Origin of the sequence: Vibrio algivorus (assembly GCF_030161215.1) — a bacterium.
GTDB lineage: Bacteria > Pseudomonadota > Gammaproteobacteria > Enterobacterales > Vibrionaceae > Vibrio > Vibrio algivorus.
On the sequence record NZ_BSPV01000009.1, the window covers coordinates 288,358 to 346,028 of the forward strand.

The following is a 57,671-nucleotide window of genomic DNA, read 5'->3' on the forward strand; positions in this document are numbered from 1 at the left end:
GCTTTTGTTATTGGTACTGGTTATTACTCTCTTTTTTCACCTCTTCTTCCACCGCTCTATATTCTCATTACATACTGATGCTTCTTTAAGTTCATCACAAAACGTATTTTCTGAAGCAATTTTGGAGCGTGATGATCCTAATTTAACCTTAGATAAAGATGCTATTGATCAGCAACAAGAACAACTTAATCATAGTCACAAAGTCCAAGCAGGTGAAACACTCTCTGATATTTTTAAGCTTTATGGGTTAGATCACAATGATTTACTGTTGATGATTAAAGCTCGTCCACAAGCAATAGCGGTAGTTGAAGGGCAAGTTGTTGATTGGGTCCAAGATGACTCCGGGGCTTTACTTTCATTGCAAATCTACCGAAATGCTCGCTTAAGCAGTTTATACACCAAAGTAAATGACCAGTTTTTATTTACTCCTCTAGTTGCTTCTTCCGAAACTCAATCTCTGGTTAAAATTGGGGTCGTTGGGCGTAATTTCTATCAAAGTGCACAGGCTATTGGTTTAACTCAAGAACAAATTCAAACTATCGCGACGGCCTTGTACTGGCAAATTGATGTGACTTCACCTGTGACGATAGGAGATAAGTTTTTCGTTGAATTAGAACAGAGCGTTATTGGTGGGCAAAGTGTTGGAGCCAGTAAGGTGATGGCAATTTGGTATCAACATAGAGGGAAAGATATTCAAGTCGTGCGTTTTAGTGATGGACGTTTTTATCATTCCGATGGTGTGAGTGTTGAGAAAACACTGGATAGATTACCTTTGAAGCGTTTTTATCCGGTGAGTTCAGAGTTTAATCCTCATCGTTTAAATCCTGTTACCCATCAATATGCCCCTCACTATGGCACCGATTTGGCCACCCCAGTTGGTACTCCAGTATATGCAACAGGAGATGGCGTTGTAAAAAAAGTCGGTGATCATCCGTTAGCCGGTAAATATATCGTGCTCAGTAATGGCCGCATTTACAGTACGCACTTTTTCCACTTGAGCCAATCGCTTGTAAAGGTAGGCGATCGGATCAAGAGAGGGCAAAAAATTGCACTAACGGGTAATTCAGGACGCTCTACTGGGCCGCATTTACATTATGAGCTACGTCAAAATGGCCAACCACTTGATGCGATGCTTGCGCCTCTACCTAAGCAAACAAGTATATCACTTGAGCTGACTCCTGAATTTGATGAACAAGTGAAAGCTCGGATGTCACTATTGCATGAACAATTTTAAACTCGGTTGATAGTTTCTATACCCAAGTTACTGAGTATATTGCTATGACCAGATCTCGTTTTATTCAACGTAACTCACTATTAACATGCACTGGATCACCAACATATTAATTGTCGCAAAATATCTGTTTAAATTGATGATTAATGTGCCATAATTTTGTTGTGTCCCGCTTGGTAATCTTTAAAGGCAGTTTGTGACTTTGCGTATTTTTCGGTTTTTAGTGTTGCTAGTCGTTTCTTTTTCCGTCAATGCAATAGAAACAGATTCCATTTTTTATTCTCTACCAAGCCAAGCGCAAGGGCATTTTTTAACGGCAAAAAAATTGTTTCCGAACGAAAAAGGGGGCGTTTGGGTTCAAGATACTCAAAATCAAATTTACTACTTTGATGGCCAACATTTTTCACTGCTTCCAGGGCGTGCATTTAATCATGATACTAACCATGTAACCTACGCATCAGGATACTTTTGGTATATTGATAGTGAGCGTTTACTTAAAGTTGATAATATTGGTCATAAGGAAGTGGTGTTTGAAAATTCAAAGAAAGAATTATTTCAAGCGATAGGGCAATCTGAACAAATAGTGTGGCTATATGGTAGTCACCACTTTCATACCTTTGATACTCACACTGGTGAGCACCGTACCATTCCTGTATCACAAATTACCCAAGGTTCAACCAGAGACAATAGTGGTATTGTCAGTGCCACTTTAGTTGCTGGAAAGTGGGTAGTGGCGACCAATCAATCGCTTTTCTATTTAGATAAAACAGGCATTCGACGAGTGCTATCTAAGCAATTTTCCAATATAAATCAATTAGCTTTTGATAAAAAAAATCTACACTTATTGGTTGGAACACAAAGTGGAGCTTTTCGCCTTAATATGGCAACCATCAAACCTGATGTTGAGATGATTGCTTCAGGCCAGGTTCAAACTATCTTAATTACCCCTAATGATTATTGGGTCGGTACTAAAAAAGGTTTGTTTGTTCATCAATTAGACACTCAATTGACGAAACATATTTATGGCAGTTATCAAGATGATTTGGCTTTATCTAGTAACAATATCATGGGGCTAAGTGCTGATGATAAAGGTGGTGTTTGGATTGCTACGGCTAAAGGTATCAATTACTACTCCCAGGCTAGCGGCTTATTTAAACGAGTCCGCTTTGGGCGAGAAAAATACAATCTACCTTACTTGCATATTAATGATGTAATCGCAATTAATGACCGAACAGCATGGCTGGCAAGTAACTTAGGTTTATTTAAAGTAACGGCAAGCCAGGTTGACGATAAAGAAAATAAAGTCGAAAAGTTGTTAGATTACAATGTCTCTCATATTAGTCAGTTTGGGCGCATTTTATGGTTAAGCCAAGGTGATAAACTTATACGCTATGATACTGATTCTGGTGCCACAAATGTGATCCGCAAACAAAATAAATGGGCAGGAAGGCGTATTTCTCATCTAATTGCTGATCATCAGGGTGATATCTGGATCGCAAATGAACTTGGGCTGTATCGTTATTCACCGAAGCAGAAGATGACCGATGAACTAGGGCTTGAATGGATGGTGGATCAATATGGACCATCTACGATTACTAGTCTTTATCCGGGGAATAGTGGAAAATTCTGGATTGGTACGGATCATGGGGTCTATAAATATAATAACCAAGCGGTAACCTTTGACGCTAGAAGTGCGGATTACGGTGATGTGATCTCTCTCACTGAGTCGGTTAATCATCAGGTTTGGAGCGCGAGTGGCTACGGCTTATTGCTCATGCAAGAGAACGATCTCAATGCAATTAAGGTTCGCCTACCTCACTCAAATAGTACCCCTCTTTGCGTTATTGATTCGAAACTAGGTACTTGGGTTACCACGACTAAAGGTATCCATTATTATGATCAAACTGCAGCGCTTTCTCATTATTTCCCGACGCCATTTGGTATCGTGGCCAACGAGTTTCTTCCCAATGGCTGTAGTGTATCACCCGATGGAAAAACCTTAGTACTCACTACTCGTCTTGGCCTTGTGTTTGCTTCAACAGAGAGACTCATTCAAGCAGAGTTACCCACTAATGATGTTTTGGTCGGTGAGTTTCAGGTCGAGCACTCAGTGTTAATGGTCGCACCGCAAACTAATAAAGATATTCACGTTAATTATGGTCGTTCTGTCAGTGTACTATTTGGTATTTTGCCGAATTTTGAAGTACCACAAGTGCAATATCGTTTACTCGGTAGTGAAAAAGAAAACTGGGTCGACTTTCAAGGTTCACAGTTAACTTTTGAACATTTAGAACCAGGTCGTTACACCTTAGAATTAAAGACAATATCTCAGATTGGAACGAGTCATCCTGGGACTAGGTATAGCTTTATTGTGAGTAAACCTTGGTATTTACTTCCGAGTAGTGTGGCTATTTTTGCTTTATTACTGATTGGTAGCATTGTACTGCTGATTGCATGGCGTTCTAAAATTATGGTGAAAACCAACTTAAGGTTAAGGCGTCTGATTAACCTGAAAACTCAGCAATTAAGGCATCAAAGTCAATTATTGGTTAGCAGTAATATGCAGTTAAGGAAGCAAGCTCAGACCCGGCGTATACTGGTTGGAGAACGAGTGACCAAAGCTAAATCAAGCCTTGATGATCTGAAAGACTACCTACACAAGAGTAATCTCAAAAATACACCAGCGTTAGGCCATGCAGAGCAAGCGCTAGAGCCTTTAGAACAAATTCTAGCTTTATATGACAATAAGGCACCAGAGTGCACGGTATTTGATGGGCAAGTGGTCTCTTTTGTTGTTAAAGCCGTAGTGAAAGGTTGGCAACAAGAAGCGGATAAAGTAGGGATCACTTTGCTTGTTGAAGATAGTAGTCAAGGCTGTTTGGTTAAAGTTAAACATTTTAATCTTGATATGATCTTAAATACTTTGATGGCGAGTGCTTTGATTCGTTCAGATGCCAATCAAATTATTCACCTTTCCGCTAAACTCGCTGATGGTCGACTCCTTATTTCCATCGAAGATACGGGAGAAGGAATCGCTGAAGAGGAAATACAGGCTTTTGAAGCTCAAGAGTTTGGTAGAGTGGGAATTGAGCCTAAATTTACGTTATCAGATACTTCTTTATCTGCTATTGCTCAAATGGCTGAGCATAGTGGGGGGGATTTCAATTTTCATTATAATCAACTTATACACCGAACTCGCTTATCCATCTCATGGCCTGTTGAGGCGTGTATTCCCCCGACTAATATTGGTGAAGAGTCTTGCATTGCTGAAACAGCAACGTCCCAACAGGGGACTCATAATGTAAATAAACAATCGAATAACAAAGTTCAAAATGACTGGCTTGATAAAGTTTATCAATTAGTTGAAGAGCATTATTCCGATCCTGACTTTAGTACCTGTCATGCCGCAAAGATGCTGTTTGTATCAGAGAGAAGCTTACAAAGAAAGTTTAAATCTTTATCTGGTGGGGCATTTATGGATTATGTGACAAAAGTTCGTTTAGAGAAGGCCTGCGAGTTATTAATTTCAGGTGAGAAAATATCAGATACTGCTTTTGAAACCGGATTTAATGACCCGTCATACTTCAGCCAAAGGTTTAAGCATTACTTTGGCTTATCACCATCTAAGTTTATTGAAAATTCAATAGAGTGATTTTGGGAGCCTAATCGCTCAGAGATTGGCTCATCATAAAGCTCAGATCAAATAAGGGCGTGTTGCTTAAAACAACACGCCTTTATACTCAAGTGACTTCAAGATGCAGCATAAAGCTTGTTTTAATCTTGCTGAAACTCGCACCTTGAGGTTACTTGGGTATATTTATGAATAAAAAAAACGTGACATAACCGGGGGGATCATGTCACGGGTGTAATGACACCTTCGCTTGCTGCCGGAGTGTATTGATAAACAATACACATCAGGAATAAAAAGGTTAGATAACTACGTGCTATCGATAGATGTATTTATACTGGATAGGACTTATTTTTCGTATAAAAATAACGACATAGATATATGAAATTAGCGACAATTTGTTCATAAATTAAAATATTAATTTAATTTCAATGGTTTAGTTGGTTTTGTTTGAGGGTGTTTTTTCTTGAGTAATATTTTAAATTGACGTTTTTGACGTAAATCGAAAAACAGAACTGACGATTTTGACATTAAATACCAGATGCCTTATTTCCCAATAGCAGAGAATTAAAGCAGTAATTTGCGATTTCGATGCAATGATAAATTGACCTAGCGCAAGAAATAAAATGTAATAAAGTGTATTATGCATGCAAATGCTAATGGTTCTCATTAAAGGTCTTATTACAGTATGAAATTAAGCGAATTAAAAATGGGTCAAAGTGCCGATATTGTGCACTTAAATGCACTACCAAATGACATACGGAAAAAACTAATGGTCATGGGTATGTTACCAAATACTTCTGTAACTTTAATTCGTAAAGCCCCTTTAGGTGATCCATTACAAGTTGAAGTGCGTGGAGTGTCTTTAGCAATAAGAGGCAAAGTAGCCGAAGAAATTGAAATTGAGGTGACCAATGAGCTTTAATATTTTAACTGTTGGTAACCCAAATAGTGGTAAAACAACATTATTTAATGGCTTAACAGGTGCTAAGCAACATGTTGGTAACTGGGCTGGTGTGACGGTTGAGAAAAAAACCGGTTCTTTTAGTCATAAGCAAACGCAATTTAACCTTACAGACTTACCGGGCATTTATTCATTAGATAGTGCTAATGATGCCAATAGTATTGATGAGTCGATTGCTTCTTCAGCTGTTTCGGCCATGCAAGCTGATCTTATTATTAATGTGGTGGATGCCACTAGCCTTGAACGCAGTTTATATATGACTTTGCAATTGCGTGAATTAGGTCGCCCAATGATCGTGGTGCTTAATAAACTTGATGCATTACATCGAGAGCGCCAAGAGATCGATGTTGATGCGTTATCGAAAGAATTAGGTTGCCCTGTTTATATTCTTTCTGCCATCAATAAACAGCAAGTTGCTAAATTTAAAGATGATCTTTATCAAATATCACACACTCCTGTTGAACTTGAAAGTCTACATCTTGATTACGGATCTCAAATCGAATCAGCTATTGCCGAATTAAACCCTCTATGGCCTGCTGAGCGTATTATTTCTCCTCGTGCAATGTCGATTCGTGCCTTAGAGCAAGATGGCTTAATGCTATCTCACCTTTCAGCTAATGATTTAGAGCTGCATAAAGCATTGTCAGAAAGGCTAGGTGCTGATTTTGACATAGATTTAGCGATCACAAATGCTAAATATAACTACTTGCATGAGGTGTGTAAGCAAGTTCGTATTCTTGATTCGACCTTAAGTAAGAGCTTCACACAGAAACTTGACCAAGTGATTTTGAATAAGTGGTTAGGTATCCCCGTTTTCTTTTGCATTATGTATTTAATGTTTATGTTTTCTATCAATATTGGTAGTGCCTTTATTGATTTTTTCGATATCGGTGTTGGGGCAATATTAGTTGATGGTGGGCATTACTTACTCGATGGACACTTGCCGGTTTGGTTAGTTACCGTACTCGCGGATGGTATTGGTGGCGGTATTCAGACGGTTGCTACTTTTATCCCCGTGATTGCTTGTTTGTATTTATTTTTATCGTTACTAGAAAGCTCTGGTTATATGGCTCGCGCTGCTTTTGTATTAGATAAAGTGATGCAAAAAATTGGTTTGCCGGGCAAAGCATTTGTTCCATTGATTTTGGGGTTTGGCTGTAACGTGCCAGCGATTATGGCAACTCGTACCATGGACCAAGAGCGCGAACGTAAGCTATCTGCTGCTATGGCGCCATTTATGTCTTGTGGGGCTCGATTGCCAGTCTATACGCTATTTGCGGCCGCATTCTTTCCACACAGCGGCCAAAATGTTGTGTTTGCTCTTTACTTGCTTGGGATTTTAGCCGCGGTATTTACCGGCATGTTACTCAAGAAAACGCTTTATCCGGGTAAGAGTAGTAGCTTCATTATGGAGATTCCAGATTATGAAATCCCAACGATACGTAATGTGATTATTAAAACATGGCAGAAATTAAAACGTTTCGTACTTGGTGCTGGTAAGACAATTGTTATTGTGGTCGCGGTATTAAGCTTCTTTAATTCACTAGGAACAGATGGTTCGTTTGGTAACGAAGATAGTCAAAACTCAGTGTTATCTAAAGCGGCACAAGTAGTGACTCCTGTATTTGCCCCTATGGGCGTTGATCAGGATAACTGGCCAGCAACGGTTGGTATTATTACCGGTATTTTTGCTAAAGAAGCGGTAGTAGGGACATTGAATAATCTATATTCAGATCCACAAGAAGAAGATGCAGAATTTAACTTAGTTGATAGCCTTAAAGAAGCGCTGCAAACTATCCCTGATAACCTTGCAGGTTTGAGCTTTAGTGATCCTTTAGGCATTGAAGTTGGCGATTTAGGTGATTCAACTGCCGCAGCAGAAGAGCAAGGCGTAAGTTCTGGTATCTTTGGTAACTTACAAGCCTACTTTGTTACCGGTGGAGCAGCATTTGCTTACTTATTATTTATATTGTTATACACACCATGTGTGGCGGCGATGGGGGCTTATGTACGTGAATTTGGGTCTAAGTTCGCTAGCTTCATTGGTCTATGGACGATGTTCTTAGCTTATGCTTCAGCGGTGATTTATTATCAAGCGACCAGCTTTGTTGCCCATCCATTATCGAGTAGCTTATGGATTGGTTTGATGCTAATCGCTTTTGTGATTGTTTATATTCGTTTAAAGCAGGTTGGGCAAAAAGAGCAAGCACTTCGAATTGATGTGGTTAATATTAACTAACCGCAGCTGAGGTCAACTAAGTGACTGGCGAATAATGAATAGCAGAAAGGCTCAGAATGTGAAAGTTCTGAGCCTTTTTTATTATTTTATGAGGATTGGTATCAATCTAACGGCTAAATTGCGAGTATTGACTCTTAAATGCATCTGAAAGAGTTTGAATTAAGGTTTTAGTTTCTTGCGGTGAACGTTGTTTCCCTTCAGTATTTCCCCAAACTGGACCAGGCCAAGCTACATCCGTTTCAAAACGCGCAATATGATGAATATGCAATTGCGGCACCATGTTTCCAAGTGCACCTAAATTGAGCTTCTTAGGATTAAATAACTTTTCTAGGTTTTCAAATACCGTTTGAGACTCAACTAGAAATTGCTGCTGCTGTTCCATCGGTAAATGGTGCAACTCTTGAAGACCATCAATTTTAGGAACCAAGATCACCCAAGGGCCAATATTTTCTTTATGTAATAACGCTAAGCAAAGAGGGAACTCACCAATCACATCAGTGTCTTTTTGCAATTGAGGATGCAGTGTAAAGCTCATGATTAACCTTCATATCGTTGTTGTATTTGGTATTAGAAAAGCATATCACCAAATGGATAAAAAAATCCCCTCGATTGCTCAAGGGGATAGTTCATAGATAACTAACACGTATTGATTACATGCGTTCTAAGGTTTCAATCCCTAGTAGGTTAAGACCCTGCTTAATGGTTTTGGCCGTAAGAGCTGCCAGTTTCAAGCGACTTTGCTTCACGGCTTCATCTTCTGCGCTCAAGATTGGGCAAGCTTCATAGAAACTAGAGAATTGACCCGCTAGCTCAAATAGGTAGCTACACATTAGGTGAGGTTGACCTTCGCGAGCAACGGATGCCACGGCTTCATCAAACTGAAGAAGTTTCGAAATCAGTGCTTTTTCTTTGTCATCACCAACCATGATATCGCCAGATAGGCTGTTCATATCGATGCCTGCTTTAGCAAAGATAGACGCTACACGAGTGTAGGCATATTGCATGTAAGGAGCCGTGTTGCCTTCGAATGCAAGCATGTTGTCCCAATCGAAGATGTAATCGGTAGTACGGTGCTTAGAAAGATCTGAGTATTTTACTGCAGCCATTGCCACTGTGTTCGCGATGTTGGCTTTTTCTTCCGCCGCAAGCTCAGGGTTTTTCTCTTCAATCAGTTTTTGCGCACGTTCAGTCGCTTCATCAAGAAGATCGGCTAAACGAACCGTACCGCCAGCACGAGTTTTAAATGGACGACCATCTTTACCTAGCATCATACCGAAAGCGTGGTGCTCAAGAGAAACAGATTCAGGCACATAACCGGCTTTACGCACGATAGTCCAGGCTTGCATTAGGTGCTGATGTTGACGTGAATCGATGAAGTACAGCACGCGATCCGCGCCTAGTGTTTCATAACGGTATTTTGCACAAGCAATATCGGTAGTGGTGTATAGGTAACCACCATCACGTTTTTGCACGATAACGCCCATAGGTTCGCCATCTTTATTTTTGTATTCATCTAGGAAGACGACTTGTGCGCCATCATCTTCTACCGCTAAACCTTGTGCTTTTAGGTCAGCTACGATGGTTGGTAGCATATCGTTGTACATGCTTTCACCCATCACGTTATCACGAGATAGAGAAACGTTTAGACGGTCATAATTACGTTGGTTTTGGATCATGGTGACATCGACCAATTTTTTCCACATCTTGGCACAATGTTCATCACCACCTTGTAGTTTTACTACGTAGCCACGAGCACGTTCCGCAAAAGCTTCATCTTCATCGTATAATTTTTTCGATTCGCGGTAGAAACCTTCAAGATCGGCAAGCTCCATTGAAACTTCACCTTGTTCTTTCTCGACACGTTCAAGGTTGGCAATCAACATACCAAATTGAGTGCCCCAGTCACCAATGTGGTTGGCACGAATTACCTTGTGCCCTAAAAACTCAAGAGTACGAACCACTGCATCTCCGATGATGGTAGAGCGTAAGTGCCCAACGTGCATTTCTTTGGCAACATTTGGCGCAGAGTAATCAGCAACAATGGTTTGTTGCTCTTGAGTGGCAATGCCTAATCGCTCATCGGCTAATGCTGCAGAGGCTTGTTTAGCTAAGAAATCAGGATCTAGGAAGATGTTAATGAAGCCTGGGCCAGCAATTTCAGCTTTACTCGCGATACCGTCTAGGTCTAAAACATCAATCACTTTTTGCGCAAATTCACGTGGGTTCATACCCAATTTTTTTGCTACACCCATAACGCCGTTTGCTTGGTAATCACCAAATTGTGCTTTGGCTGATTGTCGAACTGCTGCTGGGCTTCCTGCAGGTGCGCCAGCGGCTTCGAGAGCTTTCGATACTTTGTCATTAATAAGGGCTGCAATATTCACGTGTGCTTCCTATGTAGTAGCTGTAAGAGTGGTCGTACTTTCGGTCAACAACCAGTCAAAATTTTTAATTAGAAAATGTGATCTATGATACCAATATTTACCCGTACATGAAAAACCTAATCTGCAATTTAAAGTGATTTTATTGGATTTAGCCCCAAGTCACTTCAAGGTGCGAGTTTTAGCAAGAATAAAATAAGCGTTATGCCGCGTCAGATTGGTTTAAAAGGTGCTTACATTCTTTCGTCAATCTTTCTTGCCTAAAGGTTTAGATGATAACTCTGAATTCTGCATCTTTAAGTCAACGGGATATATCTCTCCGCCACTTAAGTCGCTTGGCAATTTCTATTGCTTTGGTTGCTGAAATATTTCAGATACACTCCCGATATAACTTCATATTTTGGGTGTCCACGACTATGACTGCTTTAGCATCAACTTCTTTATCAACGAATTCATTATTATTTCCCAAAGCATTGCTAGTTGATCTACCTCGTTTCTGGGGAGACATTTTAAGCTTGGCAAATGAGTTAGGAATCGATACTCAGCTTCTTGTGGCTGACCATATAGCGATGCGAATCAATGATTTTAATGTGGCAAAAAGCGTGCACCAAGAGTGGTTAACGCAAGGTACACAAATATCCAATGCGATGATTAACGGACGTCCAATTGTTGTGATTGAATTTTCTCAGCCATTACAGGTTAAAAATCATAGTATTGAATGCTTAGAGTTGCCTTATCCAAGTGATAAAACTTATCCGAATGAAGGTTGGGAGCATGTGGAGTTTGTTGTACCGAGCTTTGCGCAAACAACACAGGAGTTTGTCGAAGAGGTAAAAGCCGCATTTCCGCAATTATCGAGTAATTGGGAGAGCTTGGATGAGAAAGGGATCAAAGTAAAATTATCATGTCCGCAAGGAGAGGGGGAGCGCTTGGCTAATCCTACCGTTGCTTTCAAGAAAAATGGCGTGTGTATTAAGTTACATCCGCATACGCTAAAAGAAGTGATAGCGAGCGAGCAAGCGTAACGAGTCTATCTTTCTAATATTAATAGGGGCGCTCAGCTAAAAACTGCGCGCCCCTGTTTTTGATATATACCCAAGTGACTTCAAGGTGCAGAATTCAGAGCTATCATCCAAACCTTTAGGCAAGGAAGATTGACGAAGGAATATAAGCACCTTTCAAAACAATCTGACGCAGTATAAAGGTTTGGATGACGCTCCCGAAGGGCAAGTTAAAACAAGCTTTATGCTGCGTTAAATTGAACAGAGATAGAATGACTATGCTCATGTCCAATTTGCCTTGCCTAAAACTTGTTTTATTCTTGCTGAAACTCGCATCTTGAAGTTACTTGGGTATAAATAGCCTTGCTATAGAATCACAGTCTTATTGCCGTAGACAAATACATGATCATTAACTACTTTATTTAACGCTTTACTTAATACATTCTTCTCAACATCACGACCTGCTTGAGCCATATCCGCTGCACTGAAGTTGTGATCCACTGGAATCACATCTTGTTTAATGATTGGGCCTTCATCTAAATCGTTAGTCACAAAGTGTGCGGTTGCACCAATGATTTTTACGCCGCGGTCAAAGGCTTGTTGATAAGGTTTTGCCCCAATGAAAGCGGGTAAGAAGCTATGGTGAATGTTGATGATTTTATGTGGAAATTGCGCCACAAAATTAGGCGTTAAGACACGCATATATTTGGCCAATACGACATAACGTGGGTTATAGCTGTTGATCACCTCAAGCATTTTTTCTTCATGCTCTTCACGACTTAAACCTTCATGAGAAATGTGGTGGTATGGTATATCAAAACGCTCGGTTAAGGTTTGCAACTTATCGTAGTTACCTACGACCGCTGCAATTTCAACATCTAAGCTACCATCGTAAGCTTTCATTAAAATATCACCAAGACAATGGGCTTCTTTGGTTACCATGATGACGATTTTTTTGCGTGATGAGCTGATTAGTGAGCGTTTGCTGCTTGTTGGTAGTGCTAGATCTAAATCCGCAAGTAACGCTTCATCATTAAACGTCCCTTCAAGCTCGGTTCTCATGAAAAAGTGACCGCTAACATTATCTACAAATTCATTGTTATGAATGATATTTAATTGATGTTTAAAACAAATATTAGTGATTTTTGCAATTAACCCTCGTTCATCACTGCAATGGGTGAGAAGGGTTTTACGTTCAGTACAGCTCATAATTGTGGTTTTCCATTTTTGCTTATGAGTTAAGCAATGACAAGTTTGAATAATCAGCATATTACAAGATGATATTAAACAAGCAAGAATGATTAACCATTGCGGGTCATTAGCGGTTAAATTTTACTCCTTATAATTAGATTCGGATGATAACTCTGAATTCTGCATCTTGAAGTTACTTGGATATAGAGCCACTCAACACCGATCTTTTAGTGCCTAACTGCGTTAAAAATCTCAGTATTGAGTGAATAATAAATCATTTGAAGAGTCAAAATTATCAATATCAATAAACTCAATTGGTATATTCTCTTATCAAAACCTGAGGTTAAGTCAGGTAAGTTAGTTCCACTTAAATGCGAAAACTGCCATAATCACAAGCTCTTTTTGTATCGGTATCTTTGGCTTTATGATCAGTAAAACATTCTCTTCTTCTGGTGCTCTAGGTAAAGCCATTCCTGGATTTCAGCCGCGTCAGCCTCAGATAGATATGGCCGAAGCGGTTCATCAAGCAATTAAGAACGATCAGCAGCTGGTGGTTGAGGCGGGAACTGGAACCGGTAAAACCTTTGCCTACCTAGTTCCTGCGTTATTGAGTGGCAAAAAAGTCATTATCAGTACAGGTTCAAAAAATCTACAAGAGCAATTATTTCACCGAGATCTGCCATTAATGGTCAATGCACTCGGGTTTACTGGACATGTTTCTTTATTAAAAGGGCGCTCAAATTACCTGTGTCTAGACCGACTAAGTCGCCAATTAATTGAAAGCCACACTAATGAAGCAGATCCAGAATTGTTATCGCAATTGGTCAAAGTTCGCTCTTGGTCATCGGAAAGTAAAACCGGCGATCTGGGAGATTGCGAAGCGATAGCCGAAGACTCACCGATTATCAGCAATATCACATCCACCAATGACAATTGCCTTGGTAAAGAATGCTCAAGTTATCAAGATTGCTTTGTGCTGAAAGCGCGTAAAAAGGCTATGGATTCAGATCTTGTTGTCGTAAACCATCATTTGTTTTTGGCTGATTTAGCGATTAAAGAAACTGGCTTTGGTGAACTTATACCTGATGCCGATGTATTTATTTTTGATGAAGCCCACCAATTACCTGATATTGCCAGCCAATATTTCGGACAGTCGATTTCAAGTCGTCAAATTCAAGAACTTGCCAAAGATATTGAAATTGGTTATCGCACTGAAGCGAAAGATATGCGTCAGTTGCAAAAAATTGCCACTAAGTTAGTGCAAACCTTTATGGACCTACGAATCATTCTTGGTGATATGAATTATCAAGGATCCAATTTATCTGGTAAGAGTATTCGTGGTAATTGGCGAGAAGCGATTAAATCTCAAGTGGTAATGCGTGAAATTGAACGGTTACACGAAGCGTTAGATCTCGCATTAGAAGTCTTAAAAATTGCACTAGGGCGTAGTGAGTTATTAGATGCGGCCTATGAACGTACCCACATGATTAAAAGCCGCCTCACTCGGGTGTGTGACACCTCAATTACAGGTTATTCTTATTGGTTTGAATGTAGTCCACGTCACTTTGTGTTGCACATTACGCCGCTCTCGGTGTCGGATAAATTTAAAGAACAAATTGCAACCAAGCAGGGCAGCTGGATTTTCACTTCGGCAACATTAGCGGTACGCAATGACTTTAAACATTTTACTGAGCGTTTAGGTATTGAGCCTGTGCAGCAGTTTACCTTACCGAGTCCGTTTGATTATCAATCCCAAGCACTTTTATGTGTCCCTCGATATTTACCAGAACCCAATAGTGTCGGCATGGCAGAAAAACTGGCACAGATGTTAAGCCCAGTGATTGAAGCCAATAATGGTCGCTGTTTCTTTTTATGTACCTCACACCAAATGATGCGTCGTTTGGCGGATTTATTCCGTGAGCAACTTGATTTGCCAGTACTGGTGCAAGGTGAAACTAGCAAGCAAAAATTGCTTAATGAATTTATCGAACATGGTAATGCAGTTTTAGTCGCTACCGGTGCTTTTTGGGAAGGGATAGATGTTAGAGGCGACGCGTTAAGCTGTGTTATCATCGACAAACTACCTTTTACTGCCCCAGATGATCCATTGCTTAAAGCGCGAATTGAAGATTGCCGACTCAAACAAGGTGATGCATTTTCGGAAGTGCAATTGCCTGATGCGGTGATTACCTTAAAGCAAGGGGTAGGTCGTTTGATTCGAGATCAAAAAGATAAAGGTGTGCTAATCATTTGTGATAATCGTTTAGTAACACGTGATTATGGTGGGATCTTCTTACAGAGCCTACCGCCAATCCCACGAACTCGGGATTTAAATAAAGTATCGGAATTCTTATCTAAATCATGCTCTATAGTAAATAAACCCTAGAGTCATGATAGACAACAACTAGCTTGAGGCCTTAATGAGCGCAAAAATTCTAGCCTTAGATACATCAACAGAAAACTGTTCTGTTGCTTTAATGATTGATGGTCGCACCATCGCACGCAGTGAAGTGGCACCTCGTGATCACACTAAAAAAATTCTGCCAATGGTCGATGAGGTATTGAAAGAAGGTGGTATCACACTACAAGATCTCGATGCATTAGCCTTTGGCCGTGGTCCGGGTAGTTTTACTGGTGTGCGTATTGGTATTGGTATTGCGCAAGGTTTAGCTTTTGGTGCTGAGTTGCCAATGATTGGTATTTCCACACTAACTGCGATGGCGCAAGCAACCTACCGTACTCAGCAATCTGAGAAGGTCGTGGCAGCAATTGATGCACGTATGAGTGAAATCTATTGGGGTCAATATCAACGTCAAACCAATGGTGAATGGCAAGCCATTGCGGTATCGGATGGACAACAAGAATGCGTGATCCCACCACAAGAACTGGCTGAGTATTTAACCTCGAAAGAAGGCGTTTGGACTCAAGCCGGTACTGGCTGGGATGCGTATACGGAATCATTAGATAGCCTGCCGTTGTCGATGACAAAAGGTGACGTTTTGTACCCTGAAGCCCAAGATATTGCCGTGTTAGCGCAATTTGAGTGGCAAAAAGGTAATACAGTTGACGCTGAACAAGCGAGCCCAACTTATTTACGCGATAAAGTGACTTGGAAAAAACTGCCAGGTCGTGAATAAATTCTCATATTTTATTTATGGAACTTGAACGGGTTTATTACAGTCATAGAAAATATTCGTAATCACACATGCCGATAGTCAATAAGGAATGAAAGCATGAAAAAGTATGGTTTGTTGTTTTTAATGCTTATTGGGCTATCAGCATGCTCTTCTCTGCCTCCTGAGCTAGAAGCGGCCTCAGCACAGCCAATTACTGACTATCAACAATGGATTAATTCCGACCCAAATAAACCGGTTGAAGTTCGTTTGGGCGGCATCATAACGAAAGTCACCAATCTTCCAGATCAAACCAGGATTGAAATTGTAAACTTGCCGATTTCTTCTGATGGTAAGCCGAGTTTAGATAGTGAGCCGAAAGGGCGTTTTGTCGCCTATGTTGATGGTTTCTTGGAGCCGGTTACTTATAAATCGGGACGTTTGATCACTGTGGTCGGACAAAGTGTAGAGCCAGAACAAGGAAAAGTCGGTGAATACTCTTATACTTTCCCTACATTGAAAGCCAATGGGCAACGTTTATGGACTATCGAAAAATCAACGTATATTGAAAATGATGATTGGTGGATAGGCAGTTGCTTACGAGGTTCCGCTTTTTGCCATAATTATGGGCCAACTAGGGCTAGAGTGATCCAAGAAGTGAAATAGGGCATAACAAAATCATGTTGCGAGAAAGAGAGATTCAGTTATCTCATTTACGATTATCCGGCCTTGAATTTGGACAAGAGAGTCACGCCAATGTGACTCTTTTATTTTTGCACGGTTGGTTGGATAACGCAGCCAGTTTTACGCCGATATTAGAAACCTTAGAACTAACCGCACAGCAAAAAAATTGGCACTTATTGTCTATTGATTTGGCTGGACATGGCTTATCTCAACATCGAAGTGCGGACAATTTTTATCCATTTCACGACTATATCGCCGATATTCACGAGCTATTAACGAATATCGCTCCAAATAAATGCATTTTAATCGGGCATTCACTTGGTGCTTTAATTGCAAGTTGTTATAGTGCCGCCTTTCCTGACAAAGTGCAGGGGCTTATTCAAATTGAGGGCTTGGGACCACTGAGTGAATCTGCTGACAGTAGCGTTGAACGCTTACGCAAAGGTGTTTTGAGCCGACAACGTATTCAAGCCAAACCAACTCGACGTTACAAATCGCAATATGATGCTTGTTTACATCGAATGCATGCCAACCAACTAACGGCTAAACAGTTAATGCCTTTAATAGAAAGAGGCACTTATCTTGACGATGGACATTGGCATTGGCGTTATGATGCAAAGCTAAAATGTCAGTCAATTTATCGTATGACGGAAGAGCAAAGCTTGGCTTATTTACAAGCAATCGAATTCCCTAATTTATTGATTTTGGGCGATCGTGGTTTCCCACAACTTACCAATGCGGTGATGAGAAAGGCGGCATTAAAACATTGTCATGAAGTGACCGTGTCAGGTGGACATCATTGCCATATTGAATCTTCTACGCAAGTTAGTGACCTGATCGCCACTTTTGTAGACAAAAACAGCAGAAAATGTGATTTAAATAATTAACCTGAAAAGTGATAGCCGTTACTATATACCCAAGTAACTTGCACCTTGAAGTCACTTGGGTATAAGCATTACTTTGTGAAATCAAATTTATAATAAAAGTGCATAGTAGTTTATTCATAATGTAAGCATTGAAACTGCATGTAATACAGTATAAAGGAAAGTACCGTGGAAAAACCGTGGTTAAAGCGTTACCCAGAGAATGTGCCAGAAACTATTAACCCAGATCAATACAGCTCTTTGATTGATATGTTTGAGCAATCGGTACAAAAGTTTGCCGATCAGCCTGCTTTCATGAATATGGGCTCAGTAATGACTTTCCGTAAGTTGGAAGAGCGTAGCCGTGCTTTTGCCGCCTACTTACAAAATGATTTAAAATTGAAAAAGGGCGATCGTGTTGCCTTAATGATGCCAAACGTATTGCAATACCCAATTGCCTTATTTGGTATTTTACGCGCTGGTATGATTGCGGTTAACGTTAATCCACTTTATACACCACGTGAGCTAGAGCATCAGTTAAATGATGCCGATGCCAAAGCGATTGTGATTGTATCTAACTTTGCTCATACTTTAGAAAAAGCGGTAGAAAATACACCAATTAAGCACGTTATCTTAACCAGCCTTGGTCAAATGCTGCCGAAAGTAAAAGGTACAGCGGTTGATTTCATCGTTAAATATGTAAAAGGTTTAGTGCCTAAGTACCACTTGCCAGGTGCTATTTCCTTCCGTAAAGCCTTGTATAAAGGCCGTCGTCTACAATACGTGAAGCCCTTCCTTGAAGGAGATGATATCGCGTTCTTGCAATATACCGGTGGTACAACTGGTGTCGCAAAAGGGGCGATTTTAACCCATCGCAATATGGTTGCGAACGTTTTACAAGCCAAAGGTGCTTATGGATCGTTATTACGTGATGGTCGTGAAACGGTTGTTACCGCATTGCCGCTTTACCATGTGTTTGCCTTAACGATTAACTGTTTATTATTTATGGAAATTGGTGGTGCTAACTTACTAATTACCAACCCACGAGACATTCCAACCTTTGTTAAAGAGCTACAAAAAGTGCCATTTACTGCCATTACTGGGGTAAACACATTATTTAATGCACTTGTGAATAATGAAGATTTTAAAGAGTTGAACTTTAGTCACTTGCGTTTATCTGTTGGTGGCGGTATGGCGGTTCAGCGTGCGGTGGCAGATAAGTGGATTAACATTACTAAGTGCTACTTATTGGAAGGCTATGGTCTAACCGAGTGTTCTCCTTTAGTTGCGGCTTATCCTTATGATCTTACTGAATACAATGGTTCGATTGGCTTAGCTATGCCATCGACCGAAGTTCGTATTATCGATGATGAAGGTAATGTGCTTGGTTTCGACCAAACTGGTGAGTTGCAAGTGCGTGGCCCTCAGGTAATGGAAGGTTACTGGAACCGTGCTGAAGCGACCAAAGAAGTGATCACGCAAGATGGTTGGTTATCAACCGGTGATATCGTGCGTTTTGATGACGAAGGCTTCATGTATATCGTTGATCGTAAGAAAGACATGATTTTAGTATCAGGCTTCAACGTCTACCCGAATGAAATTGAAGATGTGGTTGCTCTTCACGGTAAAGTATTAGAAGTGGCAGCGATTGGTCAGCCGCATGATACTTCAGGTGAAGTCGTCAAAATTTATGTAGTGAAGAATGACAGTAGCTTAACTAAAGAAGAGCTTATTGCCCATTGTCGTGAACACTTAACCGGTTATAAAATTCCGAAAATCGTTGAGTTTCGTGAAGAACTTCCTAAGAGTAATGTTGGTAAAATCTTGCGACGTGAGCTAAGAGAAGAAAATATTGCTAATTTATCGAAAAGTAAGGCCTCGCCAGAAACAACGGCGTAATTTCTTTTGCTTTTAAAATATACCCTCAAATGCCAGACATTAAGTTCTGGCATTTCATTTAAGGATTGACGTGAATTACATCATCATCAAAGACAGCCAGCAACTTACTGAGGTGTGCCAAAAAGCACGTTTAGCCGATGTTGTGATGCTTGATACCGAATTTGTACGAACGCGTACTTATCACCCACAGTTAGGGCTTATTCAGCTGTATGACGGCGAACAATTGGTATTGATTGATCCGCTTGAGATTGATGATATGCAAGCTTTTTCTGAGTTGCTGAGTGACACATCAGTAACAAAAGTTTTGCATGCTTGCGGTGAAGACTTAGAAGTCTTTCAACATGCGTTTGGTTGCACGCCGACGCCAATGATTGACACTCAATTGATGGCCGCTTTCTTAGGTTACGGCTTATCAACGGGGTTTGCCGCGTTGGTTAACGATTACCTAAGCGTTGAGCTCGATAAGAGTGAATCTCGCGCCGATTGGTTAGCACGTCCATTAACCGATAAGCAGCTTGATTACGCCGCTGCGGATGTTTTTTATTTGCTGCCATTGTATCAACAATTGTTAGAGCAAGTGGAAGTTAAAGGTTGGCTCGAAGCCGTTGAGCAAGAGTCACAACTACTTGTTGAAAAGCGATTGAAACAAGTTAAACCAGAGCAGGCGTATTTATCGGTTAAAGGTGCGTGGATATTAAAACCGCAACAATTAGCGATCTTAAAAATCATTGCTCAGTGGCGCTTATTGGAGGCACAAAAGCGAGATTTAGCGTTAAATTTCATCGTTAAAGAAGCCAATATGGTCGAAGTGTGCCGCAATGAAATGACCAGCCTAAAAGAGATGAATGAAGCAGGCTTCGATCATCGTGAAATTCGTCGTCATGGCAATACGTTAATTGAAATGGTGAAACAAGGCCAAGCAATAGCTGAGAGTGAATGGCCAGCTAAGATCACTCGTTTAATGGATAATCCAGCCTATAAGCAATTATTCAAATTACTTAAAGATGAAGTGAAATTAGCTTCAGAGTCATCAGGTCTAGCTACCGAGTTCTTAGCGTCGAAAAAGCAGCTTAATCAATTTATTTCTTGGGTATGGAATAAAGACCGTAACCCAGAGCAATTACCGGATGTCATGCAAGGGTGGCGCAAGGAGATTGTTGGCGAGGCGTTGAATAAAAAGATGAGTTAATAGAGGTTTCTAGGCTGCTAGTTCCTAGTCCCTAGAAAAAGAAAGAAACAGGAAAAGAAATCAAAAAGCTGAACCATTTTTAAGTGGTTCAGCTTTTTTATGTTTTGGAAGCGTTCAAAGCCTAGGAACTAGGGACTCGTAACTAGGAACTTATTCTTCTTTTTCCGGCAACTGAATATTTAACTCTAACACCGAAAGATCATCATCACCTTGTTCTAAGCTAACGTTAACCATTGATGGATCAACGGAAACGTATTTGCTCAATACTTGTAGGATATCTTCTTTTAACTGAGGAAGATAAGAAGGATTGGCGCTTCCTTGGTTACGACGCTCAGCAACAATGATCTGTAAACGTTCTTTGGCAAGGTTAGCAGTATCTTTTTTCTTCGGTCGGAAGAATTGCAGTAATGACATATTAACCCCCAAATAAACGTTTAAAGATGCCTTTCTTCTCTTCGGTTAGGAAGCGAAACTCTTTCTCTTCACCGAGTAGGCGGTCAACTGCGTCGCTATAAGCAAGGCCCGCATCAGATTCATTATCGTGAATAACAGGTACACCCTTGTTTGAAGCATTCAACACGGCTTGGCTTTCAGGAATCACGCCAAGTAAAGGGATGTGCAAAATGTCTTCTACGTCAGTCACACTGAGCATTTCACCGGCATTAACACGTCCTGGATTGTAACGAGTTAATAGAAGGTGTTGCTTAACCGGCTCTAAACCCTGTTCGGCACGGAGTGATTTAGAATCCAATAGCCCTAAGATACGGTCGGAGTCACGAACAGAAGAGACTTCAGGGTTGGTTGTGATCACGGCTTCATCAGCAAAATACAAAGACATTAACGCACCTTGCTCAATGCCCGCTGGAGAATCACAGATAATGAAGTCAAAGCCCATATCGTGTAATTCAGTCAATACACGTTTTACACCGATGTGAGTCAAAGCATCTTTATCGCGAGTTTGCGAAGCTGGAAGAATATATAGATTGTCACAACGTTTGTCTTTGATTAACGCTTGGTTAAGAGTCGCTTCGCCATTGATAACGTTGACAAAATCGTAAACCACACGACGCTCACATCCCATAATAAGGTCGAGGTTACGTAAACCAATATCAAAATCGATGACAGCGGTTTTCTTTCCTCTTAATGCAAGACCTGAGGCAATCGCTGCGCTAGATGTAGTTTTACCTACACCCCCTTTACCAGACGTCACGACGATAGTACGTGCCATTTCATTTCCCTTTATGTTGAATCTTAGACTGAATGTTTGATGCTATTGTCACATCAAATGCTTAATTTTTATATACCCTTCGTATTTGAAGCTGCAGCTTCAATTACTTTAGCTATAAACAATTATTTTTATTTGATTTTGTCGAAATTTAATTGTTCATCTTGCAGTGTGACGAGCATTTTTTGCTGCCAGTGTTCGGAAGCAATTTGATCACTTAAATGATAATGCCCAGCAATGGATACCAATTCTGCTTGTAGGACATCGCATAAAATCATCGCACCTTTTTGACCACTAGCGCCGGCTATAACACGACCGCGGCAGGTTCCGTGTATTTGAACACTACCATCTGCAATGACTTCTGCGCCCGCACTGACATGATTCAGAATCACAAGATCACCGCCTTTTGCGTAGACTTGTTGACCTGATCGAATTGGTGTACGAACGACTTTAGTTGGTACGATTTCAGCAGGCGCTTGATAGCCGGATTTACTGGTCGACATCACAGCAAAACCAGCATCAGTTACCTGTTTTTTAATCAATGGCGTTTGGCAACCAGTCACGCCAACCGGAATCATGCCAGCTTTCACAATGCCCTGACGTAAGCTCGCGAAATCTATGTCAATTTGTGGTGCTTTCTCAATGTCGACAACCAGTGGAGCATGAGTGAAAAATGCTGGCGCTTGTTCGACTTTGTTGTGTAAAAATTGCAGGCAATCTTCGACATTATCTTCAGTAAGATGAAGCACGGATAAAGCAAAACTACTGCCTTTTAAATCGGGTTTGGTAGCCATAGAGATGATTACTCTGAATGTTGAATGCACGAAAAAATAGTCATTACTGAAAATGCTGGAATGAACATTGGAAACAGTAACAATATCAAGACTCACAATGTTATAGTCTATTTAAAGCATCATTAAGTTAATTGCCTGTCATAATGATAAAAAATGAGGCTAAATCCAAGTGAAAGTCGTTGTGATACCTGTGTTTGGCTAGTATATGCTCAAACCCGTACTTTAGGTTACTTGGATATAGATAAATAAACATTAAAAAGGATCGATTATGTTGTGCTCTGTTTATAAAAGCAGCAAGAAAGAAGGCATGTACCTCTACATTCCGAAAAAAGATGATTTTTCAGATGTGCCAAGTACTCTACTTGAGATGTTTGGAAAGCCAACGTTCGTGATGGTAATGAAAATGGAAGGCCGTAAGCTTGCTTTAGTGGATATTGAAAAAGTAAAGCTGTCACTAAAAGACGATGGTTACTTTCTACAATTGCCACCACCGCCAGTGAATCTATTGGATGAATATAAAGCTCGAAAATCAGAGCAGTAAAATAAAAGGATAAGTATGAATATTAAGCCACTCAGCATTTCCACAATACTGTTATCCGGTTTAGTGAGCTTTTCAACGATTGCTACAACTGAAGTAGCAGTTACGGTAGATGATACTGCCACACAAGAAACAAAATTTAATGCTTATCTTGAGACATTAAAACAAGAAGCAAAAGAAAAAGGCATTACCGACGCGACCATTCAAGCTGCGTTTAAAGATGTGGTTTTTAAGCCACACTCAGTGAAAGCGGATAATAATCAGCCAGAGAAGAAATTAACACTCGATGAATATATTCCTCGTGCAGTACCTGCATGGAAAATAAAGCAAGCAAAACGCTTGTACCATGAACATTTCGATGACCTGAAACGCATTGGTGAGACCTACGGTGTGCAACCTCGCTTTATTGTCGCGTTATGGGGGGTAGAAAGTAATTTTGGTCGTTATACCGGTAATCATAATGTGGTCGGTGCTTTATCTACTTTAGCCTTTGATGGTCGTCGTGAAGCCTTATTCCGTAAGCAAACGATAGCGGCTCTACAAATTATCGATGAAGGCCATATTAGTGCGGAAGATATGAAAGGCTCATGGGCAGGGGCGATGGGCCAGTGTCAATTTATGCCCACTTCATTTTTAGCGTATGCACAAGATGGTAATAACGACGGTAAGAAAGATATTTGGACCACCACTGCTGATGTGTTTGCCTCTACTGCCAATTATCTAAAAACCGAAGGTTGGGACGATAAATACACTTGGGGACGTCAAATTCAAGTACCACATGGTATCGACCCTGAGTTACAGGGCCGTGATGCTGAGAAAGGTAAATACTTGCAAGAATGGCAAAAATTAGGAATTACTAACCTAGATGGATCGTCGTTACCTAAGTTAAATGAAGACATCAAAGCATGGCTGATCATGCCGGATGATGAAGCAGGCCGAAGCTACTTGGTATACAACAATTACAATGTATTAATGCATTGGAATCGTTCTTATTATTTCGCTCTAGCGGTGAGTACCTTAGCGGATGAAATTGTTGATAAAAACTAATTTTGCTACACAAATGGATAATAAAAAGTAAAGTAATGTAAATTCACTATTACTTCATATCTTTTTTGCTTAAAACTCGGTATTTTTGAAGGCTGTCACGCTTCTTTGTGGCAGCCTTTTTGTTTTCAAAATTAATATCGAGACCTCAATATGCGAGTAAACCGTTTTAATGTGGGATTATTATCGACTGTTTTGGCTATAGGAATTGCAGGGTGTGACTCTCAATCTTCTGAATCACAGCAACAGTCTAAGGCACCGCAAGCCACACCTGTCGAAGTCATTACTATGACGAAAAAGCCAACGACCATGTACAGCGAACTTCCAGCTCGAGTGGTGGCGACAAGAGTGTCAGAAGTGCGTCCACAGGTCACGGGAATTTTGCAAAAACGTTTGTTTGAAGAAGGACAACTGGTTGAGCAAGGTGATGTGTTGTATCAAATTGATCCTGCGCCTTATCAAGCCGATGTCAATAGTGCTCAAGCGGCACATGTCAAAGCCAAAGCGGATGAAGCGGTTCTGAAAAAAACGGCACTGCGCTATAAAGATCTCGTGCAACGTAAATTGATTAGCCAAGATGAATATGACACGGCAGATGGTAATTGGCAGCAAGCCAAAGCTCAATCTGCGGTTGCACAAGCGGCACTCGATAATGCAAAAATTTCTCTGTCATACACTAAAGTGACAGCACCGATTTCAGGCCGCATTGATATTTCGAATGTGACTGAAGGGGCGTTAGTAACTGCCAATCAAGAAGTCGCGCTAACGACTATTCAGCCGCTTGACCCTATCTATATCAATATGACGCAATCTTCTTTGTCTATGGCGAAGATTAAGAAAACCTTAGGTTCCAATGACAATCCTAAAGTAGGTGTGAAGCTGGAAGATGGTACTGAGTACGATCAAATGGGCACGCTGACTTTCTCTGGTACTAAAGTCGATAGCTCGACAGGTAGTGTAACCTTGCGCGCCAAAGTACCTAACCCTGATTCGATTCTATTACCAGGCATGTTTGTGCGTGCTGAAATCGTGATTGCTGATCAAAAACCGATGTACACCTTATCGCAAGCATTAGTGAATTTTGGCCAAGGTGGTCAAGCAACGGTATTTGTGGTTGAAGACGGTAAAGCCACCATTCGTCCGGTCAAAACAGGTTCGACGGTTAATGGGAATAAGTGGGTGATTGAGTCTGGGCTTAAAGATGGTGATCAAGTCATCTCAAGTAATTTAATGAAACTTCGTCCTGATGCCCCTGTTTCTATCGTGTCTGATGATAACGATGCGAAAAGCACCCACAAATAGGAAGTAGACTCATGGTGAGATTTTTTATCGATCGCCCAATATTTTCTTGGGTAATCGCAATATTGATCATGCTGGCAGGTGCTCTGTCAGTGATCAGTTTGCCGGTGCAGCAGTATCCAACGATTGCGCCACCGGCCGTTACAATCAACGCAATGTATCCAGGGGCATCGGCCAAGACAGCTGAAGATTCTGTTACGCAAGTTATCGAACAAAACATGACGGGTTTAGATAATTTGCTGTATATGTCGTCGTCGAGCAGTTCTTCAGGCTCAGTTTCAGTGACGCTAACCTTTGCGCTAGGAACCGATCCTGATATCGCTCAAGTACAGGTACAAAACCAATTACAACAAGCGACGAGTCAACTACCTAGTGAAGTGCAAAAACAAGGTTTGAGTGTTCGTAAATCATCGGCATCATTTATGTCGGTAATGGCGTTCATCTCGACTGATGGCAGCATGACACAAAGTGATATTCAAGATTACGTAAGCTCTCATATTGCCGATCCACTGAGCCGTTTAAATGGGGTAGGTGATGTACAAGTTTTTGGTTCTCAATATGCTATGCGTTTGTGGCTCGACCCAGCTAAGTTAACCAGCTATCAATTAACCCCGATTGATGTTTATCAAGCCATTGAAGCACAAAATACCGAAGTCACAGTAGGTCAAATCGGTGGTGCACCATCGGTTTCAGGACAACAAATTAACGCCACCATTACGGCGCAAAATCGCCTAGAAAGTGTCGATCAATTTAAAAACATCTTATTAAAAGTTCGTTCTGATGGCTCTCAAGTACGAGTGAAAGATGTCGCACGAGTTGAGCTTAATGGTGAAGATTTAAGTGTGCTCGCACAGTTTAATGGTAATGGTGCATCAGGTATTGCGATTAAACTCGCGACCGGTGCAAATGCGATTGATACTCAAAAATTGGTCGATGACAAAATCGCAGATCTAGCTCAATCGATGCCAGAAGGGCTCAAAGTGGTGAAAGCCATGGATACGGTTCCTTTTGTTAAAATCTCGATTGAAGAAGTAGTCCACACACTTATTGAAGCTGTTGTGTTGGTATTTTTGGTTATGTTGCTGTTCTTACAGAACTTGCGTGCGACTTTAATTCCAACCATTGCTGTACCTGTCGTGTTATTGGGTACTTTTGGTGTGATGTCTATTATGGGCTTTAGTGTTAATACCTTGACGATGTTTGGTATGGTACTTGCCATCGGCTTGCTGGTGGATGATGCCATCGTAGTGGTCGAAAACGTTGAGCGTGTGATGGCGGAAGATAATTTGCCACCATTGGAAGCTACTCGTAAAGCCATGGGTGAGATCACCGGTGCCTTGATAGGTGTTGCAATGGTGCTATCTGCAGTATTTGTTCCAATGGCCTTTATGAGTGGTTCGACAGGAGCGATTTACCGACAGTTCTCCCTGACTATCGTATCGTCAATGGTGCTATCGGTGATTGTGGCGATGATCTTCACACCGGCATTATGTGCCACTATGTTGAAGCCACATCATGGTGAAAAAACGACGGGTTTCTTCGGTTGGTTTAACCGTCAATTCAATCGCTCAAGTGAAAAGTACACCAATGGTGTGAAAAAAGCGCTCAGTCGTCCAAAGCGTCTATTTGTTGTCTACGCGGTCATGTTGCCTTTAATTGGTTGGATGTTCACCTCTATTCCGGCAAGTTTCTTACCAGAAGAAGACCAAGGTAACTTTATGGTGATGGTGCAATTACCAACAGGGGCAACATTAGAGCGTACCGAAAACGTCATGAAAGATGTTCGTGAATACTTTGAAGAAAATGAAAAAGATACTGTGCAATCATTCTTCCAAGTTTCTGGTTTTAGTTTTGTTGGTCAAAGCCAAAATGCCGGTATGGGCTTCTTAGAGTTAAAAGATTGGTCAGAGCGTACAGAGCCGGGTCAGGATGTAAATTCGATCATTGGTCGAGCTATGCAGCATTTTAGTCAAAATAATGAAGGTGTGATTTTTGCCATCAACCCGCCTGCGATTCGTGAGTTAGGCCAAGCAACCGGTTTTGATATGTATTTAGAAGATCGTACCGGCATTGGTCACGATAAACTGATGGCTGCACGTAATACATTATTACAAGCCGCGAATCAAAATCCAGCATTGCAAAAAGTGCGTCCAAATGGCCTTGATGATCAAGCACAATTCTTTATTGATCTTGATTACGAAAAAGCCAAAGCGTTAGGCGTGAGCATCAGTGACATTAACCAAACCTTGTCGATGGCATGGGGCTCATCTTATGTGAATGACTTTATCGATCAAGGCCGAATTAAACGTGTTTATATTCAAGCCGATGCACCATATCGAATGACGCCAGATGACTTAAATCATTGGTATGTGCGTAATAATGAAGACAAAATGGTGCCATTTAATGCCTTTAGCCATACGCGTTGGGGTATGGGTTCTCCAAACTTACAGCGTTACAATGGTAACTCAGCAGTGGAGATCTTAGGTGAAGCCGCACCGGGTTACAGTACCGGCGATGCGATGGCTGCGATAGAAGATATTGCTAAAACCTTGCCAGATGGCGTTGCAGTGAGCTGGACGGGGATGTCGTACCAAGAGCGTCAGTCTGGTGACCAAGCGCCCATTTTATATGCGTTGTCTATGTTGATTGTATTTTTAAGTCTCGCGGCTTTATATGAAAGCTGGACAATCCCGATGGCGGTTATTCTAGTCGTACCACTGGGGATACTTGGGGCACTTGCAGCTACAATGATGCGCGGATTAGAAAACGATGTGTACTTACAGGTAGGTTTATTAACAACTATTGGTTTATCGGCCAAAAATGCCATCTTGATCGTTGAGTTTGCAAAAGACTTGTATGAGAAAGGTATGGGATTAGTGGAAGCCACATTAGAAGCATGTCGTATGCGTTTGCGTCCTATTTTGATGACTTCATTCGCCTTTATTTTAGGTGTACTACCGTTAGCAACCAGTACCGGTGCAGGGGCAAACTCTCGTCATGCAATTGGTACTTCGGTAATTGGTGGGATGTTGACTGCAACCTTCTTGGCTATCTTCTTTGTACCGCTATTTTATGTCGGCGTAATGAAGTTGTTTGGTGTAAAAAGGAAGGAAACTAAACCTGAATCACAAACCTCTTCAGAGCCACAAGCGGCGATTGAGTCGAAAGATTAGTCTGAAAAGCAACGAATAAAATAGAAATATAAAAGGCAGTGAGTATTAAACACACTGCCTTTTTTGTCTTTATATATCGCTATAAGCGAGTGAGTTTTAATTAACCTGAACTCTGGATAAGAAAGTCAATTAAAGATGTATATCAATAAGGGATGTTTTATTGTTGTTCAGAATAATTACTTCGAAAAGTTCTCACACGCGTACATGGTGTTTTCAATGAGGCTTGCTACCGTCATTGGGCCAACGCCACCAGGTACGGGAGTAATGTGGCTAGCATTGTCTTTCGCGACATCGTATTCCACATCACCAATTAGTTTGCCATTTTCCATGCGGTTGATACCCACATCGATCACAATCGCGCCTTTTTTAATCCAAGCACCCGGAATAAAGTTTGGTTTACCGACAGCGACAACCAGTAGGTCTGCTTGTCGTACATGGCTTTCAAGATCTTTAGTAAAGCGATGACAGGTAGTCGTTGTGCAACCCGCCAGCAATAACTCTAGTGTCATTGGACGGCCAACAATATTCGATGCACCAACAACGACAGCATGTTTTCCGCGAGTATCAATATTGTAACGCTCTAGCAGAGTGATAATACCTTTTGGGGTACAAGAACGTAGCTTAGGAATACGTTGAGATAAACGGCCCACGTTGTATGGGTGGAAACCATCCACGTCTTTTTCTGGGTGAATCGTTTCTAAAACTTTTGTGCTATCAATGCCAGCAGGAAGAGGGAGTTGAACTAAGATGCCATCAATTTCAGGGTCATTGTTAAGTTGCTCAACCATTTCAAGCAATTCTGCTTCTGTGGTGGTTGTCGGTAAATCATAAGACTTAGAAACAAAGCCAACTTCTTCACAAGCACGGCGCTTACTTCCAACATAAACTTGAGATGCAGGATCGCTGCCTACTAGTACAACAGCAAGGCCTGGTGCACGTAAACCAGCGTCAACACGAGCCTGAACACGAGCTTTTACTTCCGAACGAACGGTTTGAGATATTAACTTTCCATCAATAATTTGAGCAGTCATGGTTTTCCTTACGATCCTCATTAGACTAGCAGTAGTAGACAACGCGGCGTATTGTCGCAAATTATGTGATCAATATCCATAACGCAAACGTTTGCTAATGAGGTTTATTTTCATCTTTACCAAAGAATGGAAACCTGACTGAATAATTGCCTGAAATCAGCAATGCCTTTTTTTTCAGCACTTAAACTATAATCCACCATAAAGCCATTGACCTAACGTATTCATCTCGTATAATCCTCCACTCAAAGCGCCCTTAGCTCAGCTGGATAGAGCACCTGCCTTCTAAGCAGGTGGTCACAGGTTCGAATCCTGTAGGGCGTGCCATATATAAAGAAACCCCAGATAACTTAATCAGTTATCTGGGGTTTTTTGCATTCTATCTACAATCTTTTTGCAGCTTAATCAGCCAACTCTATCGCAGTCGGAAAGAGAATCGTATCTTCTACGTGTATATGATTGATTAAATCTTGGCAAAATTCTTCACAGACTTTATAGCAACGTTGCCAGGTTTGGCAGGCTTCTTCTGGAGCTTGAAAATTCTGAGTCACTTGCTGCAATGCCACTACAATTTGATCGGCTTCATTATGCTCATGGGTCATTACGCGGATTGGGTTGCTTATGTGACCAAAGCAGGTTTGTTGCGGTGTTTGTGTGGCAAGGCCTTTAATCGCTGGGAATAAAATTTGCTCTTCTTTGTATAAATGTGGTGTGAGTTCATTTACTAAAGCATGAATTAATGGTGTTAGTTTCTGAATGGTCTCAGACTCTTCAGCATGTACTCGTAGCAGTTTATCCGCCATTTCAATTAATTGTGGCCCGGTTTCTCGAATATATTGATGATGAGTCGATTCAATCAAATCAGCAAGTTGATCTGCCGGCATCGATTCTAGTTGGTTTAATTGATCTTGAGTTAGGTTTGTTTTTCCACATTGTAAGCTCATAATATGCTCCATTAATCAGTGCTGTTCTCATCATAACGTTTCGATTAAGTATGGGCATTGGCTTTAAGTGGTATTTTAAATGCAACTTAGTGTTTGTTGATTTAGATCAACTTGAATAGGGGGAGTTAATGCCCTTGTTTAAAAATAGAGCAAATCTTCTGTCAAATCACAAAAGTTCAATATTGTATCAGCTAACTAGTTTACTAGTCTGGTTGTTGTCGCTATTATGAGCGCATACATCAGGACAGAACTTGGTTGCCTTTCTTTTTGAATACCGTTTTCGGCTAACTTCCTATTTTCTTTGCTTGATGCTTGTTTGTTTTTAAGAGGTACAAGGTGTACTGGCTTAATTTAGCGTAAAGAGAATTTATTATGACTACCGTTACAACAGCGACAACAACAAAGCAGCCTTCATTGGTGGGTGGCGCTTGTATTATTGCAAGTGTCTGTGTTGGTGCAGGTATGCTTGGGTTGCCGAGTGCTGGAGCTGGCGCATGGACGGTTTGGTCTGTACTGGCCATTGCTTTAACCATGGCGGTGATGACGGTTTCGGGTTGGTTATTGCTAGAAGCATTTAAGCTTTATGATTTGAATGTTTCGTTTAACACGGTGACATCTGATCTATTGGGTGAGAAGGTGAATGCCTTTAATAACTTAACTGTGTATTTTGTAGGTGGAATTTTACTTTATGCCTACACCACATCGTTTGGGTTAATTTTGCAAGGCTCACTAGGGCTTGAAAGTAAAACTGCATCGGTCTTGTTTGTGTTTATTGCTTCTAGCGTGGTTTGGCATTCAACACGTGCGGTGGATCGTATTTCAGTGGTACTAATTTGTACCATGCTGCTAAGCTTTGTTTTTGGTGTGTTTGGCTTAACCGTTCATGTTGATTTCTCTTTATTAATGGATGTGGCAAACCAACAAGGGGAATACGCTAAATATGCCATGGCGTTGCTGCCGATAGCTTTAACCTCATTTGGTTATCATCACTCTGTTGCTTCAATGCGTGCTTATTATGGCGAAGAACGTAAAGCTAAATATGCGATTCTAGGTGGTACTTCGATTGCTTTATTCTTGTATGTGATTTGGTTGGTGAGTATTTTTGGTCATTTATCACGTGATTCATTTGGCCCTGTGATCGAGCAAGGTGGTAATGTTGATGTGTTACTGGGTGTGTTAGGTACCGTGGTTGCATCAGATAAAGTCTCTCAAGCGATTAATATTTTCTCGGTTTCTGCAATTTTATCGTCATTTATTGGGGTAGGTTTAGGGGTATTCGATTACATTGCTGACCTTTTCCATTTTGATAATCGTAGTAAATCAGGTCGTACTAAAACCTGGGCGGCCACTTTCATGCCACCGTTAGTGCTATCATTATTGTTCCCATTTGGGTTTATTTTAGCTATTGGTTATGCAGGTGCGGCGGCAACGGTATGGACTTGTATTATTCCAGCATTACTTGTGTTGAAAGCTCGTCAACGTAAAGGGGCAGAGCAGGGTTTTGTGGTTGCAGGTGGTAAATTGATTCCATATGCAGTTTTACTCTTTGGTGTTGCGACTGCGGTATTCCACTTCTTGACCATGCTTGATATTTTGCCGGTATTTAAAGGTTGATATTTGAAGGCTAATTGAGTCTGGTTTATAGAAATAATGTTAACCCTCAGCATGAAAGTGCTGGGGGTTTTATTTTATCGAGAAAAGAGATTTGGATGATAGCTTTGAAATCTGCATCTTGACGTCACTTGAGTATATACTTTGAATGTAATTTTGTTATTAAGGAATAAACAATGGCTCGTATTGGAATGGTGATTCAGGCGGTATTAGCAGCGTCGATTTTTTATTTGGGGTATACCATTTATAGCTTCACTTCTACGGTGAATACGGTGGTTGATAAGTACCCAGAGATGTTGACGGATATTTCAAATACTGCGCAGACATTAAAAATCGATCAGTGGCTTGAAGTTGCGGATAAGTTTGCCACCATTACGCCAGACGCCGTGAAAACCGCGCAAGATATCAATAAGACTATTGGCGAGGTGAACACTACGGTAGGCGAGGTCAATAAAACGGCTTCAGCGATTAATACTAATATTCCAAGTGTATTAGCTGAAGTGAAAGCAATTCGGACACAGGCGCTTCCTAGCGTTTTAGAAGAATCGGCCCAACTTCGTCAAGATGTACCGCCTATGTTAGCCAAAGTTGATGAGTTGATGGATAAAAGTGAAGATTTATCCAAACAGGCGGCACAAGGGGCAGTTAAAGGGGTGATTTTATCTCCAATAGACTTATTAAAAGATGCGGGAAGTGGTTTGAAGTCGAAAGTATCTCAATAATTATTAAGCAACGAAGAGTTTAGTGTCTCAAATTTTAGTTCTAAATCTTTGATTTATCTTTTAATACATCAATACTTAGTCAAGATGATAAAGTTAGGGGAAATAGATATGATGATCTCTAGAACAGAAAATATCTTAGATGAAAAGACGCTTTCCCTCGTTTTTGAACATATTGATACCGCGGTTCTTATTGGTAACCTTTCGCGTGAAATTGTTGCTATGAATACTGCTGCAGAGGATTTGTTTGGGTATAAACGAGAGGAGTTAATTCATTGCAACTCTCAAATTTTATATGCAAGAGAAGAGGATTATAAGCAACAAGGTAAGTATCGCTTTAATTCACAAGCTGGGCTAGTTGATGATTCTTACGTCACAACTTATCGCAATAAAGCTGGCAAAGTGTTTAGAGGTCAAACTACTGCTGGAGCGATAAAAGATAATTTGGGCAATACTTTATTTTTTGTGGTGATGGTTAAAGATGACTCTTCTCGTCTTTCTGCCGAAGAGACTTTAAACAAACTTCATATTATTACCTCATCAAGGCAATTGAGTTTTAGTCAGCGCGTATATGAAATTTTAAAACTGGGTACAGAGCATTTTGGTTTGCCCATTGGCATTTTTAGCCAAATTGTTGGTGATGAGTATGTTGTTCAGCAAGCTGTCCACCCTGAGGATGCTTTAGATTCGGGCATGAAGTTTGATCTTGGAATCACTTATTGCTGGCATGTCTATCAATCTAATGATGTGCAAGGTTTTCATCACGTATCGCAAAGTGCAATTTTTTCTCACCCCTGCTATGAAAGCTTCAAATTAGAAGCTTACTTAGGTACGCCTATTTTTGTGGATGGTGAACGCTACGGTACACTTAACTTTTCCAGTCAAGAACCCACGAGACCGTTTATACGCCAGGATTTTGAGTTGATCCGCTTGTTTGCTGAGTGGATTGGGCATGAAATTGCTCGAAATAATGACTTACTTGAGCTTGAAAATGCTCATCAGCAGATGAGAACTTTAGCGAATACCGATGCATTAACGGGGCTACCTAACCGAGGCTGTACTGAGCGAGTGATGGCTCAATATTTGAATATGTCAAAAGGAGCTGCTTCTAAAAGAAAGTTGGCGTGTGCTATTTTTGATTTTGATTACTTTAAATCGATTAATGATAATTATGGACATCATATTGGTGATGAAGTGCTTCAGTTATTTGCCCAGAGTGTGAAACAACATTGTCGAGATGATGACCACTACGGTCGCTGGGGGGGCGAAGAGTTTTTGGCAATTTTCCCTGACAAATCAGCAGCGGATGTGCTACCCATCTTACAAAGACTTAAGAAAGAGATATACGATAGACCAATGAGTGTTCAAGGGAAAGAGTTGCGACTGACGTTTAGTGTTGGTTTGACAGATTGCCAAGGAGATTCAATGGGTGAAATTTTGAAGCGTGTTGATGGGCTTTTGTATCAAGCTAAAGACAATGGACGAGATAGAATAGAAGTTGGTTAATGACCAATTATTGTGAAAAGCATTAGGAGTTTTTATGCTGAAATTGATCAAATCAATCTGGCAAAAGTGGTGTCTTGCTTTATTTGTTACGTTTGGATTAGTAGCCTGTTCAACAACGCCTTCAACGAGTACTACTTATGTTTATACCGATAGCTGGTGGCATGATGATTTCTGGTTTTATCAAGATCATGTTTATCCTGATTGTTGTCGGACTGATGGTGAATTTAAACAAGTTGTCGAGAATTGGTGGCATACCCTCGATCCTGAGAAACAAGATCAAATTAAAGATAAAATTGATGGCTGGAAAGATGGCTCAGGGCCTGATATTCCTGCGTTAAAGAAAGACTTTCAAGCCAAGTTTGATTCCTTAACACCTGAAAAACAGCAGCAAATTACCGAAAAACGAGAATCAATTCGTCAGCAAATGAGTGATTCGAACGCTGAAGTGTTGCCAGCCAATATTAACCCTTCCGATATCACTAAAGAAGATGTGATTTCTGCCGAGCAAAACTTAACGCCAGAGCAAAAGCAACAAATAAAAACCCGTTGGCAGAGTAAAGAGCGGCCCACTTTAGAACGTGCGCCAAATAAGCCTGTTACTCGACCTGCGACAAGGCCAACTACTCGACCAGCCATTCGCCCTAATATTAGAAGTGGTAATTTAGGAGGAAGAGTAGGTGGTGGAAGGTTAGGTGGCGCAAGGCCCTAGACTCAGGTCAAGTTATTACAACCTATCTTGAGGAATTCCTCGCCTTGAGAATCGATTGTTACTATTGTGTTAGCAATCACTAAATGTCTCTGTTAATGGAATCAGCAGAGTCTAAATACAGTTAGCTGTAGAGAAATAGGTTGTAGGGAAATGACACAAAAATATAAGCATATTTTAGTTGTGGATGATGATGAGGAGATCCGAGAATTACTTGATGAATATTTGAGTAAGATGGGGTTTGTTGTCTCGACAGTGAATGATGGTGATGAAATGCGTGCTTATATTGCGCAGCATGGCTATCCTGATCTACTGCTACTTGATGTCATGCTACCTGGCGAAGATGGTTTTAGCTTATGTCAGTATGTTCGTAAGCATTCTAATGTGCCTATTATTATGTTGACCGCAGTGTCGGATGAAGCCGATCAAATTGTCGGTCTGGAAATTGGGGCAGATGATTATATCGCCAAGCCGTTTAGCCCTAGGCAGCTTATGGCAAGAATTAAAGCGCTTTTACGTCGTACTCATATTGATGAACAAGCCAACCCTAGTGTGATCTCATTTGGAGATTGGAAACTAGATACGCTTTCACACACCGCTTATCACACTGAAACACAAGAAAAAATTGAATTATCAGGCAGTGATTTTTCTCTTTTGATGTTATTTCTATCTCGCCCCAATGAAGTACTCGATCGCGATACTATTTCCTATGAAATCAAAGGTCGTGAAGCCTTACCACTTGAGCGTGGAATTGATGTGCAACTAAGCCGATTACGCCAACGTTTAGGTGATACTGGTAAGCAGCACAAATACATCAAAACCATGCGAGGTAATGGCTATATTTTTACCGCGTCAGTTCACTATGGTCAGTGATTCAATCATGTATTTTCAGCCTAGGGTGGCTTAGTCGTATGCGCTATTTTTGGAAGTCTCAATCCTTAGTTGCTCGTACACTCATGTTAACGCTATTAACCGTGGTTATTGCTCAAGGTATTTCGACCGCTATTTGGTATACCAACTCTCGCCAACAAGAAGAAGCGGGAATTAAAACTACCACGGTGAGTATGGCGTCATTATTTGCCTCTACCGTTTCTTATTTTCAAGCGTTACCAGTGAACTATCGTCATGTGATCATGGAGCAGTTACGCAAAATGGGGGGTACGCGATTTTTTGTGTCCTTTAATCATGAGTATCTTGATATTCAACCTATTGCTGATAGTCGCTTAAAACAAGTCGCGATAGATTCAATGGCAAGCGCTCTTGGTGATAAGTTGAATAACGTCCGTTCAATTCATGTCGAATTCTCTAAGCCCGAACAGCTAAAGATTTTAAAAAACGATATTTATTTAAGTGATTTACCTAAATCTTGGGCGCACTATACCCTGACATTAGAACCATTAGATCCGCCGATTATGGTCGTGCAAATTGAGCTTGAGTCGGATGAATGGATCTATATTGCCGCGTTATTACCTCCGCCTTACAACACGTTAGAAGACACTATTTTACCGTCGTCTCAATGGTTGTATTTGTTCCTTTCTACTGCCTTATTACTGCTTTTTAGCTACTTTATGATCCGTCGTCAGGTGCGACCTTTACGTAATTTGGCTAGAGCGGCTAATCAAATGAGTATTGATGGTGAACAGTCGCCGTTACCAGAAGAAGGTGCCAATGAGGTAGTAACAGCAACACTGGCGTTTAATCGTATGCAGCAACGTATTCGTCATTATGTGATGGATCGAGAGCAGTTATTTTCAGCCATTTCTCATGATCTTAAAACCCCGATTACTCGCTTACGTTTAAGAGCCGAATTATTAGAAAATGACGTAAAACGGGACAAGTTTAATCAAGATCTAGATGAACTTGAAATGATGGTCAAGGGAGCACTGCAGTGTGTGCATGACACGGAATTGCATGAAAACTCTAACCTAGTCTACCTGAATGAATTATTGTTTGCGGCGGCCGAGACATACAATGTCCATCAGACAAAAGTCACCTTACCAAACGAGAGTATTGCGCCAGTATTAGGCAAGCCGTTAGCCTTAAAGCGGGTGATGACCAATCTAGTGGATAATGGCGTCAAATATGGCAATAGTCTGAATATTACCTGTAGGCAAACTCAAGATCATGTGGAGCTCAATTTTGTCGATCAAGGTTCAGGAATCCCAGAAGCGCAATTAGAATCGGTATTTGAGCCCTATGTTCGGTTGGCCAAAGATAAAGACGGGCATGGACTCGGTCTTGGTATTTGCCGCAATATTTTACATGCTCATGGCGGTACCATTCATATCCGAAATGCCCCTAATGCCGGTTTACATGTTCAAGTGATCTTGCCGTTTAATACTCAAGTCCCTCAATAACCTTCTTAATAACTTTACTTCTTTAAGTGATAAAGCTCACATGTAACATATTTGTTACAGTGGTGTTACCTTTCGTGCCGATGCTTCTACCATTCTTTACATATAGTGATGCTAAGCCAAACCACTGCTAGGCCAAGTAGGATGATTTACGGTGTTTCGGCTCTAATCCAATAATCAATAACCAAACATGGACGATGACAATGAATATAATGAAAAAAAGTCTTCTTACCCTTGCGCTGTTTTCTACATCACAACTATCTCAAGCGGGGGAGGTTGAAGTACTTCACTGGTGGACTTCTGGTGGTGAAGCGAAATCTGTCTCGGTACTTAAAGAGATGATGGAAAAAGATGGTCACTCTTGGAAAGATTTCGCAGTAGCAGGTGGCGGTGGCGAAAGTGCCATGACAGTGCTAAAAACTCGTGCCGTATCGGGTAACCCACCGGCTGCCGCGCAAATGAAAGGTCATAATATTCAAGAATGGGCAGATTTAGGTTTTTTAACCAATCTTGATGATGTAGCTAAGCAAGGTAACTGGGATGGTATTTTACCGAAAGTCGTCGCCGATACTGCGAAATATGAAGGTCACTATGTGGCAGTGCCAGTCAATGTGCACCGTGTAAACTGGTTATGGGCGAATAAAGCGATCTTTGATAAAGAAGGATTGAAAGTACCTTCGTCATGGGATGAATTTTTCAAAGTAGGCGATAAGTTAAAAGCTGACGGTATTATTCCTTTAGCCCACGGTGGTCAGCCTTGGCAAGATGCGACACTATTTGAAGCGATCGCACTTGAGAAATTAGGTAACGAAGATTACAACAAAGCATTTGTAGAGTTAGACCAAGATGTATTATCTGGCGATAAAATGGTTGAGGCCTTTACGACTTTTAAAAAGGTTCGTGACTATATCGATAGTAACTCTCCGGGACGAGATTGGAACGTTGCGACTTCAATGGTGATCAATGGTCAAGCAGCAATGCAAGTCATGGGCGACTGGGCGAAAGGCGAATTCAGCGCAGCTAATAAACAGCCGGGTACTGATTATACTTGTTCACCGACTCCTGGAACTTCTAATTCATTCACCTTTAACGTTGATAGCTTTGCTTTCTTCCAAATCAAAGATAAGGAGAATCAAAAAGCACAACAAGATTTGGCGAAAACCATCTTGTCTAAACCTTTCCAAGAAGTCTTTAACTTGAACAAGGGTTCGATTCCCGTTCGCCTAGATATGGATATGTCAAAGTTTGATCAATGTGCCTTGGATTCGATGGAGGCATTTAAAGCAACTGCAGATACCGGTGGTTTAGTTCCAAGTATGGCACATGGTATGTCAACAACCAGTTATGTACAGGGTGCGATGTTTGATGTGATCACCAACTTCTTTAATGATAACGATGCCGATCCAAAAACGGCAGCAGAGAAATTGGCTAAAGCGGTTAAAGCTGCCCAATAACTTTTCTTAATTTAAATCTCACTGAACTTAGGCTGCGTGTGTACTCACGTAGCCTAGATAACCTTTACCTAAAATTTATTCAATTAAGTTTCAGGTATAGATGTAAACAAAGGATCGGTTATGGACAACGCTTTCGATTCCACTAAGCATCAGCCTCACGAAAGGGATGGTGCTCAATCTGGCTCAGCCATGCCAACTCGGCGAACGGCACCAAAACTTAAACTAGTCGATAGGCTGCAACATTGGCTGCCTAAAATTGTATTAGCTCCTACCTTAGTCATCACCGTAGTGTGCATTTATGGCTACATAATTTGGACCGGAGCTTTATCACTCACTAATTCTCGCTTTTTGCCGAGTTTTAATTTCACTGGCTTTGGTCAATATGCCAAGTTGATGGAAAACGACCGCTGGATTACCTCGATCACTAATCTAGGCATTTTCGGGCTGTTATTTCTGGCGATTGTGATTGTACTAGGGGTAGGGTTGGCGATTTTTCTGGATCAAAATATCCGTAATGAAGGGGTGATCCGCAGTATTTATCTCTATCCAATGGCGCTGTCATTTATTGTCACTGGTACGGCTTGGAAATGGATATTAAATCCCGGGCTTGGTATTGAAAAAATGGTACGAGATTGGGGCTTTACGGACTTCAAATTCGATTGGATTGTGGATTCGGATATGGTGGTTTACACCTTAGTTATTGCTGCCGTTTGGCAATCGTCAGGATTTGTGATGGCGATGTTCCTAGCAGGGCTTCGTGGTATTGACTCTTCAATTATTAAAGCTGCGCAAATTGATGGTGCGAGTCTGCCTCGTATTTACTGGAGCATAGTGATGCCATGCTTACGCCCGGTATTTTTTAGTGCGGTGATCATTACTTCACATATTGCGATAAAAAGCTTCGATTTGGTGACTGCGCTGACCGCAGGTGGGCCTGGTTATTCTTCTGATTTACCTGCGTTATTTATGTATGCCTATTCGTTTACCCGTGGTCAAACCGCATTAGGTTCGGCGAGTGCCATGATGATGTTAGCTGGGATATTAGCGATTTTAGTGCCGTACTTGTATTCAGAGTTAAGGGAGAAAAAATCATGATGGCCCAAAATCTGAAACTTCAAAAGCGAAAGCCTCAGCCTAATAAAGCAAATTATTTTAATTCCAAGCGAGTCGGGCGTATTGCGATATACAGTTTGCTGATTTTTTTCTGTGTGCTGTATTTGATGCCATTGTTTGTCATGGTGATTACCTCATTTAAAAGCTTGGGTGATATCCGTACCGGTAACTTAATGTCTTTGCCGACAGAATGGGTATTGGATGCTTGGCATAAAGCTTGGTCGACATCTTGTACTGGCGTGAAATGTGAAGGGATCAAAAGTTATTTCTGGAACTCCTTTCAAATGGTGATTCCAGCAGTAGCAATTTCAACACTGATGGGGGCCTTTAATGGTTATGTGATCAGCAAATGGCAGTTCAGAGGTTCTAACCTACTGTTTAGCTTATTACTCTTTGGTTGCTTTATTCCTTTCCAAGTAGTGTTACTGCCGATGGCGGCGACCTTGGGGTACTTTGGATTAGCGAATACCACAACGGGATTAGTGATCGTGCATGTTATTTATGGGCTGGCATTTACCACGCTATTTTTCCGAAACTTTTATATTGGAGTCCCTGATGAATTGGTTAAAGCCGCTAAGTTAGATGGTGCTGGGTTCTTTACTATCTTCTTCCGTATCATGTTGCCACTTTCTACTCCTATCATCATGGTGACCGTGATCTGGCAATTTACTTCAATTTGGAATGACTTCTTGTTTGGTGTGGTGTATTCCGGTTCGGAAACTCAGCCGATTACCGTGGCGCTTAATAACTTAGTCAATACCAGCACCGGCGTTAAAGAATATAACGTCGATATGGCTGCCGCCATTATAGCTGCATTGCCAACCTTGTTGGTCTATGTCGTGGCAGGGAAGTATTTCGTGAGAGGGTTGACTGCTGGCTCCGTTAAAGGATAGCGGAAACACAAAGCCTCAAACAACGCCAATTTAGCTTAAAAGGAAAAGAATAATGGCTGCTTTAGAACTAAATCAAATTCGTAAAACCTACCGCAATGCGGACAATGAAACGCTGAAAGGGATTAACATTCAAATTGAATCTGGTGAGTTTCTGATCTTGGTTGGTCCTTCGGGTTGTGGTAAGTCAACCTTAATGAATACTATCGCTGGACTGGAATCAATAAGTTCTGGTGAGATTGTGATCGATGGTGTGGATGTCTCGAATGTCGAACCAAAAGATCGTGATATTGCGATGGTGTTTCAATCTTATGCTTTGTACCCAAATATGACGGTGCGCGGCAATATCGCATTTGGTTTGAAGATCCGTAAGATGCCACAAATCAAAATCGATGCGGAAGTCAATCGAGTAGCGGAAATGCTGCAAATCGATCATTTACTTGATAGAAAACCAGCGCAACTTTCTGGTGGTCAGCGTCAGCGTGTTGCGATGGGTCGCGCATTGGCACGCCAACCTAAGTTGTATTTATTTGATGAGCCACTTTCTAACTTAGATGCGAAATTACGAGTAGAAATGCGCACACAAATTAAACGTTTACACCAACAGTTAAATACCACCATCGTGTACGTTACCCATGATCAAATTGAGGCAATGACATTAGCCGATCGTATCGCGGTAATGAAAGATGGCGAATTACAGCAATTAGGTACGCCGAAAGAAATTTATAATCAACCCAATAATATGTTTGTGGCTGGCTTTATGGGCTCGCCATCAATGAATTTTATTAAAGCTCGAGTGGATTTAGACTCGGATGATAAACCACAAGGTGAGATTTGGACTGCAGATGGTAAAGCCCATAAAATCAATCTACCGGATCGTTTACGTAAGTTTGATGGAGAGACAGTGATTATCGGTCTGCGACCTGAATACATCACAGAACAACCGAGTGAAGAAGAGCGCACCTTTACCGAAATCCCGATGCAAATTGATGTATTAGAACCTACAGGTCCGGATACCATCGCGATTATTGAAATCAATCAAGAGCATGTCGCTTGTCGTCTATCGGCAGAGTTTGATGCCAAAGTAGGTGAAACAGTGCCGCTGTATTTTGATTTATCAAGTGCGGTCTTTTTTGATGTACGAACAGAGATGCGAATTTGATTAATCCTCCAAACCATCATAGCGGTAACTTATCGCTTTAACGTGTCAATCGTTGCGATGTTTTTGACCAGTTAATTCAAAAATAATCGCAACTCCCTTGAAAAAGAATTGAATGACCCCATCTCTGAAACGTGATCATTCTCTGCTATGAATAAAAAATCATAGAATGAGCACGTGAGAATTTAGGACTTGACTCGACAGGCTCTGTTCATGCCGCTAGAATGGCGCGTCTGAATTTTATCCTGAGACTAATAGGAGAGGCCTTTTTCTTTGTTTTTCATTATCGATACTATCTTTAATAAAAATGAAGAAGGTTTCACTCATTAGTTCAATCATCGGTTTAATTGTGTTTACTTTAATCGTATTTACATAGTTACGTTGGTTGATGCTCACCATTTTTATGTGTCCAAATTGGGCACAACACAAGGAATGAGGCGAACACTTATCCAAAGGGTAGGTCTAGCTCATATGCTCATAATTACTGAGCCAGTTTTGAGGTTTATAAATAATGCAAGCTACTGTTGAAACTCTAGAAGGCCTAGAACGCCGTCTTACTATTACTGTTCCTGCTGCTAACATCGAAGATGCAGTAACAGCTGAATTGCGCAATATCGCGAAAAACCGTCGTTTCGATGGTTTCCGTAAAGGTAAAGTACCGATGAAGATGGTTGCACAAATGTACGGCAAAGCAGTACGTCAAGACGTGATGGGTGAAGTGATGCAGCGTCATTTCATCGAAACAATCGTTAAAGAAAAAATCAACCCAGCGGGCGCACCAACATTCGCTCCAGTTGAAACTGAAGAAGGCAAAGATCTTGTTTTCAACGCAACTTTTGAAGTTTACCCAGAAGTTGAATTGAAAGGTCTTGAAAACATCACTGTTGAGAAACCAGCAGTAGAAGTAAAAGATGAAGATGTCGCTGAAATGCTTGAAACACTTCGCAAGCAACAGTCTACTTGGGCTGAAGTTGAAGAAGCTGTAAGCGCTGATAGCCGTGCAACAATCGATTTTGTAGGTTTCATCGACGGTGAAGAATTCGAAGGCGGTAAAGCAGAAGCATTCCCTCTAGAAATGGGCCAAGGTCGCATGATCCCTGGCTTTGAAGACGGAATCCTAGGTAAGAAAGCGGGTGAAGAGTTCTCTATCGATGTAAACTTCCCTGAAGATTACCACGCTGAAAACCTAAAAGGTAAAGCAGCTAAGTTCGACATCAAACTAAGCAAAGTTGAAACTCGTGAGCTTCCTGAGCTAACTGATGAGTTCGTTGCTAAGTTTGGCGTAAACGAAGGTGGTGTTGAAGCACTGAAAACTGAAGTACGTAAAAACATGGAACGTGAGCTTAAGCAAGCGGTTAAAGGCCGTATTAAAGAGCAAGCGATCAATGGTCTTGTTGAACAAAACGAGATGGATGTACCTTCTGCACTTATCGACCAAGAAATCGAAGTTCTACGTCAACAAGCTGCTCAACGTTTCGGTGGCAACCCTGAAGCAGCCGCTCAGCTTCCACGTGAACTATTTGAAGAGCAAGCAGCTCGTCGCGTAAAAGTTGGTCTACTTCTAGGTGAAGTAATCAAGTCTGAAGAGCTAAAAGCTGACGACGATCGCGTTAAAGCGCTAATCGAAGAAATGGCGACAGCTTATGAAGATCCATCAGAAGTGATCGCATACTACGAGCAAAACGAGCAGATGATGAACAACATCCGCAACGTAGCACTAGAAGATCAAGCTATTGATGCAATCATTGCTAAAGCAAAAGTTTCTGATAAAGAAGTGAGCTTCAATGAGTTAATGAACCAGCAACAACCTGCGTAATCACTCAATTTATTAAGTGAAATCAGGTTTCGCTGAGTAGAAGAGTTGACAGCTTTTCGGCTCTTCTGCTAACAATGGCTCGATATGGCACTCTAAAGTTTAGAGAGGTTCATTCGGGCCATTTTATTTTTTAGCTTATTAGGCTATTTATTTTGGTCTACCGATTATTTATTTTGTCTTACAGACCATTTATTGAGGTTTTCAAACTATCTAAATGGTATTGGTAAGCATCTAGGTTTATGATTAACTCAGTTTTGTTTATTATCTATTAGTAATCAATCATATTGGTAAACCTATCTACTACAGGGAAAGCGAAAATGAGCTACCAAGAAAATAATACAATGTCTCCAATTGTTGATGCGCTTGTGCCAATGGTGGTAGAGCAAACTTCTCGTGGTGAGCGTTCTTACGATATCTATTCTCGCCTACTAAAAGAACGTATTATATTTTTAACAGGGCAAGTTGAAGATCACATGGCAAACCTTGTGGTTGCTCAATTATTATTTTTAGAATCTGAAAGCCCAGATAAAGATATTTTCTTATACATCAACTCTCCAGGTGGTTCTGTGACTGCAGGGATGTCGATTTACGATACGATGCAATTTATTAAGCCAAATGTAAGTACGGTATGTATGGGGCAAGCTTGCTCTATGGGGGCGTTCTTACTTGCTGGTGGCGAAAAAGGTAAGCGTTTCTGCCTGCCGAATTCTCGTGTGATGATTCACCAACCATTAGGTGGTTTCCAAGGTCAGGCTTCTGATATTCAAATTCATGCGCAAGAAATTCTAACGATTAAACAACGTTTGAATAATCTATTAGCAGAACATACAGGCCAACCGTTAGACATCATTGAGCGTGATACTGACCGTGATAATTTCATGTCGGCTCAGCAATCAGTAGATTACGGCTTGGTTGATGCTGTATTGGAAAAACGTCCAGCATAAATGAACAATCCTCACTTTATTGAATGAAAGAACGCAGCAATAAATACGGTCTTGTTCACTAAATAGAGTGAGGTTTATTGGTCTCAACCTAGTACATTGTCTTTTATCAATAGGGCATTGTGAGTCAAATTGTTGTAGACTGAACAGAAGAATTAAAGGCTAAGAGGTTAGCGAATGACAGATAAAAGCAAAGAGGGTGGTAGTACTAAACTGCTGTATTGCTCTTTCTGCGGTAAAAGCCAGCACGAGGTTCGCAAGCTGATCGCAGGTCCTTCCGTTTACGTATGTGATGAATGTGTCGATTTATGTAACGACATCATACGTGAAGAAGTGAAAGACGTAGTTCCAAAGAAAGAGTCGGAAGCGCTTCCGACACCTAAAGAAATTCGTGCACACTTAGATGACTATGTTATCGGTCAAGATTATGCCAAGAAAGTGCTGTCTGTTGCGGTTTACAACCACTATAAGCGTTTGCGTAATGGTGATAAAACCAAAGACGGTGTTGAGCTAGGTAAAAGTAATATTTTGCTTATCGGTCCAACCGGTAGTGGTAAAACTTTGTTAGCTGAGACTTTAGCGCGTTTTCTTGATGTACCGTTCACTATGGCAGATGCTACTACGTTAACCGAAGCAGGTTACGTGGGTGAAGATGTAGAAAACATCATTCAAAAACTGCTGCAAAAATGTGATTACGATGTTGCGAAAGCGGAACGTGGTATCGTGTATATCGATGAGATTGATAAAATTTCTCGTAAAGCGGAAAACCCGTCGATCACTCGTGATGTATCGGGCGAAGGTGTGCAGCAAGCATTACTAAAACTGGTTGAAGGTACGGTTGCATCGGTTCCACCACAAGGTGGCCGCAAGCATCCTCAACAAGAGTTTTTACAAGTTGATACGTCTAAGATCTTATTTATCTGTGGTGGCGCATTTGCTGGCCTAGATAAAGTGATTGAGCAGCGTGTTGCTGTTGGAACTGGTATTGGTTTCGGTGCGGAAGTACGCAGTAAAGATGAAGCAAAAAGTGCAGGTGAGCTATTCAAACAAGTTGAACCAGAAGATTTGGTGAAATATGGTTTGATCCCTGAGTTTATTGGTCGTCTACCAGTAACTACTACCTTGACAGAGCTTGATGAAGAAGCTTTGATTCAGATCCTTTGTGAACCGAAAAATGCACTGACTAAACAATATGGTGCTTTGTTCGATTTAGAAGGTGCTGAGCTTGAGTTCCGTGAAGATGCGCTTCAAGCGATTGCTAAAAAAGCAATGGAGCGTAAAACAGGTGCTCGTGGTCTGCGTTCAATTCTTGAGTCTGTTCTGCTTGAAACCATGTATGAGTTACCTTCCAATAAAGAGGTGACGAAAGTGGTGATTGATGAATCTGTAATCAAAGGCGAATCTGAGCCGTTATTGATTTATCAAAATGCTGAAAATCAGCTCGCTAGCTCTGAATAATTCGAGTTATCATCAAAATATGAATTTAAAGGAGGCTTTATGCCTCCTTTTTGTATTTTGTTATTGAAACTAGCAAGATAGCCCCCATATACTTTTCAATGAATGTGCAAACGGAATAGAGAGAATAATATGAACTTGGAGCGTTCCGAGCGTATCGAGATTCCCGTATTACCCCTACGTGATGTTGTGGTTTACCCACACATGGTCATTCCACTTTTTGTTGGCCGTGAAAAGTCGATTCAATGTTTAGAAACCGCAATGGATACTAATAAACAAGTTTTATTGGTGGCTCAAAAAGATGCGGAAACCGATGAACCCAACATCGATGACTTATTTTCTACAGGGACAGTTGCCACTATTTTGCAGTTGTTAAAACTGCCAGATGGTACGGTAAAAGTATTGGTTGAAGGGCAGCAGCGTGCCAAAGTGCATGCTTTTTCTAATGAAGAATTCTTCACTGCCGATGCTGAGTATTTAGCAACCCCTGAAATTGATGAGCGTGAACAAGAAGTTATTGTTCGTAGTGCGATTAATCAGTTTGAAGGCTTTATCAAGCTAAATAAAAAGATTCCACCAGAAGTACTGACTTCGCTTAATGGTATTGATGAAGCTGCGCGCCTTGCAGACACCATCGCCGCTCATATGCCATTAAAACTCAATGATAAGCAACGTGTGCTTGAAATCATCGATGTTGTTGAACGCCTAGAGTTTTTAATGGGCATGATGGAGTCGGAAATTGACTTATTACAAGTTGAAAAACGTATCCGTGGCCGTGTTAAAAAGCAGATGGAAAAATCTCAACGCGAGTACTATTTGAATGAGCAAATGAAAGCGATTCAAAAAGAACTTGGCGACATGGATGATGCTCCAGATGAATTCGAAGCTCTGCAAAAGAAAATCGAAGACGCGAAAATGCCAAAAGAAGCTCGTGAGAAAACCGAGCAAGAGTTACAAAAGCTGAAGATGATGTCGCCAATGTCGGCAGAAGCAACCGTGGTTCGGGGCTATATCGATTGGATGGTTGGCGTACCTTGGGCTAAACGCTCTAAAGTGAAAAAGAATTTAGCGAAAGCTGAAGAAGTCCTTAATGAAGACCACTATGGTTTAGAGCGTGTGAAAGAACGCATTCTTGAGTACTTAGCGGTGCAAAACCGTATTAACAAGCTTAAAGGGCCGATTCTGTGCCTCGTTGGGCCTCCAGGTGTAGGTAAAACCTCCCTTGGTCGCTCAATTGCTGCCGCAACGGGTCGTAAATATACTCGTATGGCGCTTGGTGGCGTGCGTGATGAAGCGGAAATTCGCGGTCACCGTCGTACGTATATCGGCTCGATGCCAGGGAAATTAATCCAAAAAATGTCGAAAGTGGGAGTGAAAAACCCACTATTTCTATTGGATGAGATCGATAAAATGGCGTCAGATATGCGTGGTGATCCATCATCAGCATTGTTAGAAGTACTTGATCCTGAGCAGAACAACTCATTTAATGATCATTATTTAGAAGTAGATTTCGATTTGTCTGATGTGATGTTTGTTGCGACGTCGAACTCCATGAACATTCCTGGTCCATTATTGGATCGAATGGAAGTGATTCGTTTGTCGGGCTACACCGAAGATGAAAAGCTTAATATTGCTAAACGCCACTTAGTGGATAAGCAAATTGAACGTAATGGTTTGAAGCCTCACGAGATTGTGATCGAAGACTCAGCGATCATCGGTATTATTCGCTATTACACGCGTGAAGCTGGCGTACGCAGCCTTGAGCGTGAAATCTCGAAGATATGCCGTAAAGCGGTTAAAAATATCTTATTGGACAGCGAACTGAAATCCGTGACAGTTACTATGGATAACTTGAAAGAGTATCTAGGTGTGCAACGTTGTGATTATGGTAAAGCCGAAGAAAGTAACCGTATTGGCCAAGTAACAGGCCTTGCTTGGACTGAAGTAGGCGGTGATTTACTGACAATTGAAACACAATCCATGATAGGTAAAGGTAAATTAACTTATACCGGTTCACTGGGGGATGTGATGCAAGAGTCTATTCAGGCCGCCATGACGGTAGTTCGCTCTCGTGCAGAAAAGTTAGGTATTAACCCTGATTTTTACGAAAAACGTGATATTCATGTCCATGTACCAGAAGGTGCGACTCCAAAAGATGGTCCAAGTGCCGGTATCGCAATGTGCACTGCTTTAGTCTCGAGTTTAACTGGTAATCCGGTACGTGCTGATGTCGCGATGACAGGCGAAATTACTCTACGTGGTGAAGTACTTCCGATCGGTGGGTTGAAAGAAAAACTGTTAGCGGCACACCGTGGTGGGATCAAAACGATCATTATTCCAAAAGAAAATGAACGTGATTTGGAAGATATTCCAGCCAATGTTATTGGTGACTTAAATGTTCGACCAGTACAGTGGTTAGATGAAGTATTACCATTAGCACTAGAGAATGACCCTACAGGTTGTGTGATTGAAGTCACAAACTAGTGATATTCAACAAATTTAGTTAAAAGATTGACGCTGACGAGGCAGAAAATACTTGTCAGCGTTTTTTTTCAAGGCTAAGTTAAGTTTCGATAGACCTGAGCCAAGGGTTATTAGGGCGTAAGCCTTTTAAAAGCTGATTAAATAAAGGCCAGTCTAATTTTTTATCTTTACTACAACGACAATTTTTATTGGAACGATTGCTATTAATGCTTATGTTATTAGTAGCTAAAAGGGGAACAACAAGTGAATAAAACTCAACTAGTAGAAAAAATTGCAGGCGACGCAGATATCTCTAAAGCAGCAGCAGGCCGTGCACTAGATGCATTTATCGAAACAGTAACTGAAACATTAAAATCAGAAGACCAAGTTGCCCTAGTTGGCTTTGGTACTTTTAGCGTTCGTACTCGTGCAGCTCGCACAGGTCGTAACCCTAAAACTGGTGATGTAATCCAAATTGCTGAAGCAAAAGTACCAGCATTCAAAGCAGGCAAAGCACTAAAAGACGCGTGTAACTAATTTTTCCCAATAAGTATTTTCCCTTTTTGGCGAAAATTCTTGAGGTTTTTACGTCTAACCTCAATCTTTGTTTATCAAAAAGCGCATCTTACTGGTGCGCTTTTCTTTTTCTGATATCATCGACACATATTTTTATTCTATCAAGCATAGAGTCGTAAGACGCTGTAATTGGTAACCGACAGTATTTAGAGAGCAGTCAGATTATGATGGATCGACTACGCGAAGGCGTAAATGGTATAGCAGTTAAAATTATACTTGTTTTAATTATCCTTTCTTTTGTATTTGCTGGTGTGGGCAGCTACTTAGTTGGTGGTGGTAGCACTACTGCTGCAAAGGTTGGCAACACTACTATCGACCGTGGTGCATTTGAGCAAGCGTATCAAAATGAACGCAATCGCATGCAATCACAAATGGGAGATTATTTCTCTACTTTGATGGGTGATCAGCAATACGTACAAACTTTCCGCAAAAGTGTGCTTGATCGTATGATCAACGATGTACTGCTTGAGCAATATGCGGAGTCTTTAGGCTTACGTGTCAGTGATGATCAAGTTAGCCAATTGATTCTTACCATGCCTCAATTTCAAACCAATGGTAAATTTGACCAAGATATCTATGCTGCTACGTTGCGTCGCGCAGGTTTTAGTGCCGATAGCTTTGCTGAATATTTACGTAAAGACTTATTGAAAAACCAAGTGATATCAGCCGTTCAAAACAGTGAATTTACATTGGACAATGAAGTTGAACAGCAGTCACAACTACTCACTCAAACACGTGATGTTCAAACTATTACTCTTAATGTCAGTGATTTTTCTAATAAAGCACAAGTGACCGATGAAGAACTGCAATCGTACTATAAAACGCATTCAGAGAATTTCGAGCGTCCTGAGCAGATGAAAGTAGCTTATGTTGAGCTTTCTGCAGAGCAGTTGAAAAAATCAATTCAAGTGACTGATGAAGACGCTCAAGCTTACTACCAAGAACACTTAGATAAGTATTCAACCAAAGAGCAACGCAAAGTGCGCCACATCTTGATTAAAGATGATGAAGCAAAGGCTGACGAAATCTTAGCTAAATTGAAAGCGGGTGAAGATTTTGCAACCGTTGCGAAAGAAAGCTCTGAAGATGTTGGTAGTGCCAAGCAAGGTGGCGATTTAGGATGGATTGAAAAAGGTGTGATGGATCCAGCATTTGAAGAAGCCGCTTTTGCCTTAACAACAAAAGGTGATATTTCAAACGTTGTGAAGTCAGATTTTGGTTACCACATTATTCAATTAGAAGATGAAAATGCACCAGATGCTAAACCGTATTCAGAAGTTGCTGCTGAAATAAAATCAGAGCTGCTTGATGAAAAAGCCGTTGACCAATTTTACAAGCTTCAAACCGAGCTAGAATCGGTTGCCTTTGAGTCTCCAGATTCATTAGACGAGTCAGCGAAGGTTGTGGGTCAGAAGATCCAGACGACGGATTTTATTTCTCAAGCAGATGCGCCTGAAGTTTTAAAAGTACCTGCAGTTGCTCAAGCATTAGAAAGTGCTGATGTTAAGCAAGAAGGCATGAATTCTGAAGTGTTAGAGATTGCTCCTGAGCATGTCATTGTAGTGCGTGTTAATGAAGTACGTGGTGAAACATTATTGCCTCTTGAAGAAGTAAAAGATCAAGTGAACGCGCACTTACTTGCCACTAAAGGCGAACAAAATGCTCTTGATTTAGCCTCTAAAGTGGTGGCATCACTACAAAAAGGTGATGATAGCGTGTTAGTGGATAACCAACTAAGCTTTGCTGATGAGCAGAATATCGACCGTCGTTCTCCGTTAGCACAAAACGTATTTGCTCTGCCGCACCCTAAAGATGGCTCAGCGACATACGGTCAAACTAAAGATGAGCAAGGTAATATCGTTATTGTTAAGCTGAATAAAGTCACAACAGGTGGCGATGCTCAATTTGAGCAACAAATTAGCTCTCAGTTACTGCGTATGAATAACCAACAAGATCTAGAAGTGATCTTAAATTCATTGCGTCAATCAACATCGGTGGAATACCACGGTCTTGAAGGATAATAATCGATATTGATTAATAATCGTGTAATACATGTAAAGGTTACCTTAGGGTAGCCTTTTTATTGATTATTGAAGTTTATGGTTCACTGAAATGTGTAACTAATATGTTTATGAGTAGCCAGCAACTTAGTGATGGCTCTCATGTCCATTTTTAAGACAAATCGACATACTATTTTCATTTAATCTTTTCTTTTTAGTGCTCGAAAAGGAGAGAACAAATGATGTTATTACGTTTATGTCTTGTTATGTTGCTGTCGGTTGGTGGTTTATCCAATATAGCTTTTGCGAATACGGAAGTGTCTCATGATGGCATTGAGATCACTGTCAATATCAATACCGCTAGTGCAGAAGAAATTGCTACTATGCTAAATGGAATTGGCGAGAAAAAGGCACAAGATATTGTGGAATACCGTAAAGCCAATGGCGATTTCAAATCACTTGATGAGTTAACACAAGTAAAAGGGATCGGAGAGACCATTTTAGAGAAGAATAAACAACGAATCTTACTCTAGTATTCTTACGGCTTTAAAAGTGCCGTCTAATTAGATTACTACTATTTGGAATTGTGAGATCAAGAGCCTTTCGCTGCGCTGTGAGGCTCTTTTATCTATTAGTGCCTACTTGCGTCGGTTTGACGATAATAGCAAGCACCGCCCCGGATATTGCGCCAAATAGGTGTGCATCAATGGCAACTTTAGCACCAATTAATGCTTCACTACCCGTTGCTGAGCCGAACCATTGCTCCCAGAGGATTTTTGCAGTTAAACCCGTTAACAGCAGCGCGTTGCTTTTACGACCTAACCGATATTCGACAAGTGCATAAAATGCAAATAAGCCGTGCAATACACCAGATAAACCAACGTATATTTGCATTGAGGTAAACAGAAGTAGGCTGCCTACGCTAAGGCACAACCCGGTAAATACCAATAAAAATTGTCGTGCTTCGAGGTTAGCACGAAAAATGAAGCTGATAACCCATAAGCCAGCGACATTCATCGCGAGATGATAGAGATTGGTATGGGTTAAGTTTCCTGTTACGATCCGCCACCATTGACCCGTCATAATGGCGTTATGATTCCATTGCATCCACTCTTGTAGACTAGGTATTTGGGATAGACCCATTAGTGCGCTAATGCTGAAAAGTAAAAGGATCGCTCTCATTCCCATGTCTCGATATTGTTTACAATGCGGAAAGGCTAATAATGCCTGTATTTGTGATTGGATTAAACCAATAGATTGCTCGGTACGAGTGGTAATCTTGCAGCATCCCAGTGAATCTAAGAGGCCAATGGGTACAGCAAAAATACTGCAATTAAGTTTGAGTCGGTGTGATATCTGGGTTGGTGAAGATTTTTCTCAACATCCAGAGTTAAGTGCCTTACTACAAGATGATCAAACGGAGTCGCTTATTTTATACCCAAGTGAAAATAGTCAACCACTGAGCAGTGTAGCTCTGAAATACGATCAGCTCGCGACCGAGAATAAACACTTATGTTTGATCTTACTGGATGGCACTTGGAAAAAAGCTTATAAGATGTGGCAAATGTCGAGTAACTTACATTCATTGTCGTGTGTGGCGTTACCGAGTCACTTGCAAGGTAATTACCGTATCAGAAAGGCCCCCACAGAACAGCACCTTTCTACTGTTGAGGCTGGTTTTCATGCATTATCAACGATTGAGCCTCAAGTCGATTTCTCACCATTACTTACCGCATTTACCAATATGGTCGACTTTCAGATATCCCAAATGCCAGAAGGGATCTTTGAGCGTAATTACAACACTTAGCCCATAACTTTTAGTGACATCAATTAAAAGGACACATGAGCAGAGAATAACTGTTGATGAACTTTTTGTGCATAGCCATCGGTCATGGCTGAAATATAATCGGCTAAAATTCGGGTTCCACCTTGATGATCTTGTTCCGCTTCTTGCCATTTTTGTTTGGTTGCTTCTGGCAATAAACGCATAGGGTCGGCATTGAGAGCTTCGAATATATCCATGATGATTTGTTGACCTTTATATTCAAATTGCTGGACTTCTGGAACATGAATTACATATTGGTTTACAAAGCTTTTAAACACGTCTAAAGCGTAAGCCATCGGCGCGTCTAAATAGGCATTAATATTCAATAATGGCTCATCAAAAGCGGTTTCTGAATAAACCGGTTTTAGCGAGATACTCGTAAGCAGTGCATTAACAATGCCACCAATTGCATCTTTACGTTCATGATGTTTGCCTGAAAATAGTTTATCACTGAGGGCGTTGATGTTTTTTTCAAACCATTCATCATCGCACTCTGCGAGCTTACTCGCTGCACCTTCTTGCCACTGTTTACGATTAACCATGTTCAGAACGATGGCATCCTCTAGATCATGGACGCCATACGCGATGTCATCGGCTAACTCCATAATAGAGCAATCTAATGATTTAAAACGCGTTTTGTAATGGCTATATGGACTAGACTCAGGTTGGCTACGCTTGGTGCTTAATAACACTTTGTCATGTTCAGATAATGGCTTGAGCACCCAATCTAAAAATGGGCTATCGATATCATAGATGCCTTTTGCAGGTAACCAATCTTGAGCTTTAAGTTGCCTTGGGGTTGCCACATCTTTTGGTCGGTGATTGCTTTGTACTTGGCTTATCAGCGCAGGGTACTTCAATAACCCGAGTAGCGTTCGCCTAGCTAAGTTCATACCGTGATGTTCAGTGTATGGCTCTAATTGAGTCATAATACGGAAGGTTTGTGCATTACCTTCAAAACCACCGTGATTACGCAGCATATAATTGAGTGCTACTTCGCCACCATGACCAAAAGGTGGATGGCCGATATCATGCGCCAAACATAAGGTTTCAATTAAGCTTGCCGGAGGTAGTAAGTCATTATATTCAGGCTGCTTTTGTTTAACCTGTTCGAGAATACCACTGCCAATTTGTGATACTTCAAGTGAGTGAGTTAAGCGAGTGCGGTAAAAATCATTTAAGCCAGTACCATGGACTTGAGTTTTTGCCTGTAGGCGACGAAATGCTGCCGAGTGTAATACTCGAGCACGATCTCGCTGGTAAACATCACGGTGATCATTACGTCTTAATTTTTGTTCATTATTGTTGCGAGCTTGCCATTCATCCTGACTAATAGGAGCAATACCATTGGTCGCTTTTTTTGAATTATCATCCATGATGTTAACCTTATTTAACTGATTTCATCGAGCGTAAGTTGAAAACTCGGAGCAAACACATCCAAGAAGTAACGCATCTCTGGAGTTTCACGCTCTTTTAATGTGGTTTCTAAACGGCTTTTGGCAAGCTCATATTCATGGTTGCCTGCCGACAGTTCTTCCAAACATTTTAAATAAGCACATAAGCTATCAGCTTGTTTTACCATAGCTTTATCGCTTTCATCAATTTCTTCACTCATTAAGAATGGGGCAAAATCTTGTTGAAACTCTTCCGGTAACATAGAGACCAGTTTTTTCTCTGCAGCGAGCTCAATTTTTTTGTATTCGTTAGCAATCGCCGGGTTGTAGTATTTGACCGGAGTTGGCAGGTCTCCGGTGAGTACCTCACTGGTATCGTGATACATACCGAGCAATGCAATTCGCTCAGGGTTTACGTTGCCCCCAAACTTTTTATTTTTAATGATGGCTAAGGCATGGCCAACGAACGCCACTTGAAGGCTATGCTCTGAAATATTTTCTGCTGAAATGGAGCGCATTAAAGGCCAACGTTGAATCAGTTTCATACGGGCAAGGTGAGCGAAAAAATGGCTAGGTTGAGGTGTGGTCATGAGATACCTCCGAGAATAATGATTAAATGTAAAACAGGCTTCCCATGATGAGAAGCCTGCGTGTTAATTATTGAGAATAAGTCGTTAAGAAGCGTTCAAGTCGGCCAATTGCCATTTCGAGATCTTCTACGTGAGGCAAAGTAACAATTCGGAAGTGATCTGGTTGCTTCCAGTTAAATCCGGTTCCTTGTACTAACAACACTTTTTCTTGTACTAAAAAGTCGAGAACAAATTTAGCATCATCTTTAATATTGAATTTCTTCACATCAATTTTCGGGAAAAGATACATTGCACCCTTCGGCTTTACGCAAGTGATTCCTGGGATTTGAGTGAGTAACTCATAAGCTCGATTACGCTGCTCTAATAAACGTCCACCAGGCAAAATAAGTTCATTGATACTTTGATAGCCGCCAAGTGCCGTTTGAATCGCATGTTGCATTGGTACGTTGGCACATAAACGCATTGAGGCCAGCATATCTAAGCCATCGATATAGCCTTTCGCAAGATGCTTTGGACCGGTTAAGAACATCCAACCGCCACGGAAACCACATACGCGATAGGCTTTCGATAAACCATTAAAGGTTGCCATTAAGACGTCATCGGCAAGCGTGGCAATTGAAGTATGGATTGCACCATCGTAGAGTACTTTATCGTAAATCTCGTCAGCAAAAATAATCAGGTTATTCTGGCGGGCAATTTCAACGACTTCCAATAGGAAATCTCGGCTATACACAGCACCGGTTGGATTGTTTGGATTAATCAGCACGATACCGCGAGTTTGCGGCGTGATCTTGCTTTTGATGTCATCAAGATCAGGATACCAATCCGACGATTCATCACAAATATAGTGAACAGGATTACCGCCAGCTAATGATGCTGCTGCTGTCCAAAGTGGGTAGTCAGGGGCTGGAATTAAGATTTCATCGCCATTATTCAGCAAAGCCTGCATCGACATTACGATAAGCTCAGATGCACCGTTACCGATATAAACGTCTTCAACTTCTAACTCACGTAAGCCTAGTTTTTGATAGTGCTGTACCACTGCTTTACGTGCAGAATAAATCCCTTTTGAATCACAATAGCCCTGTGACGTTGGTAGGTTACGGATCACATCAACAAGAATCTCATCAGGGGCGTCAAAACCAAATGGGGCTGGGTTGCCAATATTCAGTTTTAAAATCTTTTGCCCTTCTTCTTCCATGCGTTTGGCATGTTTTAAGATTGGCCCTCGAATGTCGTAACAGACATTATCGAGTTTTGATGACATCTCGATGTTGTTCATAGCCTTATACCCGTTTATTAATATGTTTGTGACCTATCAAGTTACACTATTTTTTATGGGCAAACCATATCCAGAGCAGCTGTAAACAGTATATTTGTGCGAGTTTGATGGTTATTGAATAAAAAGTGTCTGTTTGGTTTTTAAGAATGGAAAATTTTTACAGTTCCTACGCGAATCTTCCTTGTTTAAAGACTTGGATGATAGCTCTGAATTCTGCAGTTGGAAGTCACTTGGGTATATGAGTGATTATTTCACAACAAACCTAGAGATAAAGTAGCTTACTGCTTGATCTGCATCACTTGAAGCCATAGAGTATGCGGCAAAATATAAGATATTAATCAGCCATAAAGCTATACTTAAGCGTGAAGGCTGTAGAAATCAAAATGAGAGGTCGACTTGTCTGAATTACCCCAAGTGATTGAGCTAATAATTGAACGAATTAGACGTGGGCAAGTTTCGAGTGAAAACCGTATCTCTGAGGTAGTCAATTTACCCGAAGATTTTAGTGCTATTGACTGGCTAGAAGGGCAATCGCTATATCCTCGCTTTTACTGGCAGTCACGTGATGAGCGTGAAGAAGTCATTGCTTTAGAACAAGTGAATAGTTTTACCAACCCACTAGATGCTTACTCCATTCTTGCTGAGCAACAAAGAGTGTGGGGCGGCAAAGCTTTCGATAGTGAGCACTCTAATACGCCAGAGCTTACCAGCTACTTTTTCTTACCAAAAATAGAATTCATTCGTCAAGATAATCAATGGACAGTCAATGCTAATATTGATCCAGATGTTGAATTGACGATTGATGCTTTACTGCAACTAAAGGCGGACTACCAACCGATAGAAACGTTGGTTCCTCAATCAAGCCAAATTTACTTTTCACCTCAATTTGATGAGTGGAAACATATTTTAAGTAAGGCATTAACTGCGATTGAAGCTCAAGAGTTCGAAAAAGTGGTGTTAGCCAGAAAAACTTTGGTTGAATTATCTAAGCCAATTAGTGCTGCTCAGTTACTAAAGTCGAGCCGTGAACAAAATCATAATAGCTTTCACTTTTTAGTGTCACTGGCTCCTAATCGGAGTTTTGTTGGCTCGACACCTGAGCGTTTATATCGCCGTTCGGGAGATCAGGTAGAAACCGAAGCATTAGCTGGGACGATTGGTCGCAGTGATGATCTTGTTGAAGATAAAAAACTGTCTGATTGGTTGATGAACGATGATAAAAATCAGCGTGAAAATCAAATTGTAGTGAATGACATTATTGACCGTTTGGGCCCGTATACCGAAAATATTGCAGTGCATCCTGAAGTGCAATTAATTCAATTGCGTAGAGTTCAGCATTTGAAGCGTCATATTAATGGACGCTTATCTTCAGAGGTGAAAGGAATACAG

At 41.0% G+C, this 57,671-nt stretch carries 46 protein-coding genes and 1 tRNA gene (2 of these 47 only partly in view); 35 read left to right on the forward strand and 12 right to left on the reverse strand.

The features are described from left to right. The 4 genes from QQJ93_RS13720 to feoB all read left to right on the forward strand — a co-directional run. Positions 1-1,234 carry the 3' portion of a peptidoglycan DD-metalloendopeptidase family protein gene (locus QQJ93_RS13720; RefSeq protein WP_089123272.1) on the forward strand. 59 nt of this gene lie to the left of the window's left edge, so 1,234 of the gene's 1,293 nt are visible here — the last part of the coding sequence; its start codon lies beyond the left edge, outside the window; the stop codon is at positions 1,232-1,234. 193 nt (positions 1,235-1,427) lie between these two features. Further along, on the forward strand, positions 1,428-4,883 hold the full coding sequence (locus QQJ93_RS13725) for a helix-turn-helix domain-containing protein (protein ID WP_089123271.1): 3,456 nt from the start codon (positions 1,428-1,430) through the stop codon (positions 4,881-4,883). A gap of 664 nt (positions 4,884-5,547) precedes the next feature. Further along, positions 5,548-5,784 (forward strand): FeoA family protein, encoded by a 237-nt coding sequence (locus QQJ93_RS13730; RefSeq protein ID WP_089123270.1) that lies wholly within the window; start codon positions 5,548-5,550, stop codon positions 5,782-5,784. Beyond that, positions 5,774-8,062, forward strand: coding sequence for a Fe(2+) transporter permease subunit FeoB (gene feoB, locus QQJ93_RS13735; RefSeq protein WP_089123269.1), 2,289 nt, complete (start codon positions 5,774-5,776; stop codon positions 8,060-8,062). Before QQJ93_RS13730 ends, feoB begins: the two co-directional genes overlap by 11 nt. Before the next feature lie 106 nt (positions 8,063-8,168). Here feoB and QQJ93_RS13740 read toward each other — a convergent pair whose 3' ends face one another. Together QQJ93_RS13740 and argS are read right to left on the reverse strand one after the other, a co-directional pair. Continuing rightward, positions 8,169-8,597: an HIT family protein gene (locus QQJ93_RS13740; protein WP_089123268.1), complete on the reverse strand. Its 429-nt coding sequence runs from the start codon at positions 8,595-8,597 to the stop codon at positions 8,169-8,171. 115 nt (positions 8,598-8,712) lie between these two features. Further along, the gene (gene argS / locus QQJ93_RS13745) at positions 8,713-10,446 is read right to left on the reverse strand and encodes an arginine--tRNA ligase (RefSeq protein WP_089123267.1); all 1,734 of its coding nucleotides are present in this window, start codon (positions 10,444-10,446) and stop codon (positions 8,713-8,715) included. Between the two features lie 413 nt (positions 10,447-10,859). Between argS and QQJ93_RS13750 the strand changes: the two genes are divergently transcribed. Next, complete coding sequence (locus QQJ93_RS13750) at positions 10,860-11,468, forward strand: VOC family protein (RefSeq protein ID WP_089123266.1); 609 nt, start codon at positions 10,860-10,862, stop codon at positions 11,466-11,468. Between the two features lie 342 nt (positions 11,469-11,810). Here QQJ93_RS13750 and purU read toward each other — a convergent pair whose 3' ends face one another. Then, positions 11,811-12,653: a formyltetrahydrofolate deformylase gene (purU, locus tag QQJ93_RS13755; protein WP_089123609.1), complete on the reverse strand. Its 843-nt coding sequence runs from the start codon at positions 12,651-12,653 to the stop codon at positions 11,811-11,813. A gap of 406 nt (positions 12,654-13,059) precedes the next feature. On the opposite strand from purU, the gene yoaA reads away from it, so the two are divergent. The 6 genes from yoaA (at position 13,060) to rnd (ending at position 20,383) form a co-directional block, all read left to right on the forward strand. Beyond that, positions 13,060-15,021: a DNA repair helicase YoaA gene (gene yoaA, locus QQJ93_RS13760; RefSeq protein ID WP_089123265.1), complete on the forward strand. Its 1,962-nt coding sequence runs from the start codon at positions 13,060-13,062 to the stop codon at positions 15,019-15,021. A 34-nt stretch (positions 15,022-15,055) separates the two neighbouring features. Next, complete coding sequence (tsaB, locus tag QQJ93_RS13765) at positions 15,056-15,772, forward strand: tRNA (adenosine(37)-N6)-threonylcarbamoyltransferase complex dimerization subunit type 1 TsaB (protein ID WP_089123264.1); 717 nt, start codon at positions 15,056-15,058, stop codon at positions 15,770-15,772. Between the two features lie 96 nt (positions 15,773-15,868). Further along, positions 15,869-16,414: a Slp family lipoprotein gene (locus QQJ93_RS13770; protein WP_089123263.1), complete on the forward strand. Its 546-nt coding sequence runs from the start codon at positions 15,869-15,871 to the stop codon at positions 16,412-16,414. A 17-nt stretch (positions 16,415-16,431) separates the two neighbouring features. Next, positions 16,432-17,319, forward strand: coding sequence for an alpha/beta fold hydrolase (locus QQJ93_RS13775; RefSeq protein WP_416376210.1), 888 nt, complete (start codon positions 16,432-16,434; stop codon positions 17,317-17,319). A 165-nt stretch (positions 17,320-17,484) separates the two neighbouring features. Continuing rightward, a complete protein-coding gene (fadD, locus tag QQJ93_RS13780; RefSeq protein WP_089123261.1) occupies positions 17,485-19,194 on the forward strand; it encodes a long-chain-fatty-acid--CoA ligase FadD in 1,710 nt (569 codons plus the stop codon). Positions 19,195-19,264: 70 nt separating this feature from the next. After that, the gene (gene rnd / locus QQJ93_RS13785) at positions 19,265-20,383 is read left to right on the forward strand and encodes a ribonuclease D (RefSeq protein WP_089123260.1); all 1,119 of its coding nucleotides are present in this window, start codon (positions 19,265-19,267) and stop codon (positions 20,381-20,383) included. Between the two features lie 150 nt (positions 20,384-20,533). On the opposite strand, the gene minE is transcribed toward rnd, so the two are convergent. From minE to minC, 3 genes are all read right to left on the reverse strand, one after another. After that, positions 20,534-20,797, reverse strand: coding sequence for a cell division topological specificity factor MinE (gene minE / locus QQJ93_RS13790; protein WP_027697031.1), 264 nt, complete (start codon positions 20,795-20,797; stop codon positions 20,534-20,536). Position 20,798: 1 nt separating this feature from the next. Then, positions 20,799-21,611: a septum site-determining protein MinD gene (gene minD, locus QQJ93_RS13795; protein WP_089123259.1), complete on the reverse strand. Its 813-nt coding sequence runs from the start codon at positions 21,609-21,611 to the stop codon at positions 20,799-20,801. Positions 21,612-21,739: 128 nt separating this feature from the next. Then, complete coding sequence (gene minC / locus QQJ93_RS13800; protein WP_089123258.1) at positions 21,740-22,402, reverse strand: septum site-determining protein MinC; 663 nt, start codon at positions 22,400-22,402, stop codon at positions 21,740-21,742. 268 nt (positions 22,403-22,670) lie between these two features. On the opposite strand from minC, the gene QQJ93_RS13805 reads away from it, so the two are divergent. The 4 genes from QQJ93_RS13805 (at position 22,671) to QQJ93_RS13820 (ending at position 28,456) form a co-directional block, all read left to right on the forward strand. Next, positions 22,671-22,943: a YcgL domain-containing protein gene (locus QQJ93_RS13805; RefSeq protein ID WP_089123257.1), complete on the forward strand. Its 273-nt coding sequence runs from the start codon at positions 22,671-22,673 to the stop codon at positions 22,941-22,943. Positions 22,944-22,958: 15 nt separating this feature from the next. Further along, the gene (locus tag QQJ93_RS13810) at positions 22,959-23,987 is read left to right on the forward strand and encodes a lytic murein transglycosylase (protein ID WP_089123256.1); all 1,029 of its coding nucleotides are present in this window, start codon (positions 22,959-22,961) and stop codon (positions 23,985-23,987) included. Positions 23,988-24,137: 150 nt separating this feature from the next. Then, positions 24,138-25,286 carry an efflux RND transporter periplasmic adaptor subunit gene (locus QQJ93_RS13815; RefSeq protein WP_089123255.1) on the forward strand — a complete coding sequence of 383 codons (1,149 nt, stop codon included), beginning with the start codon at positions 24,138-24,140 and terminating at the stop codon, positions 25,284-25,286. Between the two features lie 11 nt (positions 25,287-25,297). Then, positions 25,298-28,456, forward strand: a complete 3,159-nt coding sequence (locus tag QQJ93_RS13820; protein ID WP_089123254.1) for an efflux RND transporter permease subunit — start codon at positions 25,298-25,300, stop codon at positions 28,454-28,456. A gap of 176 nt (positions 28,457-28,632) precedes the next feature. Here QQJ93_RS13820 and folD read toward each other — a convergent pair whose 3' ends face one another. Further along, the gene (gene folD, locus QQJ93_RS13825) at positions 28,633-29,487 is read right to left on the reverse strand and encodes a bifunctional methylenetetrahydrofolate dehydrogenase/methenyltetrahydrofolate cyclohydrolase FolD (RefSeq protein WP_089123253.1); all 855 of its coding nucleotides are present in this window, start codon (positions 29,485-29,487) and stop codon (positions 28,633-28,635) included. Positions 29,488-29,734: 247 nt separating this feature from the next. Here folD and QQJ93_RS13830 point away from each other — a divergent pair. Further along, a tRNA-Arg gene (locus QQJ93_RS13830) sits at positions 29,735-29,811 on the forward strand. Between the two features lie 74 nt (positions 29,812-29,885). Here the strand turns inward: QQJ93_RS13830 and QQJ93_RS13835 are convergent. Continuing rightward, positions 29,886-30,428: a hemerythrin domain-containing protein gene (locus QQJ93_RS13835; RefSeq protein ID WP_160117484.1), complete on the reverse strand. Its 543-nt coding sequence runs from the start codon at positions 30,426-30,428 to the stop codon at positions 29,886-29,888. 372 nt (positions 30,429-30,800) lie between these two features. Here QQJ93_RS13835 and QQJ93_RS13840 point away from each other — a divergent pair, with 372 nt between their 5' ends. The 17 genes from QQJ93_RS13840 (at position 30,801) to QQJ93_RS13920 (ending at position 51,724) form a co-directional block, all read left to right on the forward strand. Beyond that, entirely contained in the window at positions 30,801-32,042 is a 1,242-nt protein-coding gene (locus QQJ93_RS13840; protein ID WP_089123251.1) for an aromatic amino acid transporter, read from the forward strand. Between the two features lie 173 nt (positions 32,043-32,215). After that, a complete protein-coding gene (locus QQJ93_RS13845; protein WP_089123250.1) occupies positions 32,216-32,761 on the forward strand; it encodes a hypothetical protein in 546 nt (181 codons plus the stop codon). 108 nt (positions 32,762-32,869) lie between these two features. Continuing rightward, on the forward strand, positions 32,870-34,264 hold the full coding sequence (locus tag QQJ93_RS13850; RefSeq protein ID WP_089123249.1) for a sensor domain-containing diguanylate cyclase: 1,395 nt from the start codon (positions 32,870-32,872) through the stop codon (positions 34,262-34,264). A 34-nt stretch (positions 34,265-34,298) separates the two neighbouring features. Continuing rightward, a complete protein-coding gene (locus QQJ93_RS13855) occupies positions 34,299-34,973 on the forward strand; it encodes a hypothetical protein (protein WP_089123248.1) in 675 nt (224 codons plus the stop codon). Between the two features lie 150 nt (positions 34,974-35,123). After that, positions 35,124-35,843 carry a response regulator gene (locus QQJ93_RS13860; protein ID WP_089123247.1) on the forward strand — a complete coding sequence of 240 codons (720 nt, stop codon included), beginning with the start codon at positions 35,124-35,126 and terminating at the stop codon, positions 35,841-35,843. A 38-nt stretch (positions 35,844-35,881) separates the two neighbouring features. Then, on the forward strand, positions 35,882-37,327 hold the full coding sequence (locus QQJ93_RS13865; protein WP_089123246.1) for an ATP-binding protein: 1,446 nt from the start codon (positions 35,882-35,884) through the stop codon (positions 37,325-37,327). 194 nt (positions 37,328-37,521) lie between these two features. Next, the gene (locus tag QQJ93_RS13870; RefSeq protein WP_089123245.1) at positions 37,522-38,778 is read left to right on the forward strand and encodes an ABC transporter substrate-binding protein; all 1,257 of its coding nucleotides are present in this window, start codon (positions 37,522-37,524) and stop codon (positions 38,776-38,778) included. Between the two features lie 189 nt (positions 38,779-38,967). Further along, entirely contained in the window at positions 38,968-39,873 is a 906-nt protein-coding gene (locus QQJ93_RS13875) for a carbohydrate ABC transporter permease (RefSeq protein ID WP_089123608.1), read from the forward strand. Beyond that, positions 39,873-40,784 carry a carbohydrate ABC transporter permease gene (locus QQJ93_RS13880; RefSeq protein ID WP_416376232.1) on the forward strand — a complete coding sequence of 304 codons (912 nt, stop codon included), beginning with the start codon at positions 39,873-39,875 and terminating at the stop codon, positions 40,782-40,784. The genes QQJ93_RS13875 and QQJ93_RS13880 overlap by 1 nt, the downstream gene beginning before the upstream one ends. Positions 40,785-40,836: 52 nt before the next feature. Beyond that, on the forward strand, positions 40,837-41,943 hold the full coding sequence (locus QQJ93_RS13885; RefSeq protein WP_089123244.1) for an ABC transporter ATP-binding protein: 1,107 nt from the start codon (positions 40,837-40,839) through the stop codon (positions 41,941-41,943). A gap of 508 nt (positions 41,944-42,451) precedes the next feature. Then, positions 42,452-43,756, forward strand: coding sequence for a trigger factor (tig, locus tag QQJ93_RS13890; protein ID WP_089123243.1), 1,305 nt, complete (start codon positions 42,452-42,454; stop codon positions 43,754-43,756). 317 nt (positions 43,757-44,073) lie between these two features. Next, complete coding sequence (gene clpP / locus QQJ93_RS13895) at positions 44,074-44,700, forward strand: ATP-dependent Clp endopeptidase proteolytic subunit ClpP (protein WP_089123242.1); 627 nt, start codon at positions 44,074-44,076, stop codon at positions 44,698-44,700. Between the two features lie 174 nt (positions 44,701-44,874). Then, positions 44,875-46,155: an ATP-dependent protease ATP-binding subunit ClpX gene (clpX, locus tag QQJ93_RS13900; RefSeq protein WP_027697063.1), complete on the forward strand. Its 1,281-nt coding sequence runs from the start codon at positions 44,875-44,877 to the stop codon at positions 46,153-46,155. Positions 46,156-46,284: 129 nt separating this feature from the next. Then, the gene (gene lon, locus QQJ93_RS13905; protein WP_089123241.1) at positions 46,285-48,636 is read left to right on the forward strand and encodes an endopeptidase La; all 2,352 of its coding nucleotides are present in this window, start codon (positions 46,285-46,287) and stop codon (positions 48,634-48,636) included. Positions 48,637-48,879: 243 nt separating this feature from the next. After that, positions 48,880-49,152 carry an HU family DNA-binding protein gene (locus QQJ93_RS13910; RefSeq protein ID WP_027697065.1) on the forward strand — a complete coding sequence of 91 codons (273 nt, stop codon included), beginning with the start codon at positions 48,880-48,882 and terminating at the stop codon, positions 49,150-49,152. Between the two features lie 203 nt (positions 49,153-49,355). Continuing rightward, a complete protein-coding gene (gene ppiD / locus QQJ93_RS13915) occupies positions 49,356-51,212 on the forward strand; it encodes a peptidylprolyl isomerase (RefSeq protein ID WP_089123240.1) in 1,857 nt (618 codons plus the stop codon). A 218-nt stretch (positions 51,213-51,430) separates the two neighbouring features. Further along, entirely contained in the window at positions 51,431-51,724 is a 294-nt protein-coding gene (locus QQJ93_RS13920) for a ComEA family DNA-binding protein (protein WP_089123239.1), read from the forward strand. Positions 51,725-51,815: 91 nt separating this feature from the next. On the opposite strand, the gene rrtA is transcribed toward QQJ93_RS13920, so the two are convergent. Next, on the reverse strand, positions 51,816-52,373 hold the full coding sequence (gene rrtA / locus QQJ93_RS13925; RefSeq protein WP_089123606.1) for a rhombosortase: 558 nt from the start codon (positions 52,371-52,373) through the stop codon (positions 51,816-51,818). A gap of 4 nt (positions 52,374-52,377) precedes the next feature. Here rrtA and QQJ93_RS13930 point away from each other — a divergent pair, with 4 nt between their 5' ends. Continuing rightward, complete coding sequence (locus QQJ93_RS13930; RefSeq protein ID WP_089123238.1) at positions 52,378-52,998, forward strand: tRNA-uridine aminocarboxypropyltransferase; 621 nt, start codon at positions 52,378-52,380, stop codon at positions 52,996-52,998. Positions 52,999-53,021: 23 nt separating this feature from the next. On the opposite strand, the gene QQJ93_RS13935 is transcribed toward QQJ93_RS13930, so the two are convergent. The 3 genes from QQJ93_RS13935 to QQJ93_RS13945 all read right to left on the reverse strand — a co-directional run bounded on the left by QQJ93_RS13935 (position 53,022) and on the right by QQJ93_RS13945 (position 56,282). Next, the gene (locus QQJ93_RS13935) at positions 53,022-54,392 is read right to left on the reverse strand and encodes an anti-phage deoxyguanosine triphosphatase (protein ID WP_089123237.1); all 1,371 of its coding nucleotides are present in this window, start codon (positions 54,390-54,392) and stop codon (positions 53,022-53,024) included. 14 nt (positions 54,393-54,406) lie between these two features. Next, positions 54,407-55,000, reverse strand: coding sequence for a 5'-deoxynucleotidase (gene yfbR, locus QQJ93_RS13940; RefSeq protein ID WP_089123236.1), 594 nt, complete (start codon positions 54,998-55,000; stop codon positions 54,407-54,409). Between the two features lie 67 nt (positions 55,001-55,067). After that, positions 55,068-56,282, reverse strand: coding sequence for a pyridoxal phosphate-dependent aminotransferase (locus QQJ93_RS13945; protein WP_089123235.1), 1,215 nt, complete (start codon positions 56,280-56,282; stop codon positions 55,068-55,070). Between the two features lie 396 nt (positions 56,283-56,678). Here QQJ93_RS13945 and QQJ93_RS13950 point away from each other — a divergent pair, with 396 nt between their 5' ends. Next, positions 56,679-57,671: the 5' portion of an isochorismate synthase gene (locus tag QQJ93_RS13950; RefSeq protein ID WP_089123234.1), read on the forward strand. The gene runs 324 nt beyond the window's last position; the window shows 993 of its 1,317 coding nt (coding positions 1-993); it begins with the start codon at positions 56,679-56,681; its stop codon lies beyond the right edge, outside the window.

Coding starts and splice junctions, on each gene's coding strand:
- QQJ93_RS13730 (WP_089123270.1), top strand. CDS start 5,548: ATGAAATTAAGCGAATTAAAAATGGGTCAAAGTGCCGATATTGTGCAC.
- feoB (WP_089123269.1), top strand. CDS start 5,774: ATGAGCTTTAATATTTTAACTGTTGGTAACCCAAATAGTGGTAAAACA.
- QQJ93_RS13740 (WP_089123268.1), bottom strand. CDS start 8,597: ATGAGCTTTACACTGCATCCTCAATTGCAAAAAGACACTGATGTGATT.
- QQJ93_RS13750 (WP_089123266.1), top strand. CDS start 10,860: ATGACTGCTTTAGCATCAACTTCTTTATCAACGAATTCATTATTATTT.
- purU (WP_089123609.1), bottom strand. CDS start 12,653: ATGAGCTGTACTGAACGTAAAACCCTTCTCACCCATTGCAGTGATGAA.
- yoaA (WP_089123265.1), top strand. CDS start 13,060: ATGATCAGTAAAACATTCTCTTCTTCTGGTGCTCTAGGTAAAGCCATT.
- tsaB (WP_089123264.1), top strand. CDS start 15,056: ATGAGCGCAAAAATTCTAGCCTTAGATACATCAACAGAAAACTGTTCT.
- QQJ93_RS13770 (WP_089123263.1), top strand. CDS start 15,869: ATGAAAAAGTATGGTTTGTTGTTTTTAATGCTTATTGGGCTATCAGCA.
- minE (WP_027697031.1), bottom strand. CDS start 20,797: ATGTCATTACTGCAATTCTTCCGACCGAAGAAAAAAGATACTGCTAAC.
- minD (WP_089123259.1), bottom strand. CDS start 21,611: ATGGCACGTACTATCGTCGTGACGTCTGGTAAAGGGGGTGTAGGTAAA.
- minC (WP_089123258.1), bottom strand. CDS start 22,402: ATGGCTACCAAACCCGATTTAAAAGGCAGTAGTTTTGCTTTATCCGTG.
- QQJ93_RS13805 (WP_089123257.1), top strand. CDS start 22,671: ATGTTGTGCTCTGTTTATAAAAGCAGCAAGAAAGAAGGCATGTACCTC.
- QQJ93_RS13810 (WP_089123256.1), top strand. CDS start 22,959: ATGAATATTAAGCCACTCAGCATTTCCACAATACTGTTATCCGGTTTA.
- QQJ93_RS13815 (WP_089123255.1), top strand. CDS start 24,138: ATGCGAGTAAACCGTTTTAATGTGGGATTATTATCGACTGTTTTGGCT.
- QQJ93_RS13820 (WP_089123254.1), top strand. CDS start 25,298: ATGGTGAGATTTTTTATCGATCGCCCAATATTTTCTTGGGTAATCGCA.
- folD (WP_089123253.1), bottom strand. CDS start 29,487: ATGACTGCTCAAATTATTGATGGAAAGTTAATATCTCAAACCGTTCGT.
- QQJ93_RS13835 (WP_160117484.1), bottom strand. CDS start 30,428: ATGAGCTTACAATGTGGAAAAACAAACCTAACTCAAGATCAATTAAAC.
- QQJ93_RS13840 (WP_089123251.1), top strand. CDS start 30,801: ATGACTACCGTTACAACAGCGACAACAACAAAGCAGCCTTCATTGGTG.
- QQJ93_RS13845 (WP_089123250.1), top strand. CDS start 32,216: ATGGCTCGTATTGGAATGGTGATTCAGGCGGTATTAGCAGCGTCGATT.
- QQJ93_RS13850 (WP_089123249.1), top strand. CDS start 32,870: ATGATGATCTCTAGAACAGAAAATATCTTAGATGAAAAGACGCTTTCC.
- QQJ93_RS13855 (WP_089123248.1), top strand. CDS start 34,299: ATGCTGAAATTGATCAAATCAATCTGGCAAAAGTGGTGTCTTGCTTTA.
- QQJ93_RS13860 (WP_089123247.1), top strand. CDS start 35,124: ATGACACAAAAATATAAGCATATTTTAGTTGTGGATGATGATGAGGAG.
- QQJ93_RS13865 (WP_089123246.1), top strand. CDS start 35,882: ATGCGCTATTTTTGGAAGTCTCAATCCTTAGTTGCTCGTACACTCATG.
- QQJ93_RS13870 (WP_089123245.1), top strand. CDS start 37,522: ATGACAATGAATATAATGAAAAAAAGTCTTCTTACCCTTGCGCTGTTT.
- QQJ93_RS13875 (WP_089123608.1), top strand. CDS start 38,968: ATGCCAACTCGGCGAACGGCACCAAAACTTAAACTAGTCGATAGGCTG.
- QQJ93_RS13880 (WP_416376232.1), top strand. CDS start 39,873: ATGGCCCAAAATCTGAAACTTCAAAAGCGAAAGCCTCAGCCTAATAAA.
- QQJ93_RS13885 (WP_089123244.1), top strand. CDS start 40,837: ATGGCTGCTTTAGAACTAAATCAAATTCGTAAAACCTACCGCAATGCG.
- tig (WP_089123243.1), top strand. CDS start 42,452: ATGCAAGCTACTGTTGAAACTCTAGAAGGCCTAGAACGCCGTCTTACT.
- clpP (WP_089123242.1), top strand. CDS start 44,074: ATGAGCTACCAAGAAAATAATACAATGTCTCCAATTGTTGATGCGCTT.
- clpX (WP_027697063.1), top strand. CDS start 44,875: ATGACAGATAAAAGCAAAGAGGGTGGTAGTACTAAACTGCTGTATTGC.
- lon (WP_089123241.1), top strand. CDS start 46,285: ATGAACTTGGAGCGTTCCGAGCGTATCGAGATTCCCGTATTACCCCTA.
- ppiD (WP_089123240.1), top strand. CDS start 49,356: ATGATGGATCGACTACGCGAAGGCGTAAATGGTATAGCAGTTAAAATT.
- QQJ93_RS13920 (WP_089123239.1), top strand. CDS start 51,431: ATGATGTTATTACGTTTATGTCTTGTTATGTTGCTGTCGGTTGGTGGT.
- rrtA (WP_089123606.1), bottom strand. CDS start 52,373: ATGAGAGCGATCCTTTTACTTTTCAGCATTAGCGCACTAATGGGTCTA.
- QQJ93_RS13930 (WP_089123238.1), top strand. CDS start 52,378: ATGTCTCGATATTGTTTACAATGCGGAAAGGCTAATAATGCCTGTATT.
- QQJ93_RS13935 (WP_089123237.1), bottom strand. CDS start 54,392: ATGGATGATAATTCAAAAAAAGCGACCAATGGTATTGCTCCTATTAGT.
- yfbR (WP_089123236.1), bottom strand. CDS start 55,000: ATGACCACACCTCAACCTAGCCATTTTTTCGCTCACCTTGCCCGTATG.
- QQJ93_RS13945 (WP_089123235.1), bottom strand. CDS start 56,282: ATGAACAACATCGAGATGTCATCAAAACTCGATAATGTCTGTTACGAC.